Genomic DNA, 54357 nt, shown 5'->3' with positions numbered 1-54357 from the left:
CGAGGAGCAGCGCGGCCATACGCGGATAAGCGAAAAGACGATCCAGTGCCCGCGCTGCCATGTTCATGCCGCCCGCTTGGTGCACATCTTGCGACCGCGTCAACATTCGCCTTTAGCGCCGCGCGTCTTCAGGTTTCAGACCGCGGCGGCCTCTTTCGAACCGTCGTCCGCCCGCTTTCGTGTCGTGCGGCGAACGGCCTTCTTCGGCGGAGCAGCATCGCCGCCGGCCGGATCGCCGTCTGCCATGCTGATCGATGGCGGCAGGACCGAGGCGTCGATCTCGTTCTCGACCGATTTCGCATCGGTCTTGCGAGGACGGCCGCGCGTCGCGCGCTTCGGCGCTTCTTCGTCGGACTTGGCCGGGCGGGCACGCGGAGTACGCTTCGGACGCGGTGCAGCTTCGTCATCGCTGTCGTAGGCATCGTCGTCGTTACCGGCACCGTCGTAACCGTTCGAGCGGCCGTTGCCGCGCTGCGAGCGATCGTCGCTACCCTCGTTCTCGTCGTCACGGCGGCCGCGGGGGCGGCGGTTGCCGCGCCGGTTGTCGTCGCTGTCGCCGTCATCGTCGGAACTACGGTCGTCGTCACGCTTGGAGCGCGCTTCGTCCTGCCGCGCCTTGTTGTCCGAGATTACGCGGAAATAGTGGTCCGCGAACTGCAGATAGTACTCGGCCTGCACCCGGTCGCCATTGTGCTGCGCGTCCTGAGCCAGTTTCTTGTACTTGTCGAGCAGCTGAGGCGCATTGCCCCGCGCCCGGCTGTCGATGCGGTTTGCCTGGTTGCCGCCCTGGCCGGAACGGTTATTCCGTCCCCGACGGCGATTGTTGCGATTGTTATTCAAAGGAAACTCTTCCTCAATCGTGGCGGGGTCGGACCCATACTGTCACGGTCGCCGGTCCCCATTCTCGCCCATGTACCGCCTCCGACGTGTTTCGGACGGCGGCCCCAATGTTTTGCATAATCCGGTAGCGTCGCCACCCGTGGTATTACGCGAATATCGGAACTGGACATCGGGATCGGCAAGCATCTTGCAGATCGCCTTGTCCGCCTACAGAGGTAGCTACCCTCCTGCCTTTTGCCAAGTCCTTATATATTGCACGGCTTTGCGAAAGATTAACGCTGCAATTTCAACGACAAGGCGCGCGGCCTGCCAGCCAGGTCGCGGTGAAGTCGCACCCGATAGCCACAGTTTTCCGCAAGTCTCGTGACCGGATCCACCTGTTTGGAGCCGATTTCGAAGATTGCCGTGCCGTTTTCGGCGAGTAGCTTCGCAATCTGCGGCATCAGGACACGGTAATCGGCGAGACCCTCCGGGCCAGCGAACAGGGCGCTCGCCGGCTCGTAATCCCTCACCGACCGATCGAGCGGTGCTGCATCCTCCACATAAGGCGGATTGCACAGGATGAGGTCGAACTTGCCCAGATCGTCAGCCCACCCCTCTCTGCTCCACTCTGCCTCGTGAAATTGCGCTTTGTCACCGAGGCCGAGCTTCTCCGCATTTGCCTGCGCAACGGAAAGTGCGGCTGCGCTGGCGTCAATACCGATGCCGGACGCGCCGGTTTCCGCCAGATATGTGAGCAGCAGCGCGCCCGATCCCGTGCCGGGATCAAGCACTCGTGTTGCGTCCGGAGCGAGTTCGAGTGCCGCGCCAATCAGCGTCTCACTATCTCCGCGCGGGATGAGGACATCCGGGGTAACGATGAAGTCGCGGCCGTAGAACTCCTGATGCCCGAGGATATAGGCCACCGGTTCGTGCGCCAGTCGCCTTTCGAGCAGGCTCGCAAAGCCGTCCGGCACAGGATCGCGCATATGCCGCAGCAGCATATCCGAGCGCGATACGCCGAGCGCATGCGCCATAAGTACCTCGGCGTCGAGCCGTCCCCATTCGACCGCCAGCGCCTCTGCCGCCGCACGGATGGCCTCGCCGACCGTCACGCGCTGAGCGCCGCCAGCCGCTTCGCCTCGTCCTCCGCGATCAGCGCATCGACCAGTTCGGACAGTCCCGTGCCTTCGAGGATCTCCGGCAGCTTGTGCAGCGTCAGGCCGATCCGGTGGTCGGTGACGCGTCCCTGCGGGAAATTGTAGGTGCGGATGCGCTCGGACCGGTCGCCGCTGCCGACCATCGCCTTGCGCGCTTCGGCCTCGGCTCCCTGCGCCTCGGCGCGCTTAAGGTCGTAGAGCCGTGTGCGCAGCACCTGCATCGCCTTGGCGCGGTTCTTGTGCTGGCTGCGCTCGTCCTGCTGGATGACGACGAGCCCGGTCGGAATATGGGTCAGCCGCACGGCCGAATCGGTGGTGTTGACGTGCTGACCGCCCGCCCCGCTCGCGCGGTAGATGTCGATCTTGAGGTCGCCGTCGTCGATCGCGACATCGACCTCCTCCGGTGCGGGCAGCACCGCCACCGTCGCGGCGGAGGTATGGATGCGCCCGCCGCTTTCGGTCACCGGTACGCGCTGTACGCGGTGAACCCCGCTTTCGAACTTCATCTTCGCGAACACGCCCTGCCCGGTCACGTTGGCGACGATTTCCTTGAAGCCGCCCACTTCGGCAGCGTTCATGCTAACCGGCTCCACGCGCCAGCCCTGCTCCGCGGCGAACTTCTCGTACATGCGGTAGAGGTCGCCTGCGAACAGCGCCGCCTCGTCGCCGCCCGTCCCGGCCCGGATTTCCAGCATGGCGGGCCGCGCATCGGCGCTGTCGCGCGGCAACATGGCGACAGCGAGCGCGCGTTCCTTTTGCGGCAGTTCCTCGCGGATACGCGCGAGGTCCTCTTCGGCCAGCGCCTTCATTTCCGGATCGGACAGCATTGCGCCTAGCTCTTCGCGTTCGGCGCGCATGGCGCGCACCTCGCCCGCCAGCTTCGCGACCGGCTCCAGTTCGGCATAATCGCGGCTGGCCTGCACGAATTCCTCGCCTTCGAGCGTGCCCGAAGCGAGCCGCGCCTCGATTTCGGCGAAGCGATTGGCGATCTGGTCGAGGCGTTCGGCGGGGATGTTCATTTCTTACGCCGGATAAGCGAAATTACACGAGTGCCTGAATCGTCATCGATGACATAGTACTTGGAAAGTGCTCCCTTTAGTCGCTCGCGAACGGGCGGAGCCTCATCCCAAATGTCGCGCAGGCGAATGCGCCCGATAATGTCCTTGTCGACATCTGTTTGGACAGCAACCACGCGTACTGCGGCTAAATCTCTTTTGACCTTATCGAACTGTTTTCTGATCGACCCACTGAAGGCCATGTCTGACCAAATGCCCTCACGCCGAACTATTGCAAGTAATTCCCTTGCCAAACTTTCTGAACCCGGGTCGTCTTGGATGAACCATAGGTCGGGGGTTTCAGTCGGACGAGTAGGGATAAGCATCGCCAGCCGCTCGATCCCCGCGGCCCATCCTACTGAAGGCGTATGCGCGCCGCCGAGTGTTTCCATCAGCCCGTCATAGCGCCCGCCGCCCAGCACAGTGCTCTGGCTACCGAGAGCGTCTGCCGCCGCGCTGCCCTCGTCCGGAATGAATTCGAACGCGGTATGCCGGTAATAATCGAAACCGCGCACCAGCCGCGAGCTGCGCCGCCACGTCACGCCAGCCGCATCGAGCCCGCTCGTGACGCTGCCAAAAAAGCTGCGCGCCTCGTCCGTCAGATAGTCGTCGATCGTCGGCGCGTCCTTGACGAGCGCCATGTCGCCGCGGTCCTTGCTGTCGAGGATGCGGAGCGGATTATGCTCCAGCCGGGTGACGCTGTCCTCGCTCAGATCGCCGCGGTGCGCCTCGAAATACTCGACCAGCGCCGCGCGCCATGCTTCCCGGCTGTCCGGATCGCCCAACGTGTTGAGATGCAGCGTCACGCCCTCGATACCGAGCTCGCGCAGAAGCTGATCCGCCATAGCGAGCAATTCGACATCGGCCTGCGGTTCGCCTGCCCCCAGTATCTCGGCATTGATCTGGTGGAACTGGCGGAAGCGCCCCTTCTGCGGACGCTCGTAGCGAAACAGCGGTCCGTGGGTGGCAACCTTGAGCGGCGCGTGCTGCTGCCAACCGTTGGTAAGGTAAGCGCGCGCGATTCCGGCCGTGAATTCGGGGCGCAGGGTCAGCGATTCGCCGCCGCGATCCTCGAACGAATACATCTCCTTCGTGACGACATCGGTCGTTTCGCCGAGCGGGCGCGAGAACACCTCGGTCTTCTCGAACACCGGCATCTCGATCCGGCGAAACCGGTAGAGTTTGCGCACGCGCTCGAACGTATCGACCACGAAGGAGAACGCTTCCGCATCCTCGAAAATATCCTGGGTGCCGCGAATGGCCTGGGGTGTGTTTTTCGCCATGCCTGCGCGCTTAGAAGCAAGCGCCCCGCCCCGCAATCGCTCTGTCGCCCCGCGCCGGGACGCTTGCCGCAAGCCGTCAGATTTGCGGTTGGCCTTTTAGCGCGGCCCCGCTAACGCGCGCCTCAACCTATTCAAAGCTATAAGAAAGCGATTCAGCGCCATGCGTATCGACAGGATTCCGACCGGCCCCAATCCCCCCGAAGAACTCAATGTAGTCATCGAAGTGCCGACCGGCGGCGAGCCCGTGAAGTACGAGTTCGACAAGGATTCGGGCGCCCTGTTCGTCGACCGCATCCTCCACACCCCGATGCGCTATCCGGCGAACTACGGCTTCGTGCCGCACACGCTGTCGCCCGACGGCGACCCGCTTGACGCGCTGGTTATCGCCCGCTCGCCCTTCATGGCGGGCTGCGTTGTGCGCGCCCGGCCAATCGGGGTGCTGAACCTCGAAGACGAGCACGGCGGCGACGAAAAGCTGGTTTGCGTGCCGGTCGACACGACGTTCCCGTATTATTCCGACGTGGGTGAGACGAAGGACCTGCCGAGCATCATCTTTCAGCAGATCGAGCACTTCTTCACGCACTACAAGGACCTGGAGAAGGAAAAGTGGGTGCGGATCGGCAACTGGGGCAACGCCGCCGACGCGCGCCGGATCGTGCTGGAAAGCATCAAGCGGGCGAAGAAGGAAGGTTAGGCAGCGGGCAATGCGTCTACGTTCTTAAAACGCTTCTACTAACCCGCCGCAACTCACTCGACCGGGCGGCTCGAATCGAGCAGGTCAGCACGGCCCGTCTCGGGTTCCTCCTGACGTTCGCGGTCGACCATCTCTCCGATCTCGTCGCGCGGCTTCACGTCCTCGTGATCCGCATCCACCTCGGTCACCGTCGCCGTATTTCCGACCGCCGCAGGCGCGGGGTCCGGTGCCGGTGATGCCCCGTCGCTGTCCTGCCTCTCGATATTCCGGAACGGCAGCGGGTCGGTGCGCGAATCGAAGCGCAGGCGGTAGATCGGCTCGGGCAGGCCGAAGCCCGCGTCCTCCAGCGCGACCTTGACCGCGGCAATGGCCTTGCTGCGTGCGCGGAACCAATCAGCCTCGCGCTGATCGACCCAGCCGAGAAAGCGGAGCACAATACTCGAATCGCCGACGTCGATGGTGCGCGCTTCTGGTGGCGGATCGTCCAGTACGAACGGCAATGCGGCAAGCGCAGCGCGGCCGGTGCGGCGGCCCGCATCGGCGCTGTCGTCCGCATCTATGCCGAGATCGAATTCGAACCGGCGCTGCGGATTGCGGCTGAAATTGGTGATGACGGCCTTGAACACTTGTCCGTTCGGGATACGCAGGTGGTTGCCGTCGAGTGTCATCAGCACCGTGGCCCTGCTGGTGAGTCTAATGACCCGGCCTTCCAGATCGTCGATCAGCACATGATCCTTCGCGCGGAACGGCTGACGCAGGGACAGCATCAGCGAAGCGACGTAGTTCTCGATCGTGTCGCGCATGGCGAAACCGAGCGCGATGCCAACGACGCCCGCCCCGCCGAGCACCGCGCCGAGCAGCGCGCCCGCCCCGATCATGTCGAGCGCGACGACCAGGCCGCCGATAACGAATACGAACCGGATGGCGCTCGCGATCAGTTCGGCGAGGAAGGTATTGGGTGCGATCCGCTGCCAGAACCGGGTGGGACTTGCGATAAGGTAGCCGATGGCCGCGATCACGATTGCCGTGATGGCCGCCATGCCGAGCAGAGGCAGCATCTTCACGAAACCGGCGAAGGCATTCTGAAAACGCTCGACGATCGACATGCCCTCGCCAAGCGATACGTCGCGCTCGATCCCGTTCTCGACTGCGGCGACGCCTTGTATCTGACCGGCGATCCCTTCCGCCCGGTCGATCGCCTCCTGATCGGGAGCCACGCCAGAAAGCGCGACGACGCCTTCGTCTACCGAAACCTCGACTTGGGAAAGGGCGGGAAGCTGTCCGAAGATGCCGGCGATGCGCGTCCGGATACGCTCGTCCGCCCCGGCATCCTGCGTATCCTCGATCGGCGTCGGCTGCGCTTCCGGTTCCGCGGGTGCTTCTGCGGCGTTCTCCGCCGGGGGCAGAAGCGCGCCGACCGCCGCGTGGGCGGGAAGCGGCAAAAGAACGGCGAGAACGACAGACGCGAGCAACGCGCGCGCACAAACAAGCAGGGCAGTCATATACGAACTACAATCAAGCGGCGCGTCGGTGCCGCTCCGCACCGTTTTAGAGCGACAGGAGGATCCGGATCGCGCCCGTCATCGCGAGCGGCATACCGATGGCAAGCGCCCAGATGGTGACGAGGTCGCGCTTGAACGCGCCCGCCAGCGCCGGGTCGTGGGCCTCTCTGTCCGATAGACGCGTCCAGCGTTTCTCGAAATGGTGGCAGAAAGGAATGATGAGCCCGACGAGCAGTACCAGCGCGAAATAGGGCAGGATCGAAGATGCGCCGTCCTTCAGCGCATTCACGGTCACGAATATCTGGAGGCCGGTATAGACGAGCAGCGCGTAGGCGACGTGGTCGCTCATCTTGCTGCGCCACTCGACAGATTTGTGCGCGGAGACGGCGGCGGACTTTCTCCATACCTGCTTCATACGGCCACTCCCTTTTCTCTTATATGCGTGAGAGTATGACAAACACCGAAGACACTTGCAACTCCGGTAACCATGCGCGGCCGAGCTGAAGGCCATCGCCATTCGTCCTGCTTTCTTGCCGCTTGGCAGAAAACCCGTTCAGGATAGGCCCGGATACGCGCTTCGGGGCTTTTCAGCTTCGCCGCGAATGCTAGGGTCGCGCGCGATATGCCCGTAGCCGAAACTCTTTCCGATCAGACCGCCGCCACCCCGGAAGGCGCAGCCCCGCCGATCCCGCAGGGCGGCCTCGAGGTCATCTCGATCGCGAAAAGCTACGACAAGCGCAGCGTGTTGACGGACATTTCGCTCACCGTGGGGAAAGGCGAAGTGCTCGGCCTGCTCGGCCCCAACGGCGCGGGCAAGACGACCTGCTTCTATTCCATCATGGGACTGGTGCGGCCGGACGCAGGGCGCATACTGATGGACGGCGAGGACGTGACCAACTTGCCGATGTATCGCCGTGCGATCCTTGGCCTCGGCTATCTGCCGCAGGAAACCAGCATCTTCCGCGGCATGACGGTCGAGCAGAACATCAATTCGGTGCTCGAACTCATCGAACCGGACAAGGCGAATCGCGTGCAGGAACTGGAGCGCCTGCTCGACGAGTTCGGACTGACCCGCCTGCGCGAAAGCCCCGCGATGGCGCTTTCGGGTGGTGAGCGGCGGCGGTGCGAGATCGCCCGCGCCCTGGCCGCCAAGCCTTCGATCATGCTGCTCGACGAACCCTTTGCCGGGATCGATCCGCTTTCGATCAGCGATATCCGCGACCTCGTCGCCGATCTGAAGACACGCGGCATCGGGGTGCTCATCACCGACCACAACGTGCGCGAGACGCTGGAAATCGTCGACCGCGCCTGCATCATCTACGGCGGGCAGGTCCTGTTCGCAGGCACGCCGGAAGCGCTGGTCGCGGACGAGAACGTGCGGCGGCTCTACTTGGGCGAAGGCTTCACGCTGTGAGGATCGCGCACCTTTTCTACTGCGTTCCGGGCAAGCCTGGAAGTTAGCCGTGGCGCTTGGCCCGCGCCTCGATCTGCGCCAGTCGCAATCGCTGGTGATGACGCCGCAGTTGCAGCAGGCAATCAAGCTGCTGGCTCTCTCCAATCTCGAACTCGAAACCTACGTAACCGAGGCCTTGGAAGCGAACCCGCTGCTCGAAGCAGGCGAAGTGCAACGCGAGGACAGCGGGTCCGAGCCGGACACAAGCAGTGAGATCGCCGCGGACAGCGCCGACAGCGACGGGGATGCGCTCGACCTCGATCCGGCCGCGCTCGATCACGACCGCGATACCGGCGACTGGAGCGCGCAGTCGGGTCTTGCAGGCAGCGAGGATGACTTTCTGGAAGCGGGCGAGCGGGCCCGAAACGGCATTACGCTCGCGGAACATCTTCACGCGCAGTTGCCCGGCGTGGCACGGGATGCGCGCGAAGCGGTCATTGCGGCGCGGATCATCGGCGAACTGGACGACGCGGGCTACCTGACCGCTCCGCTGGAGGGAATCGCCGCCGATCTCGGTGCGCCGGTCACCGAAACGGAACGCGCGCTCGAACTTGTTCAGTCGCTCGACCCGCCCGGCATCGGTGCACGCACGCTCGGCGAATGCCTGGCGCTACAGGCGAAGGAGGCCGACCGCTACGATCCGTGCATGGCGCGCCTGATCGACAATCTCGACCTCGTCGCCGCCGGAGAGTTCTCGCGCCTGCGCCGGATGTGCGATGTCGATGACGAGGATTTCGCCGAAATGCTGGCCGAACTGCGCAGCTACGATCCCAAACCGGGCTGCGCATACGGCCGCGACGATGACAGCGCCGTCGTGCCGGACATTCTGATGACGCGGGCGAAAGACGGCGGCTGGGACATCAAGCTGAACGAAGCGAGCCTGCCCCGCCTCGTCGTCAACCGCAACTATTACGTGAAACTGAAGGACGGCTGCACGGACAAGACTTCGCGCGGCTGGCTGGACGAGCAACTCGGCGAAGCGAACTGGCTGATCAAGGCGCTCGACCAGCGGCAGAAGACGATCCTCAAGACAGCCGCCGCGATCGCGAAACACCAGCGCGCGTTCTTCGAGAAAGGCGTGGCGGGAATGCGGGCGCTTACCTTGCGCGAGGTAGCGGAAGACATCGAAATGCACGAAAGCACGGTCAGCCGCGTGACCTCGAACAAATATCTGAACTGCCCGCGGGGCACTTTCGAGTTGAAGTATTTCTTCTCGAGCGGGGTTGCGAGTGCCGGCAGCGAGGGCGCCGCTTCCTCCGAAGCGGTGAAGGCGCGGATCAAGGCTCTCACCGATGCGGAAGACCCGAAGAAGATTTTGTCGGACGATAAACTGGTCGAACTTCTTACCGGAGAGGGTTTCGAAATCGCCCGGCGGACAGTCGCGAAATACCGCGAAGCGATGGGCATCGGGTCGAGCGTACAGCGACGCAGAGCCAAGAAACTTGCTGGGATTTAACATTTATTCAACGCACTAACCCCCTCTTCGAACAGATGTGCAACGCACGAAATTGTTAATTCATTTCACAGAAAATTAACCTTTCCTGTTCAGAAGTTGTGTGGTTAATCGAGTGCAAGACCCCTTACCGGGGGGTTACCGCACGGACTGGACCACGGGGCTTAGGGGGGAACTCAACCCATGCGTGTACTGCTGATTGAAGACGAGCCGACAACGGCAAAAGCGATCGAGCTTATGCTGACCACCGAAGGCTTCAACGTCTATACGACGGACCTCGGGGAAGAGGGCCTCGATCTAGGCAAGCTTTACGATTACGACATCATTCTGCTCGACCTGAACCTGCCCGACATGCACGGGTACGACGTACTCAAGAAGCTGCGCGTCGCCAAGGTCCAGACCCCGGTTCTCATCCTGTCGGGCGTCGCGGAAATGGATTCCAAGATCCGCAGCTTCGGGTTCGGCGCTGACGATTACGTCACCAAGCCTTTCCACCGTGAAGAACTCGTTGCCCGCATTCACGCCGTGGTACGCCGCTCCAAGGGCCACTCGCAAAGCGTTATCCGGACCGGCAAGCTCGCCGTGAACCTCGACGCCAAGACGGTGGAAGTCGACGGTGCGCGCGTGCATCTGACCGGCAAGGAATATGCGATGCTGGAACTGCTCTCGCTTCGCAAGGGCACGACGCTGACCAAGGAAATGTTCCTCAATCACCTTTACGGCGGCATGGACGAACCCGAACTCAAGATCATCGACGTCTTCATCTGCAAGCTGCGCAAAAAGCTCAGCCATGCTTGCGACGGCGAAAACTACATCGAGACGGTATGGGGCCGCGGCTACGTGCTGCGCGATCCGGGCGAAGAAGCCGAAGCCGCATAAACTGCTCTCTTACCCGAATACGAAACGGCCTCCCGATCGGGAGGCCGTTTGCTTTTGTGCCAATTGGCAGGGGTATCAGGTCGGCCCGCCCGCCTTCGAGGGGAAAAGGCGGAAGCGGGCCTTGGCGGCTAGCGCTTAAAGCGCCTTACCACCTGTAGCTTAGCGTACGGCGAACGTTCGTCTTCGTGCGCATGACACCGCCGAGGCCGAAGAAGCCGAGAAGCATCATCGCCCAGGTTGCCGGTTCCGGCACTGCTGCGGTCATGTTGCCCGGACGGATTTCGCCGGCAGCGACTGGAAGTACGGCCTTGTAACCTGCGGTCCCATCGACTTCGCCCGGTGTTCCATCACCGACTGCCGGTACGGTCAAACCGTGCAGCACGATTTCGCGCAGCTGCAGCGGTAGAAGATCTTCGGCAGTGAAGTCCGCATTGAAGATGCTGGAATCGGTCAGATCGAACGTCATTGAGTAATTCGCGTTACCCATCGCGTCGGCAGAAAAGCCAGTCAGTGGCAGAATGATCTGCCCGTAACGCGGAAGGCCCTCACCAAGTTCTATGAACCCGTCACCATCGGTATCGTCGTCCAAAGTTGGCGTGAACGAATTCATCGCCTGTCCGCCGTTATTGAAACGACCGTGAATATGCGCGACGTGCGGCTGACCGACTTCGAGACCGCTTGCATTGATCGTAACGGTCAGCGTTTCGTTATCGTCGCTGGTTTCGAGGAAGGCCGATCCGGTTACACCGCTATCGTTAAGAGTTTCGAAATCGACGACGAAGGTTGCGGCACTTGCCGGCGCGGCAGCGAAAATCGCCGCGGCAGTACCGAGTGCGGCGGCACTTCGTAGGGAAAGTGTTGGTAATATCATGAATTCAGTCCTCAAATTTAAGGGACAAGGCGGATGCATCGGCGCCTCGCCCGAAATGTTCCACCCGTTAACCTTACTGAGGGCGACGGGCATCGTTCCGTAAAGTGCGAAAAATAGTGGGTTTCGATGGTTAACCGCGCCTTGTGTGCGGTGAGACGATGGACCGAAGCTCACGTGGCCGGTCTGGACCTCGGCATGAGCCGGCGCTAAGCGCGCCGACCATGACTGCGAACAAGGAAGGCGATCCGACGACGCTGCAACGGCTTTACGGGCGGAGTGTCGGCAAACCGCTTCGCGGTTATCAGCAGGACCTGTACGAGAGCCTGCTTCCGCAGATCGCCGTGCCGGACGAAGGACCGGTTACCTCAGACTCCCTGTTCGGGCACCACCGCCCGCTGCATTTCGAGATCGGCTTCGGCGGCGGCGAACACCTCGCCTACCGCGCGGATATGCTGCCCGACCACGGCTTCATCGGTGCCGAGCCATATCTGAACGGCGTCGCTTCGCTGCTCGGTCACGTCGAGGAACAGCATCTGCCCAACATCCGCATCGAGCATGGCGATGCTCTGAAGGTGCTGGATCGCATTCCCGACGGCGCACTCAGCTTCGTCTATCTGCTGCATCCGGATCCCTGGCCCAAGGCGCGGCATGCGAAGCGGCGCATGATGAACGACGGGCCGGTTGCCATGATCGCGGACAAGCTGAAGCCCGGCGGCGAGTTCCGCTTCGGCACGGATCACCCCGTCTATCTGCGCCACGCGCTGATGGTCATGCGGCGGTTCACCGACCGGTTCGAATGGCTCGCGGAGGATCGCAGCAGCTTCGAGCAGCGGCCCGGCGGCTGGTGCGAGACGCGCTACGAGAAGAAGGCCCGCGAGCAAATGGGGCACGAAGTGTGGTACTTCCGCTACCGGCGGCGACCGGCAGACTAGCATTCCTTCCCGGCACGCAAACGCAAACTTGCTTGGCGGGCGGTTTGCGTTCTGCGACATCGCAAGCAGGCCAACAAATGCGAGTCTGCTGAGTGATGTCGTTCGTATCGGATTACTCGGCGCAGATCGGCCTCGTCCTGCTTCTGCTCACATTCGCAGCGTTCTTCTGGGAGCGACGCCCACCGGTAGTGATAGCCATCGCCGCCGGCGCGGCGATGCTGGTGCTCGGGTACCTCCCGCCCGGCGACATGCTCGGTACCTTCGCCAATTCCGCACCGATAACCATCGCTGCCATGTTCATCCTGTCGGGCGCGCTCCTCAGGACTGGGGCGCTGGAAGAAGTGTCCGGCTGGATCGTGCGCCGTACGCTCCGCACGCCGCGGCTCGCTACGGCGGAAATCGGGCTGGGCACGCTTGTCGCCTCGGCTTTCATGAACAACACGCCGGTCGTCATCGTGATGATCCCGATCGTGCGGCGGCTTGCGCGCGTTTTGCGCGTCGCGGCGACCCGGTTGTTGATCCCGCTGTCCTATCTGACGATCCTCGGCGGCACGCTGACGCTGATCGGCACGTCCACCAACCTGCTCGTCAACGGCGTCGCGCAGGAGCAGGGCCAGGAAGCCTTCGGCATCTTCGAGATCACCGGCGTCGGGTTGGTGAGCTTGCTTGCGGGTCTGGCGGTCCTTGCGTTGTTCGGTCCGTGGCTGCTGCCGAACCGGGGACCGCGCCTCGGCGACGAGGAGCGCGAGAGCGACATGTACCTCTCGCACCTTATCCTGACGGAGCGGAGCCGCTACGTCGGACAGCGTTTGTCGGAAACGAACATCGCGCGCAGGCCGGGCGTCAGGATACAAGCGATCCAGCGCGGACTGACGTTGCAGCGCAAGGGACTGGAAGACATCGTCCTGTCGGCCGGCGACCAGCTCGTCGTCGCGGCAAGCCCCGAGGAAATCGCATCGCTTGCAGAAGCAGCCGATTTCCGCACCGGCCTGACCGGCGTTGGCGGCGGGATCACGACCGCTGCGCCCGACCGGCCTGACGATCTTCACATCATTGAAGCGGTGGTGTCGGCTTCGCATCCGGTGGTCGGCCAAAGGCTGAGGGAAATCCCGCTGCTGTCCCGGCTGAGAGTGCGCGTGCTCGGCCTCGCGCGGCCGCGGCACCTTGCTGGTCCGACGCTGGCCGAGGCGCGCGTGAGAGCAGGCGACAGGCTGCTGATCGCGGCGGGCAGCGACGCGGCGCAGGCGCTTCAGGGCAATATGCAGCTGACCGATGTCGGCACTACGGCGATCCGCAGCTTTCGTCGCAGCAAGGCGCCCATCGCCATCGCCACTCTGCTCGGTGTGGTAGTCGGCGCGGCCCTGTTCGAGCTCCCCATCGAGGCGCTCGCGGTCGGCGGGGTGGCCATTGTCCTGCTGCTGCGCTGTATCGAGCCGAGCGATGCCTGGGCAAGCCTCGACGGCAATACGCTTGTCCTCATCTTCGGCATGCTCGCTTTCGGCAAGGGTCTGGACAATGCGGGTACGATCGAGTTGGTCGTGGCCTGGCTCGAACCTCTGATGTCGGCGACCTCTCCCCTCGTCCTCATCCTGATCGTTTACGCCGTCACCAGTATTTTGACCGAAGTCATCACCAACAACGCTATTGCCGTCATCATGACGCCGATCGCCATCGGCCTTGCCGAGGCGGCGGGCATCGACGCGCGCCCGCTCATCGTCGCGGTAATGTTCGGGGCAAGCGCGAGCTTCGCGACGCCCATCGGCTACCAGACCAACACGCTCGTTTATGGCGCGGCGAATTACCGCTTTACCGACTTCGTGAAGATCGGCCTGCCGATGAACATCGGAGTCGGCCTCGCAACCTCGGTCGCGATCTGGGCCTTCTACACCTAGCCGACCGTCCCTGCTGCCGCGAGCACCGAAAGCGTCAGCACGTCTGGCGCGATGGCAGTCATCGGCGCGATCTGTACCGGCTTCTCCATTCCGATCAGCATTGGCCCGATCGTCGCGTTGTCGCCAAGTTCGCGCAGCAGCTTCGCCGACAGGTTCGCCGATTGCAGGCCCGGCATGACGAGCACGTTAGCCGGTCCCGACAGGCGGCTGAACGGATACAGCGCCATAACCTTCGGGTTGAGCGCGGCATCAGGCGCCATCTCGCCCTCGTACTCGAAGCCCGGCTCCTCCGCATCCAGCATCGCCACGGCGTCGCGAATGTTCTCGAGCCATTTGCCGGAGGGGTTGCCGAAGGTGGAATAGGACAGGAACGCGACCCGCGGTTCGTGTCCCATGCGGCGCGCCACGGCGGCCGTTTCCTTTGCGATCTGCGCGAGATCGGCCGCGCTCGGCCGCTCGTTGATCGTCGTATCGGCAAGGAACACGGTGTAGTTCTTCCCGATGGTCATGTGGATGCCGAAGGGAATGCAGCCCGGCTTGGGGTCGAGCACGAGGTTCACTTCCTTCGCCGTCTGCGCGAAAGGCCGCGTGAGGCCGGTGATCATCGCATCGCCATGCCCCAGTGCCAGCAGCAGCGAAGCGAACACGTTGCGCTCCTGATTGACCATCCGCCGTACGTCCCGCTCGGTATAGCCGCGGCGCTGCAGACGCTTGTAGAGATAGTCGTTCATCGCCTCGATATGGCTGGAATCGGCACTGTTCTCGATCTCGAAGCTGTCGGGATCGGACACGGCCAGCTCGACCAGCTTCTCGCGCACCTTCTCGGTCCGCCCGACAAGTACCGGCGTACCGTAGCCGAAGTCGCGGAACTGGATCGCGGCGCGCAGCACCACGTCCTCTTCCGCTTCGGCGAAAACGACCCGCTTCGGGTTCTTCTTCGCTTCCTCGTACACCTGCGTGAGAACGGCGGTGGTCGGATTGAGCCGCGCTTTGAGCGAGAGGCGGTATTCCTCGAAATCCTCGATCGGCACCTGCGCGACGCCGGAATCCATCGCCGCCTTGGCGACTGCAGAGGACACACGCTCGATCAGGCGCGGATCGAAGGGCGCGGGAATGATGTAGTCGCGCCCGAACTGATGGTTCACGCCGTAGGCGGCAGCGACCTCTTCCGGCACCCGCTCGCGCGCCAGTTCGGCGATGGCGTTCGCCGCGGCGATCTTCATTTCCTCGTTGATCGCGGTCGCCTGTACGTCGAGCGCGCCGCGGAAGATGAACGGAAAGCCGAGTACGTTGTTGACCTGGTTGGGAAAGTCACTGCGGCCCGTGGCGATGATCGCGTCGGGGCGCACGGCCTGCGCGACATCGGGCATGATCTCGGGCGTCGGGTTGGCCATGGCGAAGATGATCGGCTGGTCGGCCATTTTCTTCACCCATTCCGGCTTCAGCGCCCCCGCCGCAGACAGGCCGAGGAAGATGTCCGCACACACCAGTGCTTCTTCGAGGCTACGCGCGTCGGTATCGACCGCATGCGCGCTCTTGAACTGGTCCATCGATTCCTCGCGGCCCCGGTAGATCGGGCCGGAGCGGTCGCACATGACGACATTATCGTGCGGAACGCCCATCGCCTTGATCAGCGCGGTGCAGGCAATCGCCGAAGCGCCCGCGCCGTTCACGACCATTTTCACGTCCTTGAAATTGCGTCCGGTCAGGTGAACCGCGTTGATCAGGCCGGCCGCCGCGATGATCGCGGTTCCGTGCTGGTCGTCGTGCATCACCGGGATCTTCATCCGCTCGCGCAGGGTCTGCTCGATTATGAAGCATTCCGGCGCCTTGATATCCTCGAGGTTGATCCCGCCGAAGCTCGGCTCCATCAGCGCGACCGCGTTGATGAATGCCTCCGGGTCTTCGGTATCAAGTTCGATGTCGATGGAATCGACGTCCGCGAACCGTTTGAACAGCACCGCCTTGCCCTCCATCACGGGTTTGGAAGCGAGCGCGCCCAGATTGCCGAGGCCGAGGATCGCGGTGCCGTTGGAGATAACCGCGACGAGGTTCGATCGCGCGGTATAGCGCCCGGCAAGCAGTGGATCCCTCGCAATGGCCTCGACCGGAGCGGCCACGCCCGGCGAATAGGCGAGCGACAGGTCGCGCTGCGTCGCGACGGGTTTGGACGGAACGATCTCGATCTTACCCGGGCGGATGGTTTCGTGGTAGAACAGTGCCTCGCGGGTGGTGAAATCGTCAGTCTTCTCGTCGGACACCGGCAATCCTTCTGTCGTTGTTGCTGCTAATCGCCCCGGCCCTACAGCAGGCTTCGCCAAGCGGGTAGGGAAAAGCGAAATTGCGTGCGCCGTAACGTCAAGCGGACCTGGATGCCAGCGCAGGGGACAGCGAGCGCACATCTCTTCACGAATCGTGCCCACTGTCGCTAACCCCTGACGTAATGGCGGCATCCAGCAAATCCGGTCCCACTCCGATGATGGAGCAATATCTCGTGCTGAAAGCGCAGGCGGCCGGCTGCCTGCTGTTCTACCGGATGGGTGACTTCTTCGAGTTGTTCTTCGACGATGCACGCACCGCGGCGAGCGTTCTCGACATCGCGCTCACCAGCCGGGGCGAGCACGATGGTAAGCCCGTTCCGATGTGCGGCGTGCCGGTACATTCGGCGGAGGGCTATCTCGCTCGCCTTATCAAGGCCGGACAGCGCGTCGCGATCGCCGAACAGGTCGAAACGCCGGAAGAAGCGAAGCAGCGCGGCGGCTCCAAGGCGCTGGTAAAACGCGACATCGTGCGCTTCGTGACGGCAGGGACACTGACCGAAGAGGCGCTGCTCAACCCGGGCACTTCCAACCGCCTCGTCGCGCTTGCTGAGGTGCGCGGCACCATTGGCATAGCTGCGTGCGACATATCGACCGGCGAGATGGTGCTGGAGGAAACGGCGTCCGAAACCCTCGACGCGGTGCTGGCGCGGCTCGATGCGAGCGAGGTAGTCGTGCCCGAGGGATGGGAGGCCTCCGGACTGCCGGAAGCAGAGTGCCGGCCGGCACGCGACTTCTCAAGTGACGCTGGCGAAGAGCGCCTGAAAACGCTGCACGGTCTTGCCACGCTCGACGGTCTGGGCGATTTCTCCCGCGCGATGCTTGCCGCGGCGGGCGGCCTCATCGCCTATCTCGACCACGCCGGGCGCGGCACTTTGCCGCTGCTGCTGCCCCCGAAAGTGCGTCTCGGCGGAAGCGAACTTGCGATGGACGGCGCGACGCGCGCGAGCCTCGAAATTACTGCCGCGCAGGACGGTTCGCGAGCCGGAAGCCTGCTCGCCTGTATCGACCGCTGCTCGACCGGGGCGGGCGCACGACTCCTCGCCGAAGACCTGTCCGCGCCTCTGGCTGAACGCGAAGCCATTACGGCGAGGCTGTCGCTGGTGAAACACTTCCACCGCGATCCGCTGCTGCGCACCGATATCCGCACGCTGCTGCGCGGCCTGCCGGACTTGGGCCGCGCACTTGGCCGGATCGTCGCGGGCCGGGGGAGTCCGCGCGATCTCGGGCAAATCCGCGACGGATTGGCGCAGGCCAGCCGGATCGACGAACTGCTCACCGGTAGCAAGGACCGCCCCGCCCTGCTCGGTGATCTGCTCGCAAAACTGCGCGGGCATGAGGCGCTGATCGACCTGCTGACGCGCGCGCTAGTCGCCACGCCGCCGACCGAGCGCGGCAGCGGCAACTACATCGCCGATGCTTTCGATGAAGAGCTCGACGAACTACGCAGCGCCGCAGGCAATGCACGCAAGGCGATCGCCGCGATGGAAGCGCGCTACCGCGAGGAAACCGGGGTCACGGCACTCAAGATCAAGCACAATAACGTGCTCGGCTATTTCATCGAAGTCCCCGCTAAGCACAGCGACACGTTAATGTCCGCGGACAGCGGCTTCACCCACCGGCAGACGATGGCGGGCGCGGTGCGCTTCAATTCCTTAACCCTGCACGAAGAAGCGGGCCGGATCACCGAGGCCGGCGCGCGGGCGCTGTCGCTGGAAGAACGGCACTTTGCCGCGCTGACCGATGCGGTTTCGGATGCCCGCGAAGCCGTGGCCGCCGCTGCCGCTGCACTTGCCCGGATCGACGTCGCTGCGGGCCTCGCGGAGCGCGCGGTCGAAGGCGACTGGTGTCAGCCGGAGATCGACAGCGAGCCGGTACTTGAAATCGAGGACGGCCGGCACCCGGTGGTGGAAGCCGCGCTGGCCAAGGCGAACGAGCGGTTCGTCGCCAACGATTGCAACCTGTCGGAAAGTGACCGCCTATGGCTGATCGGCGGGCCGAACATGGGCGGCAAGTCCACCTTCCTGCGGCAGAACGCGCTGATCGTGTTGCTCGCGCAGGCCGGCAGCTTTGTTCCCGCCAAGGCGGCCCGCATCGGGATCGCGGACCGCCTGTTCAGCCGGGTCGGCGCGGCGGACAATCTGGCGCGCGGGCGCTCCACCTTCATGGTCGAGATGGTCGAAACGGCCGCGATCCTGAGCCAGGCGACACGGCGCAGCTTCGTCATCCTAGACGAGGTGGGCCGCGGCACTTCGACCTACGACGGAATGGCGCTTGCTTGGGCAGTGGTCGAGGCGGTGCATGAAACGCTGCGGTGCCGCTGCCTTTTCGCGACGCATTATCACGAACTCTCGCGCCTTGCCGAGACCTGCGATTCGCTCAGCTTGCACCATGTGCGTGCGCGCGAGTGGAAAGGCGAGCTAGTCCTGTTGCACGAACTGGCGCGCGGCGCGGCGGACAAGAGCTACGGCCTTGCGGTAGCGCGACTCGCGGGCGTGCCCTCTCCCGTCGTCGCGCGCGCGAAGGCGGTCCTGGCGAAGCTGGAGAAGGGCCGTGCGGAAACCGGCGGACTGGCGGCGGGACTAGGCGAATTGCCGCTGTTCGCCGCTGCCAGCGCGCAGGCGGAGGTAAGCGAGCCGCGCGATACGCTGGCGGACCGGTTAGCCGAACTCGACATCGACGCATTGTCGCCGCGCGAGGCGCTCGACCTTCTCTACGCGCTCAAAAAAGAAGCTGCGCAAACCAATAGTTAACCCGTCCGTGACAGAATTGACGGCCATGGAAGAAGGCCTGTCACCCTCGATCACGAAAAAGCTGCTTCTGGTCACGCTCGTATTGATCGGTGTGGTCCTGCTGGTCGGAGAGGAAGACGATCCGGGCCTGCTCACCGAAACGGCGCAGACCGCGCAGGCGGACGAAGCTACCGCCGGCCAACTCGATCCCCGGTTCGCGGCGGACCGCAGCCAAATCGACGAAGAGGCCGAGGATGAGCACTACATCGTCGAGGAATACGACGATGCGGAAACCGATCTGGAGATGGGTGAGCCTACCTTGGCCGATCCCGAAAGCGAGCCGGCGTCGGAAGACGAATTCCTGATCGACGACACGCAGGGCTTCGACCCTGCTCCCATGGCGGACACGGAACCTTCGTTCTGATAAGCGCTCTTGCCTACCGCCCGGAGCGTTTTATGCTTTGCCCCGTATGGCAGACGATCAGGACCAAGACGAAAAGCCCGACAGCAACGACCTGGCGCAGGAACGGACGGGGCTGGCCGAAGACCGCAACATCATGGCGATGGAGCGGACGTTCGCGGGCTGGATCAGGACGGCTTTCGCCGCAATCGGCATCGGCCTTGCGTTCAAGGCCGTGTTCGGCACCTTCGACCCGCCGTGGCTGGCACGGGCGATCGCGACCATGTTCATCGCAGCAGGAGGGGCGCTGGCCTATCTGGCGCAGCGGCGCGCCTGCGATACGATGGGGCGGCTGCGCGCACACCAGATGCACCGCGCCTCCAGTTTCAACTTCCGTGTCCTTGGATTTGCGGTGATCGTCGGGTCCTGCGCGCTGATCGCCGGCCTATGGATCTTGAATGACGACTTGATCGCCGCGGCTGGCTAGGTCCCGTCGCCGCGCAAACCGTCCTGCTTCTTCGCCGGACCCTTGCCGTATTTGTCGACGTTGTCATCGTGGTTCGGCTCGCCGTTATAGGCGTCCATGTCGATCCGGCCCGAGCTTTCCATGTCGCGCATGTGGTCGATGGTATCCTGCGTCGAATCGCCCATCAGGCCCGACTTCCCATCGCCCTTGGTGCTTTCCGTCGGACTGGCCGTCTTCGGTGTCAGAGCCTGCGCTTCCTCGGAGACTTCCTGCGCCTGACTGCGGTGATCGTCTTGCTCATCGTTGTGCGTTTCTGGCGCAAGATCCGCCTGACGCTGTTCCTGGCTTTCGGGCTTGCCGCTCGGCTTGTTCGTATCGGTCATGGTGTGAATTACTCCTTTGACCGAACAACGAGCGGCGAGCGACGCGCGTTCCCGCCCGCGCCTTTCGTCAGCGAGTTGGGACCGGTTCCTCGCCCGAGTAATCGTAGAAGCCGCGCCCGGTCTTCCGGCCGAGCCAGCCGGCCTCGACATATTTCACCAGCAAGGGCGCAGGCCGGTACTTGCTGTCGCCGGTGGTGTGGAACAGCACTTTCACGATTTCGAGACAGGTATCGAGGCCGACGAAATCCGCCAGTTCCAGCGGACCCATCGGATGGTTGAGCCCGATCCGGCAGCCTTTATCGATGTCCGCAATGCTGGCCGTCCCCTGCCCCAGCACGAAAACCGCCTCGTTGAGCATCGGCACGAGGATGCGGTTGACGACGAAGCCGGGCTCGTCCTCCACCTCGATCACTTCCTTGCCGAGGCTTTCGCCGAAAGCACGTGTCCGGCGCGTCGTTTCCTCGCTGGTGGCCAGCCCCGAAATAACCTCGATCAGGCCCATCAGCGGAACCGGGTTGAAGAAATGCAGGCCGATGAAGCGCGCCGGGTCGGGCGCATGGTTGCCCATACGTGTGATCGGAATGGAACTGGTATTGCTGGCGAGGATGGCGTCGCTGGCCAGCACCTTGCCAGCTTGTTCGAAGATCTTCTGCTTCACCTCTTCGCGCTCGGTCGCCGCTTCGATGATGAACTCCGCCTCCGCCATCGGCGCGTATTCGGCGACCGGCATGATCCGGCCGAAGAGAGCTTCGGCGTCGGAAGCTTCCATCTTGCCCTTGGCAACAAGTTTGCCGGTCTGCTTCTCGATCCCCGCACGTGCCTTTTCGGCTACGGCCAGATCGACGTCGGCCAGCAGAACCTTCATGCCGTGCTGCGCCACCACCTGCGCAATGCCCGATCCCATCTGGCCCGCGCCGATCACTCCGATTGTCTGCATGGTTATGTCTCTTCGTCTGTAGCTGCATTTGCGCGCCTGTTAGCCAGCGCCGCGCCGTCTGGCCAGATCAGCGGTTCGCGCCCGGCACCCATTTGACGTCGCCCTTGTCCCCGTTCGCAGCGCGCGCCGCGACGAACAGGTAATCGGACAGCCGGTTGATGTAGGACAACGCCGCGGGATTGAGCGGTTCTTCGCTAGCGCATTCGGTCATCGCGCGCTCCGCCCTGCGGGTTGATGCGCGCGCGAGGTGCAGGCGGCTCGATGCCTCGGTGCCGCCCGGAAGGACGAAGCTCGTCAGCGGCTCCAGCCCTTCGTTAAGCGCGTCGATCGCGCGTTCCAGCCAATCGGTCTGAGATTGCACAACGCGCAAGACCATCTCGGACGGCGCATAATCTCCATCCGGTGCAGGTGTCGCAATATCGGCGCCGAGATCGAACAGGTCGTTCTGAACGCGGAAAAGCGCATCGGCGAGATCGCCGTCATCGAGAACGCTCGCGGCGAAACCGACCGCGCTGTTGGCTTCGTCCACCGCGCCGATCGCTTCCATGCGCGGCGCGTGTTTCGCCGTCCGCGAACCGTCAACCAGCCCGGTCGTACCGTCGTCGCCCGTGCGGGTGTAAATCTTGTTGAGCTTGACCATCTCGGCAGTAGCGGGGGAAACGGCGCGTTACTGAGCGATGGCGAGAATGACCGCAACCACGACGATCGCAAGTGCCTGATACTTGATACGCGCGAACATCGCGCTGTTCTGCTTCAGCTGCATTTCCGTCGCTCGGCCCTCATCCGCATCGTTCTCCAGGTCCATCTTCGTACTTTGCAGGAACGCGACGATCCCACGAACCAGCGAAACGACCACCATGATGCAGAGGATGACGAGGACGGCGATGAGGAAATAGGTCATGGCATATATCTAGGGACGACCGAGCGAAATGCCAGCGGGTAATGCGCCCCGGCGAAGGCTTTCCGCAAGCGCGCCGCCATCCTCTCCCGCTTCGCGCCGGTCCGTCAGCGAGGGCGAGCCGCGACGCTTCGCGAGCTTGCTGCCGCTCTCATCGAGCAGCAACTCGTGGTGGTGCCATGTCGGGACCGGCAGATCGAGCAGCGCCTGGAGCAGGCGGTGAATATGCGTCGCGTGAAACAGGTCCGCGCCCCGCGCGACCAGGGTGATCCCGTCCGCCGCATCGTCCAGCGTCGCGGCAAGGTGGTAGCTCGCCGGCAGATCCTTGCGCACGAGAACCACGTCGCCCAGCCTTTCCGGCTCCGCTTGCTGCTCGCCTGCGATCTCGTCGGTCCAGGTGAGCGGCCCGGTGCGCGCCGTCGCCGCTTCCACATCCAGTCGCCACGCCGCTTCGCGCTCCGGGTCGGGCCTACGGTGCTTGCAGGTGCCGGGGTAGACAGGACCGTCCGGCCCCATGCGGGTCGCGGCTTCGGCGATCTCCGTGCGGGTGCAGGTGCACGGGTAGAGCAGCCCAGCCTCGCGCAGCTGATTTGCCGCAACGATGTAGCTATCGAGCCGCTGCGACTGCGGAGGGACCTCTTCATAGGCAAGCCCGAGCCAGCCAAGGTCCTCGCGGAATGCCTGCGCCAGTTCGGCGCGCGAGCGCGGTCCGTCGATATCCTCGATCCTGAGGAGGAAACGCCCGCCCCGCTCCACCGCCAGATCGTGCGCCACGATCGCCGCGTAGGCATGGCCCAGATGCAGCTGGCCGTTCGGGCTCGGGGCGAAGCGCGTCACGGTCTGGTGCGGTGCATCGGGCATTCAGGAGGCTCTAGCGATAATCCGAGCGGCTCGCATCCGTTTGTGGATGAGAGGGAGCGCGCCGCTGTCACGGTCTTGACGCTTTCGTGCGCAAATGCTCCTTTGCCTGTCAATCAGAAGGGGAACATTAACCGTGTTCAAGGCCGAACTGATCGAGAGGGTCGCTCACTTTCGCAGCGCGATGGGCGATCCCGCACGCGATCCGGCGAGTTGCCCGGCGCTGGTGCTCAACGCCGACTACACGCCGCTCTCGTACTATCCGCTGAGCCTGTGGCCGTGGCAGACCGCGATCAAGGCCGTGTTCCTCGACCGGGTGGATATCGTCGAAAGCTACGACCGGCAGGTGCACTCGCCCTCGTTCGACATGAAAATTCCGAGCGTGATTGCCTTGAAACAGTATGTGAAACCGTCGGAATTTCCGGCCTTCACTCGCTTCAACCTGTTCCTGCGCGACCGCTTCACTTGCCAGTATTGCGGCGATCAGGGGCATCTGACCTTCGACCACGTCATCCCGCGCCGGCTTGGCGGAAAAACGACGTGGGAGAACATCGCGACCGCTTGCGGCCCGTGCAACATGAAGAAGGGCGGACGCACGCCCGATCAGGCGAAGATGCGGCTTTCATTGAAGCCGATCCGCCCGACGAGTTGGCAGCTCCAGCAGCAAGGCAAACGCTTTCCGCCGAACTACCTGCACGAAACCTGGCGCGACTGGCTCTACTGGGATGTCGAACTGGAGGAATGAGGCGTTCTACGTCACCGCCGCCCGCTCGTTGAACTCCGCGCGTTCGTATTCGCGGCTTTCCAGTATCTCCGCCAAGTGCCGCGCAGTTTCGGCCATGTCTTCGAACCGGAGGTAGGCAGGCGCAAAGCCTAGCCGCAGGATTTCCGGCTCGCGGTAGTCTCCGATGACGCCGCGCGCGATCAGTGCCTGGCTGATGGCGTAAGCTTCGGGGTGGCGGAAGGATAGCTGGCTACCGCGTTCGCTCGGGTCATCCGGGCTGACCAGGTCGAGCTCCACACCGCGTGCCGACAGGCATTCGCGCAGGAACTCCGACAGCGCCTGCGATTTTGCATAAAGCCGCTCGATCCCCATCTCCGCGACCAGATCGACGCCGACTTCCAATGCCGATAGGCCGAGGATCGGGGGTGTTCCCGCAAGCATCCGTTCGACCCCGGCGGCGGGCGTGTAATCGTCTTCGAATGCGAAGGGCTGCTTGTGCCCTAGCCATCCGGTCAGGGGCTGCTCGGCATCAATGTGGTGCTTCTCGGCAGCGTAAAGGAACGCCGGTGCGCCCGGTCCGCCGTTCAGATATTTGTAGCCGCAGCCAACCGCGAAATCCGCATCGCATTCGTTCAGGTGCACCGGCATCGCGCCGCAGCTGTGCGAAAGGTCCCATAGTGCCAGCGCGCCCGCCTCATGCGCCGCTGCAGTGAGCCGCGCCATGTCGTGCTTGCGCCCCGTCCGGTAATGCGTGTGGGTCAGGAGCAGCAACGCGACGTCTTCGCCGAGCGCCGCCTCGATTTCGTCCGGTGCGGCAAGGCGCTGCTCCGCGAGCCCCTGCTGCTGAAGCCCTTGAATCATGTAAAGATCGGTCGGGAAATTGCCGGGTTCGGATAGGATCACCTTGCGCCCGCTTTGCATCTTGAGCGCCGCAGCGATCAGCTTGAAGAGATTGACCGAAGTGCTGTCGCAAGCGAGCACTTCATGCGCCTGCGCGCCGATCAAGGGTGCGATCTTGGCACCAACCCGGCTCGGCAAATCGATCCAGTTCGCATCGTTCCAACTGCGGATGAGCCCATGGCCCCACTCTTCGTCCACCACCTCTTTCAGCCGGTCGCGGGTCGCCAGAGGCAGCGCGCCGAGCGAATTTCCGTCGAGGTAGATCACCCCTTTGGGCAGATGGAAGCGCTCGCGGTAATCGTGCAGCGGATCGGCCTCATCGCGGCGGCGGGCTTCTTCGATCGTGGTCATGTCAGTTCCCGCAGGATCGCGCGGCATAACCCCGCGTCCCCGCCCGCAATCTTCAGCGGCAGGGCAATGAGTTCGTAGCGCCCGGCGGGAACGTCATCGAGAACCAGCCCTTCGAGGATCCGCATATCCTCCGCGAGAATGGCCTTGTGCGCATCCATCGTTTTCGAGTTCTGCGGATCCACCGACGGCGCGTCGGTTCCGATCAGCTTCACCCCCTGCACCGCCATCCAGCGAATCGCATCGGCTTCGATTGCCTTGAAGTCTTCCCGCCACTCACCGTGCGGGAAGCTCTCAAAGGTGCGAAACAGGACACGGTCGGCGCTTTCGAGATCGGGCAGGTCGCCGACGTCGATATCGCCGGTTACATTTCGCGCGTCGATGACCAGGCATTCGCCGATGTAGGGATCGAATTCGAGCGAAGCCGCATCCGCTCCGTCTGCCGCATAATGCAGCGGAGCATCGGCGTGCGTGCCCGAATGCGTACTCATCGTCATTCGCCCGACATTGACCGGCGAGCCGTCTTCCATCCGCCAGGTGCGCTCGAACGAGAAGTTCGTATCGCCGGGCCATACCGGAAGGCCGGGCCGGAGCGTTTGCGAAATGTCCCAGATCCGCCGCTGCGACTTCCAGCTCGTCATATCGCCGTCCTTACGCTCAGAAGTTCGGGGAAGAACGCCTGCTTCAGAACGCCCGCGAGATAGGGCACGCCGGGCGTCCCGCCGGTGCCTTTCTTGAAGCCGATAATCCGCTCGACCGTTTTCAGATGGCCGAAGCGCCAACGCTGAAAATGATATTCGAGATCGACCAGCTTTTCGGCGAGTTCGTATAGATCCCAAAGCCTGTTCGGATGGCGGTACACGTCGGCCCAAGCGGCTTCCACAGCGTCCGATTGCTGCCACTCCCCGTGCGTGTCGCGCTCCAGCACTTCGGCAGGAATGGCGAGGCCGCGCCGGGCGAGCAACCGCACCGATTCGTCGTAGATGCTCGGCCGATCGAGCTCCTCGCGAAGCTTTTCCGCCACTTCCGGCGTAGCCTCGTGCATCGTCACGTGGTCGGGATTTCGCCCCCCGAGCATAAATTCCATCAGCCGGTACTGCGCGGACTGGAAGCCGGAGGAGGTACCCAGATGGGGCCGCAGCCGCGAGTAATCGTGCGGCGTCATGGTCGAGAGGACGTCCCAGCTTGCGATGAGCTGTCCCTGCGCCCGAGCGACCCGCGCCAGCATCTTGAACGCGGGCCTCAGATCGTCGGCAGCGATCAATTCGCGCGCAGCGGTGAGCTCGTGCAGGCACAGCTTCAGCCATAGTTCGCTCGCTTGGTGGACGATGATGAAGAGCATCTCGTCATGGGTGTCGCCGCGCGGATGCTGCGCCGACAATATGCGGTCGAGATCGAGGTAGGCGGTGTAAGTGATGTCCTGCGTCATGGCGGGCGCTATAACGCGAAACGGCGCATCGTCTAAATTAACCCTCGATAATGCGCGTTTCGGGATGATGCTTGTCGAGGTGCTTCTTGATGATGCGCAGGTTCTTCGTATTCGACTTGTAGACGACGTCAAAGGCATCGCCGACCAGTGGCACCGCGCCAATAGCCGTGTCGAACGCGATATGTCCGCCCATGCGCCACAGTTTCCACTTCGGCAGCCCAAGATTGCGCGCTTCCCAGACGATATAGGCGCCGAGGCCTGCGCTGATGAAATCGCCCACGACGGGTACGAGGCCGATGATCGAATCGAGACCGATCGGGTATTTCGTTCCGGGCAGGTGGAAGCTTCGCTCAAGCAGGTGCTCGAGCGCCTCTATTCGCTTGCGGATAGATACCGGATCGCTGCCCATCGGCAATTCGAAGCCCATCGGCCTCGGTCCGGCCTGCGTTTTCTCGTCAGGCCTGCGGTTTTCGATCGGTTCGTTCGGCATGGCTCCCTCCGCGTTAGGCGCGTCAAATGGGCGCGCCGGACAAGGGAAATAACGGGTGGGCGGCCCATTGGTTCTCCTGAAAACCGGCAATATTTCCGCGAACCAGCGACCAGCGGATGGGGGTTCCGAGCGAAATGAACCCGTTCTGCTCCGTCAGCAACGCCTCTGCCTCGTCGAGCAGAAGGCGAACCACTTGTGGGTCCGTCGCCCTTATCGACTGGTTGACCAGAATGTCTGCCTCTTCCGAGCAAATCGCCTGCGTGTAGGCGCAGTTGAACTGATTGAGATACCAGCGCTCGGAATCGTAGCGTGCAACGCGGTCGCGCAGTTCCAGGTCCGCATTCTCTCCAGCCGCGACGCGCACGGAAGTCACTCCGATTTCGGCCCAGTCGCGTGCAATTTCACGGAACAGCAGATCACTGCCGGGCCCGTCGGGCAGTGCGATCCTCACGCTCGCCTCCTCGCCCGTGCTGCTTTCCCATGCCGCGACGCGGGCAGAGGCGATTACGATCCGCTCCTCCAGCGGCAAGGAATACCAGGCCGGGTCTTGATCGGCTGCTGGCGCCGTATCGGCGAATGTCGGAACCGCGCTCAAACGCGGACTCCAGCCGGCAATGTTGAACGGCGCAAGCAATGTCTCCCGGTCGATCGCCATGTTTAGCGACTCCCGGTTTTCTGCTGCCGCGAGAAAGCCGGAGGCTTCCATTACGTCGAGGCCGAACAGCCCGACCGCCGCGTCGAGACGCACGTTGCCGCGCGACAGCGGGCCGGCATTGACCAACGGAAGCGTGGGAAGAGTCCCTCCCAGCACTACTTCCAGCTCACCGCTTGTGAACGCCTGGACTGCTGCCTCCGGAGTTAGGAAATGTGCTTCGACCGGGCGCACCAGTTCTTCCCAATCCGGCTGCCGGGCGAATCCACGTTCGGTCGGCGGAATCGGATAAAGCGTCAGCTGGTCCGTGCCGGTATCGGCCGAAACCTCTCGCCCCACTCCGGTCTGCCGCGTAAGCCTTGCCATCGGACCGAGGCTGATGCCGCCCATCCGGATGCCCAACTCTGGCTGTGCGAGAAGCCGCAGGAATTGCGGCATCGGGCGAGTGAGCCGGATCTCGACGACACGCCCGGTCATCGCCCTGATGTCGTCGATGATGGCGAGGTCCGCGCCGAGCGAGGTGCCCGCGAGTTCGCGCCGCAGGGCTTCCAATTGGCGGCGTACCTGCTCTCCGGTCAGCGGCTCACCATCGGGCCAATTGCGTTCGCGCAATCTGAAGATGTAACTCGTGCCGTCGTCGGTAACGATCCAGCGTTCCGCGAGCGCCGGCACGATTTGACCGGCAGTGTCCATGGTGACGAGCCCTTGCGTGGTAGCGGCGCGAATATGCGCGTCCGCCTCCGAAAGGCGCAGCGAGCTATCCTCAAAGTCCGGCGATGCGCCGAGAACCGCAATATCGACAGCCCCCTCGTCGGCGGCGGGCGTGCAGGCGCCAAGCATCGCGGCGAGCAACAGCGAAATAGGACGGGCGCTGAATCGCATCATGCAGCGCCTGTAGCACCGAAACCGGAAAGGGGCAGTCAAACCGTTGCTGGCCGCCCGAAATCACCGCCGTTTAGCGGCTATCGCTAGACCGTGCGCACCTTGCTGCGGTCGACAGACTTGTAATACGAGCCCTGCGAATAGCGCGGGGCGGGTACATCCAGCGATTGTGGCGCTTTCGATCGCATCGAATTGCGCACAGCGTCCATATCGATTTCTTCCTCAAAGGCGATTCCGAACCGGGCGCCTTCGATCCAGGCAACCGAGCCTGTCGCTTCCCCGGCATCGCGGAAATCGATCGTCAAACGCGAACCGCGTGCAATCGGAAGATCACCTTCGCCCATCATACCACGCGGCGAAAGGTTACGGACTTTCACCCTGTATTTCCGTGAGTTACTTTCGAGGGTGATGTCGGCCAGCATGAACAAGCTGTCCCGCGCAACGTTCCTCGTATCGACCCCTGCCATTGTTCTAGTCTCCGATGCAAAAATCAGGGCCGCACCTGCTTTGCATAAACCATGTGATACCGATTGGTAACCAAACAAGAAGCTGGTTATGTGGAGAATACTAACAAAAAGTAATAGCAACGGGATGCGAACTTAGGCTTGTCCGAAAACGGGACAAACCAGCCGCTGCATCAATCGTCGCGCGAGATCTTTTCCCGCCGCTCGTGCGCCTGCTGGGCCTCGACCGTCATCGTCGCAACCGGACGCGCGATCAGGCGTCCGATACCAATAGGATCGCCGGTCACTTCGCAGTAGCCGTACTCGTCCCGGTCGATCCGCCGGAGCGCTGCATCGATCTTTGAAATGAGCTTGCGCTGCCGGTCGCGGGTGCGCAGTTCGATGCCCCAGTCCGTTTCACTCGACGCGCGGTCATTCAGGTCGGCCTCGCGGATCGGTCCGTCCTGAAGGGATTGGAGCGTCTGCGAAGCGGCAGCGTAGATCGATCTCTTCCACTCGAGCAGCAGAACGCGGAAATATTCCTTTTGCTGCTCGCCCATATAATCGTCGTCGTCCTGCGGCGTATAATCAGCAGGAAGCTTCCGTTTCGCAGCGTCGAGATCTTCGATTTCGTTAGCTGACCCCTGGGTCATGGCACCCCTTAGCAAATGCAAGTTCGTTGCGCGTATCCGACCTCATCGAGCTCACGTTTTCGCAATCCCCGACATGCGATGGCGCGGCGTATAGGCACAGGCGAAGACAGGCACAAGGCGCGAATTCATTGCTTCAGATTGCGATGCGATAGAGGACAGAAAATCACACTTGATCGGCGCTTCGGCCCTGAAAGAACGGGGATTAACCATTTATTGACTATAGGCACGCAACTTGCCCCTTGCCGGACGACATGGCGGCATTCGCTAGAAAAGGGGCAGCGAAATGGGACTGAGGGAAATCGAAGGGGGCGCCGTTCTTGGCCTGAACCATGGCAGCTTGACCGCCATTACGGACGGCATCGCTCGCTTCAGGAACGGCGATGAGGACGCGCTTTACAATCTTGGCGTGGCGTTTTCGACCGGAAGCGGCGGCGCAGCGTGTGACATGATCGAAGCGCACAAATGGCTCAACATTGCTGCGGCAAAGGGTCACGAAGACGCAGCACAATGCCGGGCGGACATTGCCGAGGAAATGACTGCGCGCGAGATCGCAGAAGCACAGCGGCAGGCCCGCGAATGGCTTAGTCAGGACAGGCGGCAGGCGGCATGAGCTAGCCTTTCCGAAACGGCGTACGCTGCGACAGGATAAGCTGGTCGCCCGCAACGCCGTCATGCTCGCGCTCGAGATAGTCGGCGATAGCGCGGCGAAAGCCCGGATCGGCGATCCAGTGCGCGGATATCGTCTGCACCGGCTCATAACCGCGGGCGAGTTTGTGACCGCCCTGCGCACCTGCCTCGACCCGCTTCAACCGGAGTTCGATCGCGGCATCGATTGCCTGGTAGTAGCAAAGTTCGAAATGCAGGAACCGCACGTCGCGCGTGCAGCCCCAGTAACGTCCGTATAAGGCTTCGCGTCCGATGAAGTTGAGCGCCCCGGCAATCGGCTCGTCCCCGTCGAAGGCGAGCACCATCAGCAGCTTCTCACCCATCCGCTCGGCGAACAGGTCGAAGGCCTCGCGCGTCAGGTACGGCGTGCCCCATTTGCGCGCGCCGGTATCCTGATAGAATATCCAGAACGCATCCCGGTGCTCGGGCTTTATTTCGTCGCCGCGCAGACGCGCGATGCGGACGTGCTCCCGCGCCGCGCTACGTTCCTTGCGTAGGGCCTTCCGTTTACGTGACGCGAGTGCATCGAGAAATCCCGCGAAATCGTCATAGCCCTCGTTCGTCCAGTGGAACTGGATGTCACGTCGCAGGAGCCAGCCGTTGTCCGCGAACCAGTCCGCCTGATCTGGCTCGATAAACGTCGCGTGGGCGGAAGAAAAATCGTTCTGCCGGCACAGCTCTTCGGCGGCGGAAAGAAGGGGCGCCGCCAGTTCGCTTTGCCGTGTGAGTATTCGCGGTCCGGTGGCGGGCGTGAACGGCGCACAAATTTGCAGCTTCGGATAATAGTCGCCGCCCGCCCGCTCGAAAGCATCGGCCCAGGCATGATCGAAGACATATTCGCCCTGACTATGACCCTTGAGATAGGTTGGCAATGCGGCGAGGAGTTCGCCGCCATCCTCGATCACCAGCGGGGCGGCTTGCCAGCCGGTGCCCGGTCCGACGCTTCCCGAATCCTCGAGCGCCGAAAGGAAAGCGTGGCTGGTGAACGGGTTCCCGGCGGGATCGAGAGCATCCCACGCGGCGGCATCGAAAGAGGAAACGCTTTCCGCGACCCTCGCTGTTAACCCGGTTTCGTTCATCGGTTACGAGGTGGGTTATCACTCCTTCAATGCAATGACCGCGTCCACTTCGACTACTGCATGAAGCGGCAGCGCTGGCACGCCGACTGCGGCGCGCGCATGGCGTCCGGCATCGCCGAATATCTCGAACATCACGTCGGAGGCACCGTTCGCCACTTTCGGCTGGTCAGCGAAATCGTTCGTACAGTTGACGAATGCGCCGAGTTTCACGATCCGCTCGACATTGTCGAGCGCGATGTCGGCCGCTTTGAGCTGCGCGAGGATCATCAACGCACACGCCCGCGCCGCTTCCATGCCGCGCTCGGTCGAAATGTCATCGCCCAGCCGGCCGGTAACGAGATTGCCGCCGATGAAGGGTAGCTGCCCCGAAACGTAGGCGAGGCCATTGCTCACCACCACGGGTACGTAACTCGCCACGGGAGCCGCGGCTTTCGGCAGCGTGATACCGAGTTCGCTCAGTCGTTGTTCGATCATCGTCCGTCCTTGCCTTGTAGTGCGCCCTGTCGTTCCAGCTGTGCCCTGATCCACGGTAGCGCTTCATCCCAAGTATCGATCCGCGCATCCGCGTCGCCGGCCACGTGAGCGCAGTCGATATGCGGCGCGAGCATAGGCTCACCGCAGAGATGCAGGGTCGTGATGCCGACAACCGTTTCCTTTGCTGACCGGTGATGCTGTGCAAGATCGTCGATAAAAATTGTATGGCTCGGCTGATACTCTTCGACGATCGCGGCGAGCGCTGGCCCTTTCGGTCCCTGGTTCGTGAAGACGCGGACGTTCAGCCCATGCTCGGCGAGTTGCTGCGCGCGCATTTCGCGCCGCTTGTCGACGAGGTTCGTCAGGATCACGACGTCCGCTATCTCGGCAAGCGAATTGAGCGCATCGATTGCGCCGGGAATGGCCATCTGCCGCGGCATCTCCGTGTCGAAGAAGCGACCGAGCAGCCGCCAGATCTCTTCTTCGCCCACTGGCTCGCCGCTTTCCTGCCAGCGCATTGCGTCGGCAAAATTGTTGCCTTCGAGCGTAAAATCAACGCCTTGGCTTTCCGCAAGCCAGTCCTTGAAATGCGACACCATGTGCAGCAGCACCTCGTCGCAGTCCGACACGATCAGGGGGCGTGACGCGGCGCTCATTTCAACAGCTCCGCATGGGCCATTACAAGATCGGAAGGTTCGACGCCCAGCGCTACCGATGCCGCGATAAGATCGGGTTCGTGCGCGGTCAGAAACTCCAGGATAGCGACCTGCACCGCCCGGTCTTCGATTGCATCCCGAAGCCGGTCCGGGGTCAGGCCGGTCAGCGAAAGCAAACGCTCGGCACGCTGCTCGTCCTGTAGTATCCACCCTAAAGCCGACAGCGACAGGACTTCGGGTTCGGGAACTTCGCCTTCAGGCACGGATTGCGTTGGAGAATGAATTGTGCTCGTCCTTACAGCAGCTTAAATTTTCGGTAGATCGGGAAATGTCCACAATGGAAAAACGCATCCTGGTCGTGGAAGATAACGATCTGAACCGAAAATTGTTCTGCGACGTTTTGAAAGCGAACGGTTTCGTCGTCGAACCCGCCGCCGATGGAAAGCGCGTGCTGGAAACGGCGCATAATTTCAAGCCTCATCTGGTCATCATGGATATCCAGCTTCCCCATGTCAGCGGACTGGAACTGATCGAGGCGCTGAAGAACGATGTCGGTCTCGCTGCGACGCCGGTGCTGGCGGTTACGGCCTACGCGGGAACCGGAGACGAGCAGCGCATCCGCGATGCCGGGGCGGAAGGGTACCTCGCGAAACCCGTTTCGATCGGCCCGTTCCTGACTGCCGTGCGCACGTTCGTCGCCTGACAGCAGCGCGCCGGCGGCGCGCTTCACTTGACAAATGCTACGCGAAACCGCTTTCCCCCACGTATAAGCCCTTCGACACCGAACGGGCGCCAATGTGCAAGTTTTAGGATCACTAATGGACCGCGCAGAAGTCGACCGCCGCATCAGGAAACTGATCGAACCCTTTAACAAGAAGGGTGTGACGATCACGGACGAAACGACCTTTGCCAATGACCTGGAATTCGACAGCCTGACGGTGATGGATTTCGTGGCCGAGATAGAGGACGAGTTCGACATCATCATCTCGATGAACCAGCAGGCCGAGATCGAGAACTACGGTCAACTCGTGGACGCAGTGTACAAGCTGCAGGTTGACCCCTCGTGAGCGAAGGCATCATGCAAGCTGACCAGCCTGAGACGCGCGAGGCTGCCGGAACGGACCTGTTCAGCAAGTTCGATCCGATCATCCAGATGCGCGAAAAACTGCTCGGGACCGGCATCGAGGATCCCTTCAGTCTCGTGATGGAAAGAGTGCTCTCGCCGACCCGTGCCGTGTGCAACGGGCGCGAGACGATCCTCCTCGGCACCTACAATTACATGGGCATGACGTTCGATCCGGACGTGATCGAAGCGGGCAAGCAGGCGCTCGCCGACTTCGGTGCCGGCACAACGGGCAGCCGCGTTCTGAACGGCACCTATCAGGGCCACAAGGATGTCGAACAGGCGCTGTGCGACTTCTACGACATGGATCATGCGATGGTCTTCTCGACCGGCTATCAGGCCAACCTCGGGATCATCAGCACGATTGCCGGAAAGGGCGACTACATCGTCCTCGACATCGATTCCCACGCCTCGATCTACGACGGGTGCAAGATGGGCGATGCTGAAATCGTGCCGTTCAAGCACAATGACATCGAAGCGATGGAAAAGCGCCTGAAGCGCATTCCGGACGGCGCTGGCATCCTCGTAGTGCTGGAAGGCGTCTACTCGATGCTCGGCGACGTCGCTCCGCTGAAGGAAATGGTCGCGGTCGCCAAAAAGCATGGCGCGATGGTGCTGGTCGACGAAGCGCATTCAATGGGCTTCATCGGAGAGAACGGCCGCGGGGTTGCCGAGCAAGCCGGCGTCATGGACGACGTCGACTTCATCATCGGCACGTTTTCCAAAAGCGTTGGCACGGTGGGCGGCTTCTGCGTGTCCAACCACCCGAAGTTCGAGATCATGCGTCTAGTCTGCCGCCCCTACACTTTCACTGCATCCCTGCCGCCGAGCGTGGTGGCGACCGCTTGCACTTCGATCCGCAAGCTGGGGCAGGCATCGAACAAGCGCGCGCATCTATGGGAAAATTCCAAACGCCTTCATGGCGGCCTGAAGGATCTCGGCTTCACGCTCGGTACCGAGACGCCGGAAAGCGCGATCATCGCCGTCATCATGCCCGACCTCGAAAAGGGCGCGGCTATGTGGGAGGCTCTGCTGAAAGGCGGCCTCTACGTGAACCTCGCTCGACCGCCGGCGACGCCGGCTAACATGACGCTGCTGCGCTGCTCGCTTTGCGCCGAACACAGCGAAAGCGAGGTCGAGGAAATCCTCGAAATCTTCGAGAACGCCGGAAAGTCGGTCGGGATAATCTGACGGACGGAACATCCGCTGTCGTTTGCGCGTCTCTTCATCAAAAGGAGAACAGACGACATGGCAATTACGAAAACCGGCAGTGCGAAATACGAAGGTCTTGGCAAGAGCGGCAAGGGACACGTCTCAAGCGAGTCCGGCGCGCTCAAGGACCAGCCCTATGGCTTCAATACGCGGTTCGAGGATGGTGCGGGCACGAATCCGGAAGAGCTGATCGCGGCCGCGCATGCGAGCTGCTTTACGATGGCGCTAGCCTTCCAGCTCGGGGATGCGGGCTACGAGAACGGTACGCTTGAGACGACCGCGAAGGTAAGCCTCGAAAAGGACGGCGACGGTTTTACCGTCACCCGGTCCGACCTGACCCTGACAGGGAACGTACCGGAAGCGGACCAAGCGAAGTTCGAGGAACTTGCAAAGAAAGCCAAGGAAAACTGCCCGATCTCGAAGCTGCTGAATGCGGAAATTACGCTGGAAACGAACTTCTCGTCTTGAGAACTCTCAAAGCAGTGGAATGAATGAGCCAGTCGCCCAAAGCCTGGGCAAAGGCGGCTGGCTTTCGCTTGCGCTGGTATGCGTGGCCGCCTTCGTCATCGGCGGATTGCTCAAGCAAACCGGCACGAGCGGCACGGACGTATCGGACCGGCTTTCCGTGGACCGCTTCCTTAACGACGCAGTCTCGCCGTCGTACGACCCCGGCGAGGCCGACGTCACAATGGTCGTATTTACCGACTACCGCTGCCCCGCCTGCCGTGCGGCGCATCCGGAAATGACGAGCGCGGTCGCGCGCGACGGTAACGTGCGCATCGTATACCGTGACTTTCCGATCTTTGGCCCTGTATCGGAGCGCGCGGCGCGGGTCGCTCTCGCCGCCGATGCGCAAGGTATATACCCGCAAGTCCACGATGCGTTCATGCGGGAATCCAGGACGCTAACAGTGCCGGTCATGCGTGAGCTGGTGCAGGAGGCGGGTGGCGATTGGTCACAAATCGAGCGCGCCATTGCGAGCGATCCGGCGATCGACGCGGCGCTGGACAGAAATCGCGGCGACGCGCTGCGCCTCGGCGTAGCAGGCACACCCACCTATCTCGTCGGCAATTACCGCATCGTCGGCGCGATGGACGAAGGCGAGTTCACGCGCGCATTCGAGCGAGCGCGGCGCGAAAGCTGATCTCAGACCACCTGCTCGGTCGCTGCGGTTGCGCATTCCTCGTCCGCAGCTTCGCCGTCGCCGCCCATCAGCGTCATGGCCAGAATGCCGCCGACCACCAGCACGACGAACAGCGTCGTCAGCAGTCCGAGGTACTTGTCGATCAGCGCCTTGATTGGCCGCCCGAAAATCTGGAACAGGATGCCGACCGTCATGAAGATCAGCGCCCTTCCGGCGATGCTGGCGAGGATGAACGGAATGAGATCCATGCTTAGGAAGCCGGCGGTGATCGTCAGCAGCTTGAACGGCACGGGCGTCGCGGCCGCAATAATGACGGCATAGACGCCCAGCTCGTCGAAGGTGCACTGCGCCTGCGGCAACGCGTCGATGAGACCGATCGCGGTGAGGAGCGGGACGCCGACCGATTCGAACAGGAAATAGCCGATTGCGTAACCGAAGAGGCCGCCGATGACCGATGCCGCCGTCGCCACGAATGCAAACCAGAGCGCCTTCTTCGGCTTGGCGAGGCACATGAGACCCAGCAGCGGATGGGGCGGGATCGGGAAGAAGCTCGCTTCGATGAAGCAGAAGAACGCGAGCCACCAAACCGCATGTTTGTGCGCGGCTTTCTCCATAGTCCATTCGTAAAGACCGCGCAGCAACCGGCTCATGTCGTAAACCCCCTCGGTCCCGCAGAACACACGGGAATGCAGCGCTTTACGAAGAGCCCGGCGGCACATCAACCGCCAAGTTATATCCTATTTGGTTATTTTAATTGACATCGTGACGCTCGTTGGTTAGGAAAGAAGAACATCGCGATAAACCGATTCGAAACGGACCGGTCCTGATCGCGGCGAGATCATGACATCGATGGGAGGGCGCCACTATGGCGGACGAAGCGAAACGGCGCGGGCCGCGCTCGAAAACGCGCGTCGCGCGTGCAATCAGGAAACTGGAAGAGGAAGCTGGCGGCGAATTGTCGAAGCACTGGCGCAAGGAGTTTCTCGTCGCCCTTGCTGAGACTTCCAACGTCACCCGGTCGGCCAAGGCGGCGAATGTTGCGCCGGGGCGGGCCTACAAGGTCCGGCGCGAGGAGCCCGGCTTTCGCAAGGCGTGGCACGAGGCGCTGTGCGAAGGCTACGACCACCTCGAAATGGAAGTTCTGCGCCGCCTGCGCGACGGGGACTTTACGTCGGCGGACGGGGGCAAGTTCGATTTCGCCAGCGCGCTACGTGTGCTGACCGCGCACCGTGATACGGTCGGGCGGCAACGCGCGCTCGATACCGACGCGGACGAAGCGGCCGTCATCGCCTCGATCAATGCGAAGCTCGACATAATCAAGGAACGGGAAAAGCAGTTCAACGCCGCGCTGGCGGGTGATGGCGTCTACAAGATCGAAGGTGGTGACGAAACGGCACTACGCCGGTGTTGACCGAGCGGCTTCGTGCCCTGCTCGCACTCGGGGACTGCGAACGGGAAAAGGCGCTGCAGGACCTTACCGCGCAGGAACGCAGCGCATTTCAATACCAGTGGGATTTGTGGGCGCGGCCCGATCAGAAGGCACCCCCGGGCGATTGGGAAATCTGGATGATCGCCGCCGGGCGCGGCTTCGGCAAGACCCGGGCCGGGGCGGAATGGGTGCGCGAATGTGTGCGCGGCGACGGGGAGGCGCATATTGCTCTCATCGGCGCATCGCTCGCCGAAGCGCGTGCAGTCATGGTCGAAGGCGAAAGCGGCATTCTCGCCGTATCGCCGCCGTCCAGCCGCCCGCGCTTCGAAAGCTCGCTCCGGCGGCTGACCTGGCCGAACGGGGCGCAGGCGACGCTCTACAGCGCGGCCGAACCCGACAGCCTGCGCGGTCCGCAGCATAGTCATGCTCGCAGGTCAGTCGCAGAAAGAACTGTTCGTAAACGAGGCATTTGCTCTCCTCGATGCACTGGTTCATCCTGTCGTCGAGAGCGAAGCGGCGTCACCTCCCGCACGTCCGCGTGATGGAGAGTGTTGGATCGTCAGTAGCCAAGCGGCAGGAGAATGGGCTGCTAAGAGCGGACAAGTCGCTTACTTTGAAACGGGGCAGTGGGCTTTCGCGCAACCGGTCGAGGGACTGGCGGTGTACGACCGGGCGGCGCGCCAGTTCGCCTTTTTCGATGGGGCTTGGCTTCGGGCACCGCAGGTAAGCGAACCTGCCGGCGGTTCGACAGTCGACGTAGAGGCGCGCGACGCGATCGGCAAAATTGTCACAGCACTCAGGACATCGGGAATACTGCCGCAAGTATAAGGAACCCGAAAGCAAATATGGCGTTAGGGGGCCATAGTTGACGGGAGAACACGATTTTAGTGATAGAGCTGTCTTTGCGGCAATATTGCAACAGTTTCGTCTTTTTGTCGGCTTGTCACCGGACTGGGTAAAAGTTAGAGAAATGCCCATTCGGTGGTGATTTTGCGTAATAAGGGGAATGTATAATGCGAAATTTCGTCATAGGTATGGCGATGGCCTCGACGGTCTTTGCCTCGCCTGCAGTCGCACGTGACGGCCAATGGTACGTCGAGCTCGACGGCGGTGTAATGATCGTCGAAGACATCGACCTTGAAAACGAAGCCGGCGATGTCAGCATCGACGCTGACGCCGGTTACGATCTCGGCGGTCTCGTTGGTTATGACTTCGGTAGCTTCCGCCTTGAAGCTGAAGGCAGCTACCGTGCAGCCGACATTGAGTCGATTGGTTCTTCGCTCGGCGGTGTTCCGAGCAGCTTTGGAGAAACTGGTGTTTTTCCCGCTAACGGCGACGTCAGCGCGCTCAGCTTCATGCTGAACGGCCTGCTCGACTTCGGTGAAGACGACGGCTTGCAGGGCTTCGTCGGTGGCGGCGTAGGTGTTGCACGCGTATCGCTCGACGGCGCGATTGACCAGACCACACCTTCATTTGACGACTCCGACACCGGCTTCGCGTGGCAGGCACTCGCCGGCGTGCGCGCTCCGCTGACGGACAACGTCGACGTTGGCTTGCGGTATCGCTTCTTCAACGCTGAAGACGTCGCCATCGTCGACGGTCTCGGCACCGACCAGGAAGGCCGTTTCCGGTCGCACTCCATTCTGGGAACGCTGGCCTTTAACTTCGGCGGTGACGTAGCACCGCCGCCCCCGCCCCCGCCGCCCCCGCCGCCTCCGCCCCCTCCACCCCCGCCGCCTCCGCCGCCTCCGCCGCAGACGCAGCAGGTTTGCGAGACGGGTCCGTACATCGTCTTCTTCAATTGGGACGAATCGGAAATCACGTCGGACGCAGCGACCATTCTGGATAGCGCCGTATCGGCTTATTCGGATTGCGGCATGGCATCGGTCATGTTGGCTGGTCACACCGATACGTCGGGTACCGCTGCTTACAACATGGGTCTGGCAGAGCGTCGTAACGCCGCTGTGCGCGACTACCTCAGCTCGCGCGGCGTGCCGAGCGGCCGGATCAACAGCGAAGCCTTTGGTGAAAACCAGCTCCGCGTTCCCACGGCCGACGGTGTTCGCGAACTGCAGAACCGCCGAGTGGAAGTTACCTACGGTCCGGGATCGGGCATGTAAGCAACGCTCTTCAAGAGACGCAAAAAGGGGTCGGAGCAATCCGGCCCCTTTTTCGTTGGTTTGTCAGGCTCGACTTAGAAAAAGGACCAGACCCGATGACCGACAAGCTAATTTATCCCGCCACCGCTGCGGCCGCCCTTCTATTGTCCGCGTGTGCGACCACCAACAACATGTCGTCGGAACCCATCGGGACCGCGATGATCATGAGCAGTACTGGAGCGCAACTCGGAACTGCGACCCTGCTCGAGAACGGCAATTCTCTATCAGTGAGCGTAGAGGTTGCTGGCCTTCCGCCCGGTTCGCACGGGTTCCACCTCCATACGACCGGCAGGTGCGAAGCGCCCGACTTTCAATCGGCGGGTGGACATCTCAACCCGGCGAACAAGTCGCACGGGATCTATTCGCCAAACGGTGCGCATCTCGGCGATCTGCCTAACCTGCAGGTCAGCGATAACGGCACGGCCGCACAGACGTTCAGTCTAGTCGGAAATAACGTCAATTCCGAAGCGGCGATTTTCGATGCGGACGGCACAGCGGTTATGATCCACGCTGGCGCGGATGACTATCGCACCGATCCCGCTGGTGATGCCGGCTCCCGCATCGCATGCGGCGTCTTACGCCGGCCCTAGTAGAAGCTCAGCGACCGGCAGCGGGTTCGCCCGCTGCGGTTGCCCGTGCCTGTACCGTCTCCAGAGCCTTGGGCACGGCCCTGAGCGACCAGACGAGCGCCACCAGTCCGACCGGGATAATCACGAACGTAGAGAGAATTCCGGCGGCCAGATCCTCTCCCCTGATCGAGGACACATACCCGGCTAGGTACGGCCCGAGAGCAAGCCCGATCAGGGTTGTGCCGAGGAAGAAGGTTGCCGTTGCCGTTGCGCGCATCCGGGGAAGCACCAAAGTTTGGGTGACAGCGCCAGCCGCGCCAAGTGCCGAAGAGCTCAGGAACTGCGCAACGAAAACGAAGCCGTAGAACACCCACGAGTTGTCAGTGGTGAAGGCGATGATCATTGGAACGATCGGCGCCAGTAGTCCAAATAGGATGATCCAAACACGTCCGTTCGCGAATTTCTCCTGGAGGGCATCGGCTGCCCGACCACCGAGGATCACGCCCAGAAAACCGGCTACCGCACCCGGCGCTCCGATGAACAAGCCAAGTTCGCTCTTCGGAACTTCGAAAACCCGCTCCGCATAGGGCGCGGACCAGTAGGATGTCGCATAGGCCATGAACGCTACCGCCGAGTAGCCGACGACCGTCGCGAGGAAGGCTGGCGATCCCCAGATCAGCGCGAAAGTCGCCGGATCGCGGCGCCGCAGCGCGGCAGCCCAACAATAGACGGCGTAATACCCAACGGCGGAGAACAGCCATTGGTCGGAGATACCGGGTATTACCCCATCACCGCTCTGCAATAGCTGCGTAACGCCATACGCCGCTCCCAGCATGCCCACGGCAACCGCGAGGTTGATGAGCAAAGCCGGAATGCCGCGGCGCGCTGCACCCACTAGGGTGAAAGGCGGAATGACCGTGAAGAGCTCGTTCACGAAACCGCGGAACGGATGCGGATCCGCTGGCGTCGGATTACCCTCTAGCGCGCCGCGTACCGGCTCGCGCAGCGTGAAGACCCACGCCGCCAGTAGCAGTCCGGGAATACCTACCGCAAGGAACGCAGCTTGCCAGCCAACGAGACCCAGCGGGCCGCCGCCCGGATATGCCGCGTTCCATTGCTCTACGACCAGCGCTCCGATCAGAAGTGACAATCCCCCCCCAATGTAGAGACCGGATGAGTAGATCGCGAGCGCCGTCGCCCTAAGGCGTGCCGGGAAATAATCCGAAATCAGCGAATATGCCGAGGGACTGGCCGTCGCCTCACCCACACCAACACCGATACGCGCAACCGTCAGGGTCGCTCCGTTCTTCGCGAAGCCTGAGATTGCCGTCATGAACGACCATAGCGTCAGGCCGATGGTCATGAGCTTTACGCGGTGCCAACTGTCCGCGAGACGGCCTAGGGGGATGCCAAACAGGGCGTAGAACACCGCGAAAGCCGTGCCGTATAGAAAGCCGAGCGCGGCGTCGTCCAAGCCTAGATCGGCCTTAATGTCGTTCGCAAGGATCGACAGAATCTGCCGATCGATAAAATTAAGCATGTAGACGAGCACGAGTACGCTGAGCGCGTACCAGCTATAGGGCGGAACGGGTTGTTCTTCCGGTCTGCTGACTACCGGGTCCTGCTCCTGCACCAAAGTCGTTCTCCCCCCGTACCGTTTATTCGGTCTTGTACCGCGTGGTATCGACTACGCCCGCTTCGGCAAAGCCTTTTCGGCGCAGGCGGCAAGAATCGCAGAGCCCGCAGGCTTCGCCGCCGGGAGCCGGGTCGTAGCAGGACCAGCTCCATGCCGGATCAAGGCCGAGCCGTTCGCATTCCCGGGCGATGTCCGCCTTGGTCATGTGCTGCAGCGGCGTATGGATCGTGAAGGGCGATCCCTCGACCCCCTGCTTGGTGCCAAGCCGAGCGGTTTCGGCGAAGCTTGCGATGAATTCGGGCCTGCAATCAGGGTAGCCTGAATAGTCGAGTGAATTCACTCCGATGAAGATGTCGCTCGCGTGGGCGGTTTCGGCAAAGGCGGTAGTGAGCGAGAGAAAAACCAGATTCCGTGCCGGTACGTAGGTAACGGGAATGTCGTCCCCCACCCCCGTCTTGGGCACGTCGATGTCGGCCGTCAGCGCCGACCCGCCGAACTGCGAGAGGTCGAGCGAAAACTCGATGTGGCTGTGAACGCCCAGTTTCTCTGCAATGGTGCGCGCTGATTGCAGTTCGCGGATATGGCGCTGACCGTAATCGATGGTCAGCGCGTGCACAACGAAGCCTTGCTCCCTTGCCAACGCCGCCGTCACCATGGAATCGAGACCGCCCGAAAGCAGGACGACGCCGGCGCGGGTTTCGCTATCCGTAATGTTCGTCATCAGGCGGAGCTAAACGCGGTCCCGGTGCGCCGCAAGTGGGTTCAGCCGGTCAGCGGCAGGATCCGACGCGCCGCGCCTCCGCGATGAATTCGAACGGCAGTTCGTCGGCGATGCCCTGGCTCTCGATCTGAACCAGCGTGGGGGTTTCCCGCCTTATGGACGTTCGCGCATATCCGTTTCCGCGGCAGGTATATTGCACCGTGACCTGATCCGTACCGCTTTCCACCACGTAGCGACTGCAATCCGGGCCCCGGTGGCGCAGTTGTATAAGCTCTCGGCCCGTCCGAACGCATATACGCCGGGTCGCCTTGGTGCCGCGCTCCCGCAGTTCCCATTGCCCGCGCTCGAGCTTGTCGAGCACGGACATGCCGGATGATTGCGCCGCGAGCGGAATGGCCGTCATGGTAATACCCAGGGCGGCAAGCGCGGGTATGATTGCTTTCTTACTCATCGGTACACCTCAAGACAGCCGTAAATCAGAAGCTGCGACCATAACGGCAACGCCGCAGGGTTCAGCAACCATTACCACATATGTTAAACATCGGTAGAGCGTTCATTCTGAACGACCAATTGATCCAGCGGGATCGGGAACTTCTGCGAACAGAATTCGCAATCGACGATTATGTTTCCGTGATCATCCGCCATGCTGTCGCGTTGTTCGCTCGGAAAGCGCGACAGTACGCGCCGGTAATGCTCGACCGTACAGCGGCACCCCTTGGTCAGTGCAACGCTCCGCTGGACGCGCACCTGCTCCTCTTCGTGGAACAGTCGCCAGACGATACCCTCGAGCGATATTGCGAGATCGAGCAGTTCTTCGTACCGCACGGAGCCGGCCATGATCGCCACATGTTCCCATTCGGGATGGTCGAGCCTGACATGCAGGCGCTCGCGCCCTTCCTCGCCTTCGGGCAGGTACTGTACCAACAGCCCGGCAGCGCGGTATTCGCCTTCCCCGCCGCTGACCGCCACGCGAATGAGCGTCGGGACCTGCTCGGATTGCATGAAATACGACTGGCAGGCTTCAGACAAGCTCGCTCCTTCGAGAGGTACGATGCCTTGGTAGCGGCCCGACTTGTCGGTCTGCTCGCCCTTCGCGACGTCGAAAGTCAGCGCCAGGTAGCCTTCCCCGAACAAAGCGGTCAGGTTCGGGCTCGTGCCCAGAGCGCCGATCCGATCCGCGTCGAAGTCGACATACCCGCGTATCTGTCCGGCCTTGTAGTCGCATACAAGAAGCCGGATCGGCCCGCCTTGTGTCTGCGCCTGCATGGTCACCTGCGAACCGTCGTTCTTGAGCAGGCTACCCACAAGGGAGATCAGGACGAGCGCTTCGGTCAGCAGATGCGCAACCGCTGGCGGGTAGTCATGCGCTGACAGGATCGCGGTGGCGGTCTTGTCCAGCCGCGCAATCCGCCCCCGCGCATCGCGCGGAGGCACGGAAAAGCCGACGACGGAGTCAGTGAAGGTCTCGGTAATTTCGCTCATCCGCGAAATATGGTGCGGCGCAGCGCGATTGTAAGACCGCCGGTCTTTAACGGGTCAGATCAGACCGAAGCACCATAGCAGCACGGACTTCTGCGCATGAATGCGGTTCTCCGCCTGCCGGAAGACATGTGACTGCACCCCTTCGAAGACGCTTTCGCTCACTTCGTCGCCGACATGCGCAGGCAGGCAATGCAGGAAGATCGCGTCATCCTTCGCGCGGGCCATCAGCGCATCGTCGACCCGGTAGGTCTGCATCGCTGCCAGTTTCTCGTCCGCATGAGCCTGGCCCATCGAAACCCATGTATCGGTGACGATAACATCGGCGCCCTCAACCGCTTCCGCCGCATCGTTCGTAAGCGTGATGGTTGCTCCCGCAGCCCGCGCCGCAGCGATGTAACGCTCGTCCGGCTCGTAGCCCTTCGGCGTGCCGACGCGAACGTTGAACTTCATCAGCCCCGCCGCTTCGAGCGTCGAGTGCAGCACGTTGTTGCCATCGCCCAACCACGCCAGTTCCAGTCCCGGCAGGGCCTTGCCCGCCTCGATGATCGTCAGCAGATCGGCAACGATCTGGCAGGGATGCGACAGGTCGGTCAGTCCGTTGATGACCGGAATGCTGGCGCGCTCGCCGAGTTCGGTGATCTTGGCATGATCGTCGGTGCGGATCATGACGGCATCGACCATCCGGCTGAGGACGCGCGCCGTATCGGCGATCGTTTCTCCCCTGCCGAGCTGCATCGCGCCGCTTTCCATAACCATGCACGAGCCGCCGAGCTGCCGCATCGCGATGTCGAAGCTGACCCGCGTACGGGTGGAGCTTTTCTCGAAGATCGAGGCGAGGACATGCCCTGCAAGCGGTGCATCGTCGTCCGGTGCACCCTTGGGTTTTCCTTCCCGCCCCGCCTTCCGGTCGAGTGCATCCGCCAGCATCGCAGCGATCGCATCACCGCCCGCATCGCTCAGATCGATGAAATTGCGGATGACCATAATCAGTTCTTTGGAATGTCGTAACTTGCCGCGCCGGCGGAAAGCTTGTCGAAGAACTCGTCGATATCCGCGTCGCTGACGATCAGCGGCGGCAGGATACGCAGCGTCTGGTCGCCTGCGGCCACGGTCAGCAGCTGGTGGTTGTCGCGCAGATGCACGAAGAACGGGCGGCTCTCGACCTTCATCCGCAGCCCGAGCATCAGACCCTCGCCGCGCACGAGGTCGAACAGTTCCGGGTAGTTTCCGATGAACTGCTGAAGGCGTGCCTTGATGCGCTCACCCTTCTCGCGCACGCTGGCGAGGAACGGCTCGTTCGCGACCGCTTCCATCACCGCCATGCCCGCAGCCATTGCCAGCGGGTTGCCGCCGTAGGTCGATCCGTGCGTGCCAAAGGTCATACCGCGCGCGGCCTTTTCGGTCGCGAGACAAGCGCCGAACGGAAAGCCGCCGCCGATACCCTTGGCGCTCGCCATGATGTCCGGCTCGATGCCGTAAAGCTCGTGCGCGTAGAGGCGCCCGGTGCGCGCGACGCCGCACTGCACCTCGTCCAGCACCAGCATCAGATCGTGTTCATCGGCAAGCGCGCGCAAACCGGTCATGAATTCCTGGCTGGCGGGCCGGATACCGCCTTCGCCCTGGATCGGCTCTACGAGAAAGCCGGCGGTCTTCGGACCGATCATCTCGCGCGCGGCCTCGAGATCGTCGAACTCGCAATACTGAAAACCGGGTAGCAGCGGCATGAAGCCGCTGTGCATCTTCGTCTGGTTCGAAGCGCTGATCGTCGCCATCGTGCGTCCGTGGAAGGCGTTGGTGAAGGTGATGAGTTCGGTGCGGTTCGCATCGCCGTCTTCGTGCTGGTGATAGGCACGGGCGGTCTTGATCGCGGTTTCCACCGCTTCCGCGCCGGAGTTCGTGAAGAACACGGTGTCGGCAAAGGTATTCTCGACCAGCTTGCGGGCCAGCGCCTCTCCCTGCGGGCTGCCGTAGAGGTTGCTGACGTGCATCAGCGTCTCTGCCTGTTTCTGGATCGCACCGATCAGGCCGGGGTGCGAATGGCCGAGCAGGTTCACCGCAATGCCGCTCGCGAAGTCGAGATAGCGCGTCCCGTCCTCGTCGATCAGATGGCATTCCTCGCCGCGCACCGGACGCACGCCGCAACGCGGATAGACGGGCATGAGCGCAGTGATCGACATGGTATACCTCTTCTGGTCTGGAGAAACGCGAACCGGCACGACCGGCAGGAAAACTTCGTATAAAACAGAAATGGCGACCACAAGGGGCCGCCATCTCGTATTTTTTAGCGGTGGTGCGCGTAGCGGTCAAACCACTGCGCGGCTTCCAGTCCGATCAGCTTTGTGCCGGGACCAGGTTCACCGCCGAGTGCTTGCCTCGTCGGTCCACTTCGATGTCGAACTCGTAGCGCTCGCCTTCGTTGATGGCCGAGAGACCCGAGCGCTCGACTGCGCTGATGTGCACGAATGCATCGGGCTGACCGTCATCGCGTACGAGGAAGCCGAAACCCTTCATCGAGTTGAAGAACTTCACCGTGCCCGTCGCGCGCTCGCCGGTCAGCTCGCGCTGCGGAGGACCCCCGGCAGCCTGCTGCGGTGCGATCACGTCGCCGACGACCTGAAGATCCTGTGCGGACACCTTGCCGCCCCGGTCGACCAGATTGAATTCGAGCTCCTGCCCTTCGGCAAGTCCCTGAAGGCCCGCACGCTCGACTGCGCTGACATGCACGAACACGTCCTCGCCGCCGGTTTCCTGCTGGATGAAGCCGAAACCCTTCTGCGCGTTGAAGAACTTTACCGTTCCCTTGCCGGTGCCGACGACCTGGGCAGGCATGCGGTTGAAACCGCCACCGCCACCGCCGCCGCCACCCGGACCGCGGCCTCCGCCGCCACCGCCGCCGCCGTAGCCGCCGCGATTGTCGCGGTCGCCGCCGCCGAACCGGTCACCGCCCCGATCGTTACCGTAGTCGCGCGAGGGTGCGAAACCCTGCGGCGGACCGCCGAACGGATCGAAACTGTCTTCACCGATATTATCTCGTTTGTCCCGCCCCCGACGACGTCCTTTGTCGTAACCCATAGTCGTATTCGTACCTTGTCCTGCCGCCTCTTCACATTTTGCCCCATGTGCGAACGGCTGGCACATCCGGCATACCTGCAGCGACCGATCCAACGTGGCCGCTCCATCCTCAGCGTTTCCCTATAACGCGAATTACTCTATCGTGCGAACGATTTAAGAATTTCGCATCACGAGTTGGTCAATAGCACCGGAATGTGAAGCATTGTGGTCACGCCGTAGCCGGATATCGAAGGCGGGCAGTAAGGCTGGACAAGGCCCGTTTGCCGCGCCATCCAGCTGGGCCTCGACGTGTCGAGCGAAGCAGGGAGCCGGTTATTGTGAGCGAATTCAGACGTGTGACGGATAACCTTTACGTGAGCCCCCAGATCGGCGCGGACGATATAGAGAACGCGCGGCGCAGCGGCTTTACCGGCATCGTCAACAACCGCCCGGACGGCGAGTCGGACGACCAGACGCCAGGCGAGGCGATCAGGGCCGCGGCGGAACGCGCCGGTCTCGCTTACACTGCTATTCCCATCGGACAGGACGGCATTGCGCCGAGCGACATCGAATCGATGCGTGCGGCGACCGATCCTGGCCTCGGCAATGTGCTTGCCTATTGCCGCTCGGGCACACGTTCGACATTGCTGTGGTCGCTCGCTGAGGCGAGCCGAGGCACGCCCCCCGCCGCAATCGAGCGCGCCGCCGCTGAAGCGGGTTACAGTATCGCGCCCGTGCGCGGCGCAATCGAACAGTTGGCGGCGGACGCCGAGAAGTAACGTCGCCGCGTGGCTGGGCAAGTGGTGCAGATCGCCGGATCGCTCGCCGCAATCCTGCTGCTGTTCCTGCTTGCCGGCTGGCTGAAGTTGGGACGCGACGCCCGCCTCACTGATGAGCGGCAGGTACGCGAACTTGCAGACGAGACTTGGTCCGGTTTCGACGCGGTCGCAATCGGACTGGACCGCGAAGGGCGCGGCGCGCTGGCGGCTGACCGAGAGGGCCGGATACTTCTGCTTCGCCTCCACGGGGCGCACGGGGCCGGGCGCTTGCTGGAACGCGGCACTTCGGCCGAGCGGGACGGCGAGACCCTCCGGATCAGTACATCCGACAAACGGTTCGGATCCGTCACGCTCGACCTCGGCGGTGAAGCTGCCGCTTGGGAAGCGCGGATCGGCGCGCTATAAGAAAGCCGCCGTGCCAGACTTCTCACCCGTCCAATATGCGATCCCCGCATTCGTCCTGCTCGTCGTGGCGGAGATGCTGTGGGCGAAGCGCAGGCGCGCCCATGCCTACGAGCCGCGCGATACGCTGGTCAGCCTGTCGCTGGGGCTCGGCAGTACAATCGCGGGTGCGCTTACCGGCGGCGCGGTCCTCGCGCTGTCGCTCGTCCTTTACGAATACCGCGTGTTCGACTTCGACTCCAAATGGTGGACGGTGTGGTGGGCGTGGCCGCTATGCTTCGTGCTGGACGACTTCACCTATTATCTCTTCCACCGCATGGCGCACCGCGTGAGGTTCATGTGGGCGAGCCACGTGAACCATCATTCGAGCCAGCACTACAACCTCTCCACCGCCCTGCGGCAAAGCTGGACCGGCTTCTTCGCACTCAACTTCGCCTTCAGCCTGCCGCTGGTCCTGCTTGGCTTCCACCCCGTGATGATCGCGATCTGCTCAGGGCTCAATCTCATCTACCAGTTCTGGATCCATACCGAGGCGATCGGGCGGATGCCCCGCTGGTTCGAGGCGGTGATGAACACGCCCAGCCACCACCGCGTCCACCACGCGACGAACCCGCGCTATCTCGACCGCAATTATGCCGGTGTCTTCATAATCTGGGACCGGATGTTCGACAGCTTCGAGCCGGAGCGCGACGAACGCGAAGAGCGCATCCGATACGGTCTCGTGCGGCAACTCGGCAGTTTCAGCCTGCTGTGGGCGGTGTTCCACGAATGGATCGGCATCGCGGGCGACGTGCGGCGCGCGCCGTGGCGGCACAAACTCGGCTATCTGCTGCGCCAACCCGGCTGGAGCCACGACGGCAGCCGCGAAACATCGGACATGATTCGCGCACGCTGGCTGGAGCGGGCCGCATCCGACCAGTCACCCCGCGACTAAAAGCGGTTTGCGCTAGGGACGGCCGCGTCCTAAGCATCTTCAAATCAAGGGAGAGAGCATGCCGGACCAGTTCGACTACATCGTCATCGGTGGGGGCAGCGGCGGCAGTGCGGCCGCGGGACGACTGGCGGAAGACGGCTCGCGCACCGTCTGCCTGATCGAGGCGGGCGGGCGGAACAACACGGTGCGGGTGAAAACCCCCGGCTTCATGCCGTTCATTCCGAAATCCTCGAACTACCGCTACGAAACGGTTCCGCAAAAGGGACTGAACGGGCGTAGCGGCTACCAGCCGCGCGGCAGGGGCCTTGGCGGTTCCTCGGCAATCAACGCGATGATCTACATCCGCGGGCACCGCTGGGATTACGATAATTGGGCGGCGCTCGGCTGTACCGGATGGGGCTACAACGATGTGCTGCCATACTTCCGCAAGTCCGAGGCTAATGAGCACGGGTCGGACCATTATCACGGCGCCAGCGGCCCGCTGTTCGTGTCCGACCAGCGTTACGTCAACCCGGCCTCATACGCCTTCGTCGAGAGCGCCGCTGCGCTGCAATTGCCGCGCAACGACGATTTTAACGACGAGCGCCAGTCGGGCTTCGGCATCTACCAAGTCACGCAGCGCAATGGCGAACGCTGGTCCGCCGCGCGCGCCTACGTCGAACCGCTGAACTCCGCATCCAATCTCGCGACCTTCACCCGCTCGCGAGTCGAGAAGCTGCTGATCGAGAACGGCCGCGTTACCGGAGTGAGCATCCGGCAGGGGCGCCGCCGCAAGACCGTGACCGCCCGCTACGGCGTGGTGCTGGCTGCCGGTGCATTCAACTCGCCGCAAATCCTGATGGCTTCGGGCATCGGTCCGGCGGAGCATCTGCGCGAGCACGGCATCAAGGTGGTGGACGACCGCCCCGCCGTGGGCAGCGATCTGCAGGACCACATCGACTACGTCTCCAGCTGGGAGACGACCTCGCGCGAAACCATCGGCGACAGCCGCGAAGGCACGCTGCGCATGATGAAGGCGATGGTGGAACACCGCCGCAAGCGCACCGGAATTATGACCACGCCTTACGCGGAGGCCGGCGGCTTCTGGACCGTGGGCGAGGATGCACCCGCGCCCGACGTGCAGTGGCACTTCGTGCCCGCCATGCTCGAGGATCACGGGCGGGAGAAGGTAAAGGGCCACGGCTTCTCGCTCCACGCCTGCGTCTTGAGGCCGGAAAGCCGCGGCACGGTCCGCCTCGCTTCGGCGGATACGAAGGACGCCCCGCTGATCGATCCGAATTTTCTCGACGACGAGCGCGACATGGCCGTGCTGCGCGCAGGCGTGCGCCTGTCGCACCGGATCGCCGACGCCCCGCCGCTCGCCGCCTACGGCCCGACTGACCGCTATCCGGTCGACCTCAACGATGACGCGGCGCTCGATGACCTCATCCGCAGCCGCGCCGACACGGTCTACCACCCCGTCGGGACCTGCCGCATGGGGTCGGACGAGTCCTCCGTAGTCGATCCGCAACTGAAAGCGCGCGGAGTGGACGGGCTGTGGATCGCCGATGCCAGCATCATGCCGCGGCTCATCGGCGGCAACACCAACGCGCCGAGCATCATGATCGGAGAACGCTGCGCCGATTTCCTGAAAGCCGCACACGCTGCCTGATCCAATCGACCGGGATCTGGCGATCTCGGCTCACGCATAAAAAAAGGCCGGAGCGCTATGCCCCGGCCTGTTCAAGTCGTTGTTCGCAGGAGGAACATCGGTTGGCGGACCGGAAGGGAGAGAGGAACTCCGGCCCGCCAATTCGGGTAATCAGTTGTAGGCGCGCTCTCCATGTTCGCCGATGTCGAGGCCTTCGCGCTCGATTTCTTCGGAGACACGCAGACCGGTCACGACCTTCGTGATAAGCGCGGCGATGGTGGTGCCGATAGCCGCCCAGACGATCGCGACGATGACCGCCCACGCCTGCACGCCGAGCTGCGCACCGAGAGGCGTCGAGCCGTCGCCCGGTCCGCCGAAGCCCGGCTGGTAGACGATGCCCGTGCCGATCGCCCCGACGATCCCGGCAACGCCGTGGATGCCGAACACATCGAGCGAATCGTCATAGCCGAGGCGCGGCTTCAGCTTGGCAACCGCGAAGTAGGCGATGACCGAAGCCACGATGCCGAGCACGATGGCGCCGAACGGACCGCTGTTGCCCGCTGCGGGCGTCACGGCGACGAGGCCGGCAATGACTCCTGAGCAGAAGCCTAGCGCGCTACCCTTGTGGCCCGCGAACCGCTCCATCAGCATCCAAGTCAGCGCTGCGGCAGCAGTCGCGACGAAGGTGTTGATCATGGCAAGGCCGGCAATGCCGTCTGCTTCGAGTTCCGAACCGGCGTTGAAGCCGAACCAGCCCACCCACAGAAGGCCCGTGCCGATCATGGTCATTACTAGGCTATGCGGCGGCATCGGCTCGGTCGGATAGCCCTTGCGCTTGCCGAGGAACATGGCGAGCACCAGTGCGGACACACCGGCGTTGATGTGAACCACCGTGCCGCCTGCGAAGTCGAGCGCGCCGTCTTCGAACAGGAAGCCGCCGCCGGCCCACACCATGTGCGCGATGGGGAAATAGGTGATCGTCAGCCAGATGGCGGTGAACAGCATCAGGGCGGAGAACTTCAGCCGCTCCACCGTCGCACCCGCGATGAGTGCTGCCGTGATGGCCGCGAACGTCATCTGGAAGCTGATGAAGACATATTCGCTGATGACTTCGTCGCTGAAGGTTGCCGCGGTGCTGTCAGGCGTAACCTGGCTCAGGAACAGGTTGCCCCAGCTGAAGAAGGCGTTGCCCTCAGGTCCGAACGCCGTCGAATAGCCCCACATCACCCAGATGAGCATTGCGAGCGTTGCTGCGCCGCCAACCTGCGTCATGGTCGAAAGCATGTTCTTGGAACGGGTTAGACCGCCGTAGAACAGCGCAAGGCCCGGAATGATCATCAGGAGGACGAGCAGCGTTGCCGTCATCATCCAGGCATTGTTGCCCGGATTGGCGACCGCCGCGGCAACCTCAGTCGTGGCGGCGGCGATCGGCGTGCCGGCTTCGGCTGCGGTTTCGGCCGCAGTAGTGGCCGCTTCCTGCGCCAGTGCGGCAGTGGCGGAAACGAAGGACATCGCGGCAATTCCGGCCGCGCTCAAGGTTCTGTGGATCATGGTCGTACCCCTCACGATGATCAAAGTGCGGTTTCGCCGGTCTCGCCGGTGCGGATGCGGGTGGCCGAAGCCAGGTCGAGGACGAAGATCTTGCCATCGCCGATCGCCTCGGTGCTGGCGACTTCCTGGATCGTCTCGACGACCTTCGGCGCGAGATCGGCCGGTGCGGCGATCTCGAGCTTCACTTTCGGCAACATATTCGTCGAATATTCGGCGCCGCGGTAGATTTCCGTCTGCCCCTTCTGACGGCCGAACCCCTTGACTTCGGATACCGTCATCCCGGCGACGCCGACATTGCCGAGCGCCTCGCGCACCTCGTCCAGCTTGAACGGTTTGATAATCGCGATGATGTATTTCACTAATAACCCCCTTGCGATCGACCGGATCATTCCGATTGGGAGTTACTCAGCAAAACACGTGCCAGTTCGCTGCACCGCACAAATGTTAGCAAATGAGCGTTTAGACTATCGTCGATGTGGTCAGATTTTAAGCACCTGCTATCTAATTAAGCAGTTTCAGCTTCGCTACGACAGGGAGATGGTCGGAGGCCATGCTCGCGAGGGCACTGTGGTGAACGCGGGTCTGGGATAGCGACCACCCTTCGGTCGCCATGATCCGGTCGAGCCGGGCGATCGGGCGCTGGCTCGGAAAGCTCGGACCCGGAGCGATCATCTGCCAGCTATCCGCGAAAATCTTCATCGCGCCGCTGTTGAGACCCCACTGGTTGAAATCGCCCACGATCAGCGCAGGGCATTGCCGGTCGCGCCGCTTCAGATGCGCCAGCAGTTCCTTCAGCTGGGCCCGCCGCCGGAGGCCCGACAGGTCGAGATGCGTGCCGGTGATGCAAAAGCTCTTGCCGCCGTGCGTCAGCGTTGCGTGAACCGCCCCGCGCGGCTCCAGCGTGGGCAATTCCAGCGCTTCGCAATCGGTAATCTCGATCCCGCGCTTTACGAGCAGCGCATTGCCGTGCCAGCCGATGCTGCGCTGCCGCCGGGCGACGCTGGCGATTTGCCAGTGATGCTCGCCCAGCATCGCGCGCGGCAGAATGGTCGCCCGTTCGCCGAAGCGCGCGTCGGCTTCCTGCAAGGCGACCACGTCGGCATCGATCTCGCTCAGGACCGACATGATGCGCTCTGGATCGCAGACCTTGTCGCGCCCCACGCCCTTGTGAATGTTGTAGGTTGCGACCGTGATTTGCATGACGTTCGAAGAGCTAGTTGCTCGCGGCTTCACCAGCAATGTAGCGGTCTGGCGGCGTGACGGGCAAACCGTCGATGGAGCGCGTCTCACGGCTCCGCTTCTCGACATATTCGACCGGGTCACGGCCGGCATGGTATTTGATGAGTGTTTCTCGTTCCCGCTCGTAATCCATGATCGGTACGCCCCAACCGCAGCTCGTCTGCACGTTCTCGACCGCTATGTCGAAGATTTGCCGTGTTCCGGGCAGCAGCGTGAAGTGCTGCGCAAATTCCTCCCACCGTTCGTCCTGTGGCAGGACCGGAACGCCGGTGCCGTAGATGCGCAGGATGAGGGCTGGTTGCCGGAAATTGCAGAACATCAGCGTAACACGTCCGTCGGCTACCAGATGCGCGTGCGTCTCGTTGCCCGACCCGGAGATATCCAGGTATGCGACGCGGCCCGGTGAAAGCACGCGGAACGTATCGGTCAGCCCCTTGGGCGAGAGGTTGATCCGCGCTCCCTCCGCCGCCGTCGCCACGAAGAAGATCGGCTGCCGCTCGATCATGGAGATGTGGTGGCTGGAGAGCGTGTCGGAAAAGTCGGCCATTACGCGAACTTACGTTGCCGCGACGGACCGCGCAAGATTACCGTTCGCGGGTCGCGCTGAAAGTAAGCTCCGTGTTCTTCTCCTGCGCGTAGTTCACGTCCCACGGGCTCTTCGCCATGAAGACGAGATTGCCGTCGCGGTCCTTCGCAAGATTGGCGCGGTTGAAGCGTTCGAAATCATCAAGCGCGCTTTCCGGACCCGACAGCCAGCGCGCGGTGGCAAAGGGTGCAGGTTCCAGCTTCGCATCGACCTTGTACTCCGCCGCCAGCCGCGAAACGAGTACTTCGAGCTGCAGCTGTCCCACCACGCCAACGATCCACTGTCCGCCGATCTCGGGATAGAAGACCTGGATGACGCCTTCTTCGGAA

The 54357-nt window shown here is 62.7% G+C and carries 63 protein-coding genes (2 of these 63 only partly in view); 25 read left to right on the top strand and 38 right to left on the bottom strand.

What is annotated here, in order from left to right; genetic code table 11:
- From lnt to hisS, 5 genes are all read right to left on the bottom strand, one after another.
- A protein-coding gene (lnt, locus tag HUV48_RS06690; protein WP_176267011.1) for an apolipoprotein N-acyltransferase crosses the window boundary here: on the bottom strand, window positions 1-61 show its 5' portion. The gene continues 1520 nt to the left of window position 1, outside the view; the window shows 61 of its 1581 coding nt (coding positions 1-61); it begins with the start codon at window positions 59-61; its stop codon lies beyond the left edge, outside the window.
- Between the two features lie 74 nt (window positions 62-135).
- Window positions 136-840, bottom strand: coding sequence for a DUF4167 domain-containing protein (locus HUV48_RS06685; protein ID WP_176267010.1), 705 nt, complete (start codon window positions 838-840; stop codon window positions 136-138).
- Between the two features lie 272 nt (window positions 841-1112).
- A complete protein-coding gene (gene prmC, locus HUV48_RS06680) occupies window positions 1113-1934 on the bottom strand; it encodes a peptide chain release factor N(5)-glutamine methyltransferase (protein ID WP_176267009.1) in 822 nt (273 codons plus the stop codon).
- Window positions 1931-2998, bottom strand: a complete 1068-nt coding sequence (prfA, locus tag HUV48_RS06675; RefSeq protein WP_176267008.1) for a peptide chain release factor 1 — start codon at window positions 2996-2998, stop codon at window positions 1931-1933. The genes prmC and prfA overlap by 4 nt, the downstream gene beginning before the upstream one ends.
- The gene (gene hisS, locus HUV48_RS06670) at window positions 2995-4317 is read right to left on the bottom strand and encodes a histidine--tRNA ligase (RefSeq protein WP_176267007.1); all 1323 of its coding nucleotides are present in this window, start codon (window positions 4315-4317) and stop codon (window positions 2995-2997) included. Before hisS ends, prfA begins: the two co-directional genes overlap by 4 nt.
- A 160-nt stretch (window positions 4318-4477) precedes the next feature.
- Here hisS and ppa point away from each other — a divergent pair, with 160 nt between their 5' ends.
- A complete protein-coding gene (gene ppa / locus HUV48_RS06665) occupies window positions 4478-5011 on the top strand; it encodes an inorganic diphosphatase (RefSeq protein ID WP_176267006.1) in 534 nt (177 codons plus the stop codon).
- A 53-nt stretch (window positions 5012-5064) separates the two neighbouring features.
- Here ppa and HUV48_RS06660 read toward each other — a convergent pair whose 3' ends face one another.
- The gene (locus HUV48_RS06660) at window positions 5065-6513 is read right to left on the bottom strand and encodes a mechanosensitive ion channel family protein (protein ID WP_176267005.1); all 1449 of its coding nucleotides are present in this window, start codon (window positions 6511-6513) and stop codon (window positions 5065-5067) included.
- A gap of 46 nt (window positions 6514-6559) precedes the next feature.
- Window positions 6560-6928: a hypothetical protein gene (locus tag HUV48_RS06655; RefSeq protein ID WP_176267004.1), complete on the bottom strand. Its 369-nt coding sequence runs from the start codon at window positions 6926-6928 to the stop codon at window positions 6560-6562.
- A gap of 207 nt (window positions 6929-7135) precedes the next feature.
- Between HUV48_RS06655 and lptB the strand changes: the two genes are divergently transcribed.
- The 3 genes from lptB to ctrA all read left to right on the top strand — a co-directional run bounded on the left by lptB (window position 7136) and on the right by ctrA (window position 10298).
- Window positions 7136-7927 carry an LPS export ABC transporter ATP-binding protein gene (gene lptB / locus HUV48_RS06650; protein ID WP_176267003.1) on the top strand — a complete coding sequence of 264 codons (792 nt, stop codon included), beginning with the start codon at window positions 7136-7138 and terminating at the stop codon, window positions 7925-7927.
- 49 nt (window positions 7928-7976) lie between these two features.
- Complete coding sequence (gene rpoN / locus HUV48_RS06645; protein ID WP_176267002.1) at window positions 7977-9422, top strand: RNA polymerase factor sigma-54; 1446 nt, start codon at window positions 7977-7979, stop codon at window positions 9420-9422.
- Between the two features lie 180 nt (window positions 9423-9602).
- Entirely contained in the window at window positions 9603-10298 is a 696-nt protein-coding gene (ctrA, locus tag HUV48_RS06640; protein ID WP_176267001.1) for a response regulator transcription factor CtrA, read from the top strand.
- Window positions 10299-10443: 145 nt separating this feature from the next.
- On the opposite strand, the gene HUV48_RS14340 is transcribed toward ctrA, so the two are convergent.
- Window positions 10444-11169, bottom strand: coding sequence for a PEPxxWA-CTERM sorting domain-containing protein (locus HUV48_RS14340; RefSeq protein ID WP_176267000.1), 726 nt, complete (start codon window positions 11167-11169; stop codon window positions 10444-10446).
- Between the two features lie 221 nt (window positions 11170-11390).
- Between HUV48_RS14340 and trmB the strand changes: the two genes are divergently transcribed.
- Window positions 11391-12101 (top strand): tRNA (guanine(46)-N(7))-methyltransferase TrmB, encoded by a 711-nt coding sequence (gene trmB / locus HUV48_RS06630; RefSeq protein WP_176266999.1) that lies wholly within the window; start codon window positions 11391-11393, stop codon window positions 12099-12101.
- Between the two features lie 95 nt (window positions 12102-12196).
- Entirely contained in the window at window positions 12197-13993 is a 1797-nt protein-coding gene (locus HUV48_RS06625; protein WP_176266998.1) for an SLC13 family permease, read from the top strand.
- Here HUV48_RS06625 and HUV48_RS06620 read toward each other — a convergent pair.
- Window positions 13990-16254 carry an NADP-dependent malic enzyme gene (locus tag HUV48_RS06620; RefSeq protein ID WP_318656060.1) on the bottom strand — a complete coding sequence of 755 codons (2265 nt, stop codon included), beginning with the start codon at window positions 16252-16254 and terminating at the stop codon, window positions 13990-13992. The genes HUV48_RS06625 and HUV48_RS06620 overlap by 4 nt on opposite strands.
- 182 nt (window positions 16255-16436) lie before the next feature.
- Here HUV48_RS06620 and mutS point away from each other — a divergent pair, with 182 nt between their 5' ends.
- The 3 genes from mutS to HUV48_RS06605 are packed head-to-tail and all read left to right on the top strand — an operon-like array spanning window position 16437 to window position 19930.
- Entirely contained in the window at window positions 16437-19064 is a 2628-nt protein-coding gene (gene mutS, locus HUV48_RS06615) for a DNA mismatch repair protein MutS (RefSeq protein WP_404799921.1), read from the top strand.
- 7 nt (window positions 19065-19071) lie between these two features.
- Window positions 19072-19467, top strand: a complete 396-nt coding sequence (locus HUV48_RS06610; protein WP_176266997.1) for a hypothetical protein — start codon at window positions 19072-19074, stop codon at window positions 19465-19467.
- Between the two features lie 46 nt (window positions 19468-19513).
- A complete protein-coding gene (locus HUV48_RS06605; RefSeq protein ID WP_176266996.1) occupies window positions 19514-19930 on the top strand; it encodes a YidH family protein in 417 nt (138 codons plus the stop codon).
- Here the strand turns inward: HUV48_RS06605 and HUV48_RS06600 are convergent.
- The 5 genes from HUV48_RS06600 to gluQRS all read right to left on the bottom strand — a co-directional run bounded on the left by HUV48_RS06600 (window position 19927) and on the right by gluQRS (window position 22988).
- Window positions 19927-20292 (bottom strand): hypothetical protein, encoded by a 366-nt coding sequence (locus HUV48_RS06600; RefSeq protein ID WP_176266995.1) that lies wholly within the window; start codon window positions 20290-20292, stop codon window positions 19927-19929. The two genes, HUV48_RS06605 and HUV48_RS06600, sit on opposite strands and share 4 nt — an antisense overlap.
- A 67-nt stretch (window positions 20293-20359) precedes the next feature.
- The gene (locus HUV48_RS06595; RefSeq protein WP_217906714.1) at window positions 20360-21229 is read right to left on the bottom strand and encodes a 3-hydroxyacyl-CoA dehydrogenase NAD-binding domain-containing protein; all 870 of its coding nucleotides are present in this window, start codon (window positions 21227-21229) and stop codon (window positions 20360-20362) included.
- 67 nt (window positions 21230-21296) lie between these two features.
- Window positions 21297-21869, bottom strand: a complete 573-nt coding sequence (locus HUV48_RS06590; protein ID WP_176266994.1) for a cob(I)yrinic acid a,c-diamide adenosyltransferase — start codon at window positions 21867-21869, stop codon at window positions 21297-21299.
- A 27-nt stretch (window positions 21870-21896) separates the two neighbouring features.
- Complete coding sequence (locus tag HUV48_RS06585; RefSeq protein WP_176266993.1) at window positions 21897-22130, bottom strand: HIG1 domain-containing protein; 234 nt, start codon at window positions 22128-22130, stop codon at window positions 21897-21899.
- A 9-nt stretch (window positions 22131-22139) separates the two neighbouring features.
- Complete coding sequence (gene gluQRS, locus HUV48_RS06580) at window positions 22140-22988, bottom strand: tRNA glutamyl-Q(34) synthetase GluQRS (protein WP_176266992.1); 849 nt, start codon at window positions 22986-22988, stop codon at window positions 22140-22142.
- Window positions 22989-23121: 133 nt separating this feature from the next.
- Between gluQRS and HUV48_RS06575 the strand changes: the two genes are divergently transcribed.
- The gene (locus tag HUV48_RS06575; protein WP_176266991.1) at window positions 23122-23730 is read left to right on the top strand and encodes an HNH endonuclease; all 609 of its coding nucleotides are present in this window, start codon (window positions 23122-23124) and stop codon (window positions 23728-23730) included.
- A gap of 6 nt (window positions 23731-23736) precedes the next feature.
- Here HUV48_RS06575 and kynU read toward each other — a convergent pair whose 3' ends face one another.
- The 7 genes from kynU to dksA form a co-directional block, all read right to left on the bottom strand.
- Window positions 23737-24960, bottom strand: a complete 1224-nt coding sequence (gene kynU / locus HUV48_RS06570) for a kynureninase (protein ID WP_176266990.1) — start codon at window positions 24958-24960, stop codon at window positions 23737-23739.
- Window positions 24957-25598, bottom strand: coding sequence for an arylformamidase (gene kynB / locus HUV48_RS06565; protein WP_176266989.1), 642 nt, complete (start codon window positions 25596-25598; stop codon window positions 24957-24959). The genes kynU and kynB overlap by 4 nt, the downstream gene beginning before the upstream one ends.
- Entirely contained in the window at window positions 25595-26386 is a 792-nt protein-coding gene (locus tag HUV48_RS06560) for a tryptophan 2,3-dioxygenase (RefSeq protein WP_176266988.1), read from the bottom strand. Before HUV48_RS06560 ends, kynB begins: the two co-directional genes overlap by 4 nt.
- A 37-nt stretch (window positions 26387-26423) precedes the next feature.
- Window positions 26424-26876: a DUF4112 domain-containing protein gene (locus HUV48_RS06555; RefSeq protein WP_404799920.1), complete on the bottom strand. Its 453-nt coding sequence runs from the start codon at window positions 26874-26876 to the stop codon at window positions 26424-26426.
- 22 nt (window positions 26877-26898) lie between these two features.
- Window positions 26899-28413, bottom strand: coding sequence for an ABC transporter substrate-binding protein (locus tag HUV48_RS06550; RefSeq protein ID WP_225871562.1), 1515 nt, complete (start codon window positions 28411-28413; stop codon window positions 26899-26901).
- A gap of 83 nt (window positions 28414-28496) precedes the next feature.
- Window positions 28497-28877 carry a PilZ domain-containing protein gene (locus HUV48_RS06545; protein WP_176266987.1) on the bottom strand — a complete coding sequence of 127 codons (381 nt, stop codon included), beginning with the start codon at window positions 28875-28877 and terminating at the stop codon, window positions 28497-28499.
- A 170-nt stretch (window positions 28878-29047) separates the two neighbouring features.
- Window positions 29048-29506 (bottom strand): RNA polymerase-binding protein DksA, encoded by a 459-nt coding sequence (dksA, locus tag HUV48_RS06540; protein WP_176266986.1) that lies wholly within the window; start codon window positions 29504-29506, stop codon window positions 29048-29050.
- A 283-nt stretch (window positions 29507-29789) separates the two neighbouring features.
- Between dksA and HUV48_RS06535 the strand changes: the two genes are divergently transcribed.
- On the top strand, window positions 29790-30116 hold the full coding sequence (locus HUV48_RS06535; RefSeq protein ID WP_225871561.1) for an SEL1-like repeat protein: 327 nt from the start codon (window positions 29790-29792) through the stop codon (window positions 30114-30116).
- Between the two features lies 1 nt (window position 30117).
- On the opposite strand, the gene HUV48_RS06530 is transcribed toward HUV48_RS06535, so the two are convergent.
- From HUV48_RS06530 to HUV48_RS06515, 4 genes are read right to left on the bottom strand one after another with little or no spacing between them, the layout of a single operon-like run.
- A complete protein-coding gene (locus HUV48_RS06530; protein ID WP_176266985.1) occupies window positions 30118-31251 on the bottom strand; it encodes a GNAT family N-acetyltransferase in 1134 nt (377 codons plus the stop codon).
- An 18-nt stretch (window positions 31252-31269) separates the two neighbouring features.
- Complete coding sequence (locus HUV48_RS06525) at window positions 31270-31725, bottom strand: RidA family protein (protein WP_176266984.1); 456 nt, start codon at window positions 31723-31725, stop codon at window positions 31270-31272.
- Entirely contained in the window at window positions 31722-32381 is a 660-nt protein-coding gene (locus HUV48_RS06520) for an HAD family hydrolase (RefSeq protein WP_176266983.1), read from the bottom strand. Before HUV48_RS06520 ends, HUV48_RS06525 begins: the two co-directional genes overlap by 4 nt.
- A complete protein-coding gene (locus HUV48_RS06515) occupies window positions 32378-32644 on the bottom strand; it encodes a DUF3572 domain-containing protein (RefSeq protein WP_318656059.1) in 267 nt (88 codons plus the stop codon). Before HUV48_RS06515 ends, HUV48_RS06520 begins: the two co-directional genes overlap by 4 nt.
- A gap of 74 nt (window positions 32645-32718) precedes the next feature.
- On the opposite strand from HUV48_RS06515, the gene HUV48_RS06510 reads away from it, so the two are divergent.
- The 5 genes from HUV48_RS06510 to HUV48_RS06490 all read left to right on the top strand — a co-directional run bounded on the left by HUV48_RS06510 (window position 32719) and on the right by HUV48_RS06490 (window position 35860).
- Window positions 32719-33084: a response regulator gene (locus tag HUV48_RS06510; RefSeq protein ID WP_176266982.1), complete on the top strand. Its 366-nt coding sequence runs from the start codon at window positions 32719-32721 to the stop codon at window positions 33082-33084.
- Window positions 33085-33199: 115 nt separating this feature from the next.
- Entirely contained in the window at window positions 33200-33448 is a 249-nt protein-coding gene (locus HUV48_RS06505) for an acyl carrier protein (RefSeq protein ID WP_176266981.1), read from the top strand.
- The gene (gene spt / locus HUV48_RS06500) at window positions 33445-34695 is read left to right on the top strand and encodes a serine palmitoyltransferase (RefSeq protein ID WP_176266980.1); all 1251 of its coding nucleotides are present in this window, start codon (window positions 33445-33447) and stop codon (window positions 34693-34695) included. The genes HUV48_RS06505 and spt overlap by 4 nt, the downstream gene beginning before the upstream one ends.
- Window positions 34696-34752: 57 nt before the next feature.
- Complete coding sequence (locus tag HUV48_RS06495; RefSeq protein ID WP_176266979.1) at window positions 34753-35184, top strand: OsmC family protein; 432 nt, start codon at window positions 34753-34755, stop codon at window positions 35182-35184.
- Between the two features lie 19 nt (window positions 35185-35203).
- Complete coding sequence (locus HUV48_RS06490; RefSeq protein WP_176266978.1) at window positions 35204-35860, top strand: DsbA family protein; 657 nt, start codon at window positions 35204-35206, stop codon at window positions 35858-35860.
- A gap of 2 nt (window positions 35861-35862) precedes the next feature.
- Here HUV48_RS06490 and HUV48_RS06485 read toward each other — a convergent pair whose 3' ends face one another.
- Entirely contained in the window at window positions 35863-36510 is a 648-nt protein-coding gene (locus tag HUV48_RS06485) for a YqaA family protein (protein ID WP_225871560.1), read from the bottom strand.
- A gap of 215 nt (window positions 36511-36725) precedes the next feature.
- Here HUV48_RS06485 and HUV48_RS06480 point away from each other — a divergent pair, with 215 nt between their 5' ends.
- The 5 genes from HUV48_RS06480 to HUV48_RS06460 all read left to right on the top strand — a co-directional run bounded on the left by HUV48_RS06480 (window position 36726) and on the right by HUV48_RS06460 (window position 40038).
- On the top strand, window positions 36726-37271 hold the full coding sequence (locus HUV48_RS06480; RefSeq protein ID WP_176266977.1) for a hypothetical protein: 546 nt from the start codon (window positions 36726-36728) through the stop codon (window positions 37269-37271).
- Window positions 37268-37831, top strand: a complete 564-nt coding sequence (locus tag HUV48_RS06475; RefSeq protein WP_404799919.1) for a terminase large subunit domain-containing protein — start codon at window positions 37268-37270, stop codon at window positions 37829-37831. Before HUV48_RS06480 ends, HUV48_RS06475 begins: the two co-directional genes overlap by 4 nt.
- On the top strand, window positions 37713-38117 hold the full coding sequence (locus HUV48_RS14655) for a DUF2793 domain-containing protein (protein WP_176266976.1): 405 nt from the start codon (window positions 37713-37715) through the stop codon (window positions 38115-38117). Before HUV48_RS06475 ends, HUV48_RS14655 begins: the two co-directional genes overlap by 119 nt.
- Window positions 38118-38302: 185 nt before the next feature.
- The gene (locus tag HUV48_RS06465) at window positions 38303-39409 is read left to right on the top strand and encodes an OmpA family protein (RefSeq protein WP_176266975.1); all 1107 of its coding nucleotides are present in this window, start codon (window positions 38303-38305) and stop codon (window positions 39407-39409) included.
- Between the two features lie 95 nt (window positions 39410-39504).
- The gene (locus HUV48_RS06460; RefSeq protein WP_176266974.1) at window positions 39505-40038 is read left to right on the top strand and encodes a superoxide dismutase family protein; all 534 of its coding nucleotides are present in this window, start codon (window positions 39505-39507) and stop codon (window positions 40036-40038) included.
- Window positions 40039-40045: 7 nt separating this feature from the next.
- Here the strand turns inward: HUV48_RS06460 and HUV48_RS06455 are convergent, their stop codons facing one another.
- The 7 genes from HUV48_RS06455 to HUV48_RS14615 form a co-directional block, all read right to left on the bottom strand.
- Complete coding sequence (locus tag HUV48_RS06455) at window positions 40046-41650, bottom strand: spinster family MFS transporter (RefSeq protein ID WP_318656070.1); 1605 nt, start codon at window positions 41648-41650, stop codon at window positions 40046-40048.
- 25 nt (window positions 41651-41675) lie between these two features.
- Entirely contained in the window at window positions 41676-42374 is a 699-nt protein-coding gene (gene queC / locus HUV48_RS06450; RefSeq protein ID WP_176266973.1) for a 7-cyano-7-deazaguanine synthase QueC, read from the bottom strand.
- Between the two features lie 49 nt (window positions 42375-42423).
- Entirely contained in the window at window positions 42424-42825 is a 402-nt protein-coding gene (locus tag HUV48_RS06445) for a hypothetical protein (protein ID WP_176266972.1), read from the bottom strand.
- An 83-nt stretch (window positions 42826-42908) separates the two neighbouring features.
- A complete protein-coding gene (hslO, locus tag HUV48_RS06440) occupies window positions 42909-43856 on the bottom strand; it encodes an Hsp33 family molecular chaperone HslO (RefSeq protein ID WP_176266971.1) in 948 nt (315 codons plus the stop codon).
- A 54-nt stretch (window positions 43857-43910) separates the two neighbouring features.
- The gene (gene argF / locus HUV48_RS06435; protein ID WP_176266970.1) at window positions 43911-44840 is read right to left on the bottom strand and encodes an ornithine carbamoyltransferase; all 930 of its coding nucleotides are present in this window, start codon (window positions 44838-44840) and stop codon (window positions 43911-43913) included.
- Between the two features lie 2 nt (window positions 44841-44842).
- Window positions 44843-46033, bottom strand: a complete 1191-nt coding sequence (locus HUV48_RS06430; protein ID WP_176266969.1) for an aspartate aminotransferase family protein — start codon at window positions 46031-46033, stop codon at window positions 44843-44845.
- Window positions 46034-46187: 154 nt separating this feature from the next.
- Entirely contained in the window at window positions 46188-46928 is a 741-nt protein-coding gene (locus tag HUV48_RS14615; protein ID WP_176266968.1) for a cold-shock protein, read from the bottom strand.
- Window positions 46929-47245: 317 nt separating this feature from the next.
- On the opposite strand from HUV48_RS14615, the gene HUV48_RS06420 reads away from it, so the two are divergent.
- From HUV48_RS06420 to HUV48_RS06405, 4 genes are read left to right on the top strand one after another with little or no spacing between them, the layout of a single operon-like run.
- Window positions 47246-47686 (top strand): protein tyrosine phosphatase family protein, encoded by a 441-nt coding sequence (locus HUV48_RS06420; protein WP_176266967.1) that lies wholly within the window; start codon window positions 47246-47248, stop codon window positions 47684-47686.
- A 9-nt stretch (window positions 47687-47695) separates the two neighbouring features.
- Window positions 47696-48091 (top strand): hypothetical protein, encoded by a 396-nt coding sequence (locus HUV48_RS06415; protein WP_176266966.1) that lies wholly within the window; start codon window positions 47696-47698, stop codon window positions 48089-48091.
- Window positions 48092-48101: 10 nt separating this feature from the next.
- A complete protein-coding gene (locus HUV48_RS06410; RefSeq protein WP_176266965.1) occupies window positions 48102-49022 on the top strand; it encodes a sterol desaturase family protein in 921 nt (306 codons plus the stop codon).
- Between the two features lie 58 nt (window positions 49023-49080).
- Entirely contained in the window at window positions 49081-50673 is a 1593-nt protein-coding gene (locus HUV48_RS06405) for a GMC family oxidoreductase (protein WP_176266964.1), read from the top strand.
- A gap of 150 nt (window positions 50674-50823) precedes the next feature.
- Here the strand turns inward: HUV48_RS06405 and HUV48_RS06400 are convergent, their stop codons facing one another.
- The 5 genes from HUV48_RS06400 to HUV48_RS06380 form a co-directional block, all read right to left on the bottom strand.
- Window positions 50824-52203 (bottom strand): ammonium transporter, encoded by a 1380-nt coding sequence (locus HUV48_RS06400; protein WP_176266963.1) that lies wholly within the window; start codon window positions 52201-52203, stop codon window positions 50824-50826.
- 20 nt (window positions 52204-52223) lie between these two features.
- Window positions 52224-52562: a P-II family nitrogen regulator gene (locus HUV48_RS06395; protein ID WP_176266962.1), complete on the bottom strand. Its 339-nt coding sequence runs from the start codon at window positions 52560-52562 to the stop codon at window positions 52224-52226.
- Between the two features lie 142 nt (window positions 52563-52704).
- On the bottom strand, window positions 52705-53403 hold the full coding sequence (locus HUV48_RS06390; RefSeq protein WP_176266961.1) for an endonuclease/exonuclease/phosphatase family protein: 699 nt from the start codon (window positions 53401-53403) through the stop codon (window positions 52705-52707).
- Window positions 53404-53416: 13 nt separating this feature from the next.
- The gene (locus tag HUV48_RS06385; RefSeq protein ID WP_176266960.1) at window positions 53417-53989 is read right to left on the bottom strand and encodes a pyridoxamine 5'-phosphate oxidase family protein; all 573 of its coding nucleotides are present in this window, start codon (window positions 53987-53989) and stop codon (window positions 53417-53419) included.
- A 37-nt stretch (window positions 53990-54026) separates the two neighbouring features.
- Window positions 54027-54357, bottom strand: the 3' end of a protein-coding gene (locus HUV48_RS06380) for a peptide chain release factor 3 (protein ID WP_176266959.1). It continues 1217 nt past the right edge of the window; 331 of the gene's 1548 nt are visible here — the last part of the coding sequence; its start codon lies beyond the right edge, outside the window; its stop codon occupies window positions 54027-54029.

This window comes from Qipengyuania atrilutea (genome assembly GCF_013370205.1).
Lineage (GTDB): Bacteria > Pseudomonadota > Alphaproteobacteria > Sphingomonadales > Sphingomonadaceae > Actirhodobacter > Actirhodobacter atriluteus.
Note: the sequence above shows the minus strand (reverse complement) of the source record. Positions and strands in the feature narration are given on the sequence as shown.

Bases quoted from the DNA above. Each gene is read 5' to 3' on its own strand.
- prfA (WP_176267008.1), bottom strand. From the start codon at position 2,998: ATGAACATCCCCGCCGAACGCCTCGACCAGATCGCCAATCGCTTCGCC.
- hisS (WP_176267007.1), bottom strand. From the start codon at position 4,317: ATGGCGAAAAACACACCCCAGGCCATTCGCGGCACCCAGGATATTTTC.
- ppa (WP_176267006.1), top strand. From the start codon at position 4,478: ATGCGTATCGACAGGATTCCGACCGGCCCCAATCCCCCCGAAGAACTC.
- HUV48_RS06660 (WP_176267005.1), bottom strand. From the start codon at position 6,513: ATGACTGCCCTGCTTGTTTGTGCGCGCGCGTTGCTCGCGTCTGTCGTT.
- HUV48_RS06655 (WP_176267004.1), bottom strand. From the start codon at position 6,928: ATGAAGCAGGTATGGAGAAAGTCCGCCGCCGTCTCCGCGCACAAATCT.
- lptB (WP_176267003.1), top strand. From the start codon at position 7,136: ATGCCCGTAGCCGAAACTCTTTCCGATCAGACCGCCGCCACCCCGGAA.
- ctrA (WP_176267001.1), top strand. From the start codon at position 9,603: ATGCGTGTACTGCTGATTGAAGACGAGCCGACAACGGCAAAAGCGATC.
- HUV48_RS14340 (WP_176267000.1), bottom strand. From the start codon at position 11,169: ATGATATTACCAACACTTTCCCTACGAAGTGCCGCCGCACTCGGTACT.
- trmB (WP_176266999.1), top strand. From the start codon at position 11,391: ATGACTGCGAACAAGGAAGGCGATCCGACGACGCTGCAACGGCTTTAC.
- HUV48_RS06625 (WP_176266998.1), top strand. From the start codon at position 12,197: ATGTCGTTCGTATCGGATTACTCGGCGCAGATCGGCCTCGTCCTGCTT.
- mutS (WP_404799921.1), top strand. From the start codon at position 16,437: ATGGCGGCATCCAGCAAATCCGGTCCCACTCCGATGATGGAGCAATAT.
- HUV48_RS06605 (WP_176266996.1), top strand. From the start codon at position 19,514: ATGGCAGACGATCAGGACCAAGACGAAAAGCCCGACAGCAACGACCTG.
- HUV48_RS06600 (WP_176266995.1), bottom strand. From the start codon at position 20,292: ATGACCGATACGAACAAGCCGAGCGGCAAGCCCGAAAGCCAGGAACAG.
- HUV48_RS06595 (WP_217906714.1), bottom strand. From the start codon at position 21,229: ATGCAGACAATCGGAGTGATCGGCGCGGGCCAGATGGGATCGGGCATT.
- HUV48_RS06590 (WP_176266994.1), bottom strand. From the start codon at position 21,869: ATGGTCAAGCTCAACAAGATTTACACCCGCACGGGCGACGACGGTACG.
- HUV48_RS06585 (WP_176266993.1), bottom strand. From the start codon at position 22,130: ATGACCTATTTCCTCATCGCCGTCCTCGTCATCCTCTGCATCATGGTG.
- gluQRS (WP_176266992.1), bottom strand. From the start codon at position 22,988: ATGCCCGATGCACCGCACCAGACCGTGACGCGCTTCGCCCCGAGCCCG.
- kynU (WP_176266990.1), bottom strand. From the start codon at position 24,960: ATGACCACGATCGAAGAAGCCCGCCGCCGCGATGAGGCCGATCCGCTG.
- kynB (WP_176266989.1), bottom strand. From the start codon at position 25,598: ATGACGAGCTGGAAGTCGCAGCGGCGGATCTGGGACATTTCGCAAACG.
- HUV48_RS06560 (WP_176266988.1), bottom strand. From the start codon at position 26,386: ATGACGCAGGACATCACTTACACCGCCTACCTCGATCTCGACCGCATA.
- HUV48_RS06555 (WP_404799920.1), bottom strand. From the start codon at position 26,876: ATGCCGAACGAACCGATCGAAAACCGCAGGCCTGACGAGAAAACGCAG.
- HUV48_RS06550 (WP_225871562.1), bottom strand. From the start codon at position 28,413: ATGATGCGATTCAGCGCCCGTCCTATTTCGCTGTTGCTCGCCGCGATG.
- HUV48_RS06545 (WP_176266987.1), bottom strand. From the start codon at position 28,877: ATGGCAGGGGTCGATACGAGGAACGTTGCGCGGGACAGCTTGTTCATG.
- dksA (WP_176266986.1), bottom strand. From the start codon at position 29,506: ATGACCCAGGGGTCAGCTAACGAAATCGAAGATCTCGACGCTGCGAAA.
- HUV48_RS06535 (WP_225871561.1), top strand. From the start codon at position 29,790: ATGGGACTGAGGGAAATCGAAGGGGGCGCCGTTCTTGGCCTGAACCAT.
- HUV48_RS06530 (WP_176266985.1), bottom strand. From the start codon at position 31,251: ATGAACGAAACCGGGTTAACAGCGAGGGTCGCGGAAAGCGTTTCCTCT.
- HUV48_RS06525 (WP_176266984.1), bottom strand. From the start codon at position 31,725: ATGATCGAACAACGACTGAGCGAACTCGGTATCACGCTGCCGAAAGCC.
- HUV48_RS06520 (WP_176266983.1), bottom strand. From the start codon at position 32,381: ATGAGCGCCGCGTCACGCCCCCTGATCGTGTCGGACTGCGACGAGGTG.
- HUV48_RS06510 (WP_176266982.1), top strand. From the start codon at position 32,719: ATGGAAAAACGCATCCTGGTCGTGGAAGATAACGATCTGAACCGAAAA.
- HUV48_RS06505 (WP_176266981.1), top strand. From the start codon at position 33,200: ATGGACCGCGCAGAAGTCGACCGCCGCATCAGGAAACTGATCGAACCC.
- HUV48_RS06495 (WP_176266979.1), top strand. From the start codon at position 34,753: ATGGCAATTACGAAAACCGGCAGTGCGAAATACGAAGGTCTTGGCAAG.
- HUV48_RS06490 (WP_176266978.1), top strand. From the start codon at position 35,204: ATGAATGAGCCAGTCGCCCAAAGCCTGGGCAAAGGCGGCTGGCTTTCG.
- HUV48_RS06485 (WP_225871560.1), bottom strand. From the start codon at position 36,510: ATGAGCCGGTTGCTGCGCGGTCTTTACGAATGGACTATGGAGAAAGCC.
- HUV48_RS06480 (WP_176266977.1), top strand. From the start codon at position 36,726: ATGGCGGACGAAGCGAAACGGCGCGGGCCGCGCTCGAAAACGCGCGTC.
- HUV48_RS14655 (WP_176266976.1), top strand. From the start codon at position 37,713: ATGCTCGCAGGTCAGTCGCAGAAAGAACTGTTCGTAAACGAGGCATTT.
- HUV48_RS06465 (WP_176266975.1), top strand. From the start codon at position 38,303: ATGCGAAATTTCGTCATAGGTATGGCGATGGCCTCGACGGTCTTTGCC.
- HUV48_RS06460 (WP_176266974.1), top strand. From the start codon at position 39,505: ATGACCGACAAGCTAATTTATCCCGCCACCGCTGCGGCCGCCCTTCTA.
- queC (WP_176266973.1), bottom strand. From the start codon at position 42,374: ATGACGAACATTACGGATAGCGAAACCCGCGCCGGCGTCGTCCTGCTT.
- HUV48_RS06445 (WP_176266972.1), bottom strand. From the start codon at position 42,825: ATGAGTAAGAAAGCAATCATACCCGCGCTTGCCGCCCTGGGTATTACC.
- hslO (WP_176266971.1), bottom strand. From the start codon at position 43,856: ATGAGCGAAATTACCGAGACCTTCACTGACTCCGTCGTCGGCTTTTCC.
- argF (WP_176266970.1), bottom strand. From the start codon at position 44,840: ATGGTCATCCGCAATTTCATCGATCTGAGCGATGCGGGCGGTGATGCG.
- HUV48_RS06430 (WP_176266969.1), bottom strand. From the start codon at position 46,033: ATGTCGATCACTGCGCTCATGCCCGTCTATCCGCGTTGCGGCGTGCGT.
- HUV48_RS14615 (WP_176266968.1), bottom strand. From the start codon at position 46,928: ATGGGTTACGACAAAGGACGTCGTCGGGGGCGGGACAAACGAGATAAT.
- HUV48_RS06405 (WP_176266964.1), top strand. From the start codon at position 49,081: ATGCCGGACCAGTTCGACTACATCGTCATCGGTGGGGGCAGCGGCGGC.
- HUV48_RS06400 (WP_176266963.1), bottom strand. From the start codon at position 52,203: ATGATCCACAGAACCTTGAGCGCGGCCGGAATTGCCGCGATGTCCTTC.
- HUV48_RS06390 (WP_176266961.1), bottom strand. From the start codon at position 53,403: ATGCAAATCACGGTCGCAACCTACAACATTCACAAGGGCGTGGGGCGC.
- HUV48_RS06385 (WP_176266960.1), bottom strand. From the start codon at position 53,989: ATGGCCGACTTTTCCGACACGCTCTCCAGCCACCACATCTCCATGATC.